At 43.9% G+C, this 57671-nt stretch carries 53 protein-coding genes, 2 tRNA genes and 1 pseudogene (2 of these 56 only partly in view); 40 read left to right on the forward strand and 16 right to left on the reverse strand.

The genetic code is table 11. From position 1 onward, the window contains the following. The 10 genes from BDD26_RS01725 to cysQ all read left to right on the forward strand — a co-directional run. Positions 1-357 carry the end of a hypothetical protein gene (locus BDD26_RS01725; protein ID WP_038261392.1) on the forward strand. The gene continues 366 nt to the left of window position 1, outside the view, so only the last 357 of its 723 coding nucleotides appear in the window; its start codon lies beyond the left edge, outside the window; the stop codon is at positions 355-357. A 303-nt stretch (positions 358-660) separates the two neighbouring features. Continuing rightward, the gene (nsrR, locus tag BDD26_RS01730) at positions 661-1080 is read left to right on the forward strand and encodes a nitric oxide-sensing transcriptional repressor NsrR (protein ID WP_115825384.1); all 420 of its coding nucleotides are present in this window, start codon (positions 661-663) and stop codon (positions 1078-1080) included. 56 nt (positions 1081-1136) lie between these two features. Next, on the forward strand, positions 1137-3602 hold the full coding sequence (rnr, locus tag BDD26_RS01735; RefSeq protein WP_115827472.1) for a ribonuclease R: 2466 nt from the start codon (positions 1137-1139) through the stop codon (positions 3600-3602). Between the two features lie 60 nt (positions 3603-3662). Then, positions 3663-4400, forward strand: coding sequence for a 23S rRNA (guanosine(2251)-2'-O)-methyltransferase RlmB (gene rlmB / locus BDD26_RS01740; protein WP_115825385.1), 738 nt, complete (start codon positions 3663-3665; stop codon positions 4398-4400). Between the two features lie 131 nt (positions 4401-4531). Continuing rightward, positions 4532-4930: a 30S ribosomal protein S6 gene (gene rpsF / locus BDD26_RS01745; RefSeq protein WP_038261402.1), complete on the forward strand. Its 399-nt coding sequence runs from the start codon at positions 4532-4534 to the stop codon at positions 4928-4930. Between the two features lie 5 nt (positions 4931-4935). Next, entirely contained in the window at positions 4936-5253 is a 318-nt protein-coding gene (gene priB, locus BDD26_RS01750) for a primosomal replication protein N (protein ID WP_038261406.1), read from the forward strand. A 4-nt stretch (positions 5254-5257) separates the two neighbouring features. After that, positions 5258-5485 (forward strand): 30S ribosomal protein S18, encoded by a 228-nt coding sequence (rpsR, locus tag BDD26_RS01755; RefSeq protein ID WP_000135199.1) that lies wholly within the window; start codon positions 5258-5260, stop codon positions 5483-5485. A gap of 38 nt (positions 5486-5523) precedes the next feature. After that, positions 5524-5976 (forward strand): 50S ribosomal protein L9, encoded by a 453-nt coding sequence (rplI, locus tag BDD26_RS01760; protein ID WP_038261409.1) that lies wholly within the window; start codon positions 5524-5526, stop codon positions 5974-5976. 271 nt (positions 5977-6247) lie between these two features. Continuing rightward, on the forward strand, positions 6248-6868 hold the full coding sequence (gene bamJ, locus BDD26_RS01765) for a BamJ family beta-barrel-assembly machinery protein (protein ID WP_038261410.1): 621 nt from the start codon (positions 6248-6250) through the stop codon (positions 6866-6868). Between the two features lie 62 nt (positions 6869-6930). Next, a complete protein-coding gene (gene cysQ / locus BDD26_RS01770; RefSeq protein ID WP_170140357.1) occupies positions 6931-7671 on the forward strand; it encodes a 3'(2'),5'-bisphosphate nucleotidase CysQ in 741 nt (246 codons plus the stop codon). Positions 7672-7810: 139 nt separating this feature from the next. On the opposite strand, the gene BDD26_RS01775 is transcribed toward cysQ, so the two are convergent. After that, positions 7811-8368, reverse strand: coding sequence for a YtfJ family protein (locus tag BDD26_RS01775; RefSeq protein WP_038261416.1), 558 nt, complete (start codon positions 8366-8368; stop codon positions 7811-7813). Between the two features lie 328 nt (positions 8369-8696). Here BDD26_RS01775 and BDD26_RS01780 point away from each other — a divergent pair, with 328 nt between their 5' ends. Then, positions 8697-8903, forward strand: a complete 207-nt coding sequence (locus BDD26_RS01780; RefSeq protein WP_038261417.1) for a DUF1107 domain-containing protein — start codon at positions 8697-8699, stop codon at positions 8901-8903. Positions 8904-9038: 135 nt separating this feature from the next. Here the strand turns inward: BDD26_RS01780 and paeA are convergent, their stop codons facing one another. Both paeA and msrA read right to left on the reverse strand, forming a co-directional pair. Then, the gene (paeA, locus tag BDD26_RS01785) at positions 9039-10370 is read right to left on the reverse strand and encodes a polyamine export protein PaeA (protein WP_115825387.1); all 1332 of its coding nucleotides are present in this window, start codon (positions 10368-10370) and stop codon (positions 9039-9041) included. A gap of 157 nt (positions 10371-10527) precedes the next feature. Continuing rightward, positions 10528-11175 carry a peptide-methionine (S)-S-oxide reductase MsrA gene (msrA, locus tag BDD26_RS01790; protein ID WP_115825388.1) on the reverse strand — a complete coding sequence of 216 codons (648 nt, stop codon included), beginning with the start codon at positions 11173-11175 and terminating at the stop codon, positions 10528-10530. 134 nt (positions 11176-11309) lie between these two features. Here msrA and tamA point away from each other — a divergent pair. From tamA to BDD26_RS01805, 3 genes and pseudogenes are all read left to right on the forward strand, one after another. Continuing rightward, positions 11310-13053, forward strand: a pseudogene (gene tamA / locus BDD26_RS01795) (autotransporter assembly complex protein TamA). Further along, entirely contained in the window at positions 13050-16811 is a 3762-nt protein-coding gene (gene tamB, locus BDD26_RS01800) for an autotransporter assembly complex protein TamB (RefSeq protein ID WP_115825389.1), read from the forward strand. Before tamA ends, tamB begins: the two are co-directional and overlap by 4 nt. A 2-nt stretch (positions 16812-16813) precedes the next feature. Then, positions 16814-17161, forward strand: a complete 348-nt coding sequence (locus BDD26_RS01805) for a gamma-glutamylcyclotransferase family protein (RefSeq protein WP_038261434.1) — start codon at positions 16814-16816, stop codon at positions 17159-17161. Positions 17162-17292: 131 nt separating this feature from the next. On the opposite strand, the gene ppa is transcribed toward BDD26_RS01805, so the two are convergent. The 4 genes from ppa to fbp form a co-directional block, all read right to left on the reverse strand. Continuing rightward, positions 17293-17823: an inorganic diphosphatase gene (gene ppa, locus BDD26_RS01810; protein ID WP_038261437.1), complete on the reverse strand. Its 531-nt coding sequence runs from the start codon at positions 17821-17823 to the stop codon at positions 17293-17295. Positions 17824-17928: 105 nt separating this feature from the next. Further along, positions 17929-18741: a hypothetical protein gene (locus BDD26_RS01815; RefSeq protein ID WP_115825390.1), complete on the reverse strand. Its 813-nt coding sequence runs from the start codon at positions 18739-18741 to the stop codon at positions 17929-17931. Beyond that, positions 18695-19708, reverse strand: a complete 1014-nt coding sequence (locus tag BDD26_RS01820) for a type IV toxin-antitoxin system AbiEi family antitoxin (protein ID WP_115825391.1) — start codon at positions 19706-19708, stop codon at positions 18695-18697. Before BDD26_RS01820 ends, BDD26_RS01815 begins: the two co-directional genes overlap by 47 nt. A 204-nt stretch (positions 19709-19912) precedes the next feature. Beyond that, positions 19913-20917, reverse strand: coding sequence for a class 1 fructose-bisphosphatase (fbp, locus tag BDD26_RS01825; protein ID WP_115825392.1), 1005 nt, complete (start codon positions 20915-20917; stop codon positions 19913-19915). A gap of 170 nt (positions 20918-21087) precedes the next feature. Between fbp and mpl the strand changes: the two genes are divergently transcribed. After that, positions 21088-22458 (forward strand): UDP-N-acetylmuramate:L-alanyl-gamma-D-glutamyl-meso-diaminopimelate ligase, encoded by a 1371-nt coding sequence (mpl, locus tag BDD26_RS01830; protein ID WP_115825393.1) that lies wholly within the window; start codon positions 21088-21090, stop codon positions 22456-22458. 133 nt (positions 22459-22591) lie between these two features. Here the strand turns inward: mpl and argR are convergent, their stop codons facing one another. Beyond that, positions 22592-23062, reverse strand: coding sequence for a transcriptional regulator ArgR (argR, locus tag BDD26_RS01835; protein ID WP_115825394.1), 471 nt, complete (start codon positions 23060-23062; stop codon positions 22592-22594). Between the two features lie 57 nt (positions 23063-23119). On the opposite strand from argR, the gene BDD26_RS01840 reads away from it, so the two are divergent. Further along, positions 23120-23314: a hypothetical protein gene (locus BDD26_RS01840; protein WP_115825395.1), complete on the forward strand. Its 195-nt coding sequence runs from the start codon at positions 23120-23122 to the stop codon at positions 23312-23314. 188 nt (positions 23315-23502) lie between these two features. Continuing rightward, positions 23503-24441 carry a malate dehydrogenase gene (mdh, locus tag BDD26_RS01845; RefSeq protein WP_115825396.1) on the forward strand — a complete coding sequence of 313 codons (939 nt, stop codon included), beginning with the start codon at positions 23503-23505 and terminating at the stop codon, positions 24439-24441. Positions 24442-24556: 115 nt separating this feature from the next. Here the strand turns inward: mdh and BDD26_RS01850 are convergent, their stop codons facing one another. Continuing rightward, the gene (locus BDD26_RS01850) at positions 24557-24820 is read right to left on the reverse strand and encodes a helix-turn-helix domain-containing protein (protein ID WP_038261455.1); all 264 of its coding nucleotides are present in this window, start codon (positions 24818-24820) and stop codon (positions 24557-24559) included. A 187-nt stretch (positions 24821-25007) separates the two neighbouring features. Here BDD26_RS01850 and BDD26_RS01855 point away from each other — a divergent pair, with 187 nt between their 5' ends. Both BDD26_RS01855 and BDD26_RS01860 read left to right on the forward strand, forming a co-directional pair. Then, positions 25008-25355 carry a DNA-binding protein gene (locus tag BDD26_RS01855; protein WP_038261457.1) on the forward strand — a complete coding sequence of 116 codons (348 nt, stop codon included), beginning with the start codon at positions 25008-25010 and terminating at the stop codon, positions 25353-25355. Positions 25356-25430: 75 nt separating this feature from the next. Continuing rightward, positions 25431-25811, forward strand: a complete 381-nt coding sequence (locus BDD26_RS01860) for a DNA-binding protein (protein ID WP_038261460.1) — start codon at positions 25431-25433, stop codon at positions 25809-25811. A gap of 46 nt (positions 25812-25857) precedes the next feature. Here the strand turns inward: BDD26_RS01860 and ispB are convergent, their stop codons facing one another. Then, positions 25858-26829, reverse strand: coding sequence for an octaprenyl diphosphate synthase (ispB, locus tag BDD26_RS01865; RefSeq protein WP_038261463.1), 972 nt, complete (start codon positions 26827-26829; stop codon positions 25858-25860). 250 nt (positions 26830-27079) lie between these two features. Here ispB and rplU point away from each other — a divergent pair, with 250 nt between their 5' ends. The 3 genes from rplU (at position 27080) to cgtA (ending at position 28966) form a co-directional block, all read left to right on the forward strand. Further along, complete coding sequence (rplU, locus tag BDD26_RS01870) at positions 27080-27388, forward strand: 50S ribosomal protein L21 (RefSeq protein WP_038261466.1); 309 nt, start codon at positions 27080-27082, stop codon at positions 27386-27388. Between the two features lie 20 nt (positions 27389-27408). Further along, positions 27409-27666 (forward strand): 50S ribosomal protein L27, encoded by a 258-nt coding sequence (gene rpmA, locus BDD26_RS01875; RefSeq protein WP_038261469.1) that lies wholly within the window; start codon positions 27409-27411, stop codon positions 27664-27666. A 130-nt stretch (positions 27667-27796) separates the two neighbouring features. Continuing rightward, positions 27797-28966 carry an Obg family GTPase CgtA gene (gene cgtA / locus BDD26_RS01880; protein ID WP_115825397.1) on the forward strand — a complete coding sequence of 390 codons (1170 nt, stop codon included), beginning with the start codon at positions 27797-27799 and terminating at the stop codon, positions 28964-28966. An 82-nt stretch (positions 28967-29048) separates the two neighbouring features. Here the strand turns inward: cgtA and dacB are convergent, their stop codons facing one another. Next, on the reverse strand, positions 29049-30497 hold the full coding sequence (dacB, locus tag BDD26_RS01885; protein WP_170140358.1) for a serine-type D-Ala-D-Ala carboxypeptidase: 1449 nt from the start codon (positions 30495-30497) through the stop codon (positions 29049-29051). A 315-nt stretch (positions 30498-30812) separates the two neighbouring features. Here dacB and greA point away from each other — a divergent pair, with 315 nt between their 5' ends. Beyond that, positions 30813-31289 (forward strand): transcription elongation factor GreA, encoded by a 477-nt coding sequence (gene greA, locus BDD26_RS01890; protein ID WP_038261474.1) that lies wholly within the window; start codon positions 30813-30815, stop codon positions 31287-31289. Between the two features lie 151 nt (positions 31290-31440). Here the strand turns inward: greA and yhbY are convergent, their stop codons facing one another. Then, the gene (gene yhbY / locus BDD26_RS01895; RefSeq protein WP_038261477.1) at positions 31441-31734 is read right to left on the reverse strand and encodes a ribosome assembly RNA-binding protein YhbY; all 294 of its coding nucleotides are present in this window, start codon (positions 31732-31734) and stop codon (positions 31441-31443) included. Between the two features lie 133 nt (positions 31735-31867). Between yhbY and rlmE the strand changes: the two genes are divergently transcribed. The 16 genes from rlmE (at position 31868) to BDD26_RS01975 (ending at position 50246) form a co-directional block, all read left to right on the forward strand. Continuing rightward, entirely contained in the window at positions 31868-32497 is a 630-nt protein-coding gene (gene rlmE / locus BDD26_RS01900) for a 23S rRNA (uridine(2552)-2'-O)-methyltransferase RlmE (protein ID WP_038261480.1), read from the forward strand. Positions 32498-32544: 47 nt separating this feature from the next. Next, positions 32545-34470: an ATP-dependent zinc metalloprotease FtsH gene (gene ftsH, locus BDD26_RS01905; protein ID WP_038261483.1), complete on the forward strand. Its 1926-nt coding sequence runs from the start codon at positions 32545-32547 to the stop codon at positions 34468-34470. Positions 34471-34582: 112 nt separating this feature from the next. Beyond that, on the forward strand, positions 34583-35428 hold the full coding sequence (gene folP, locus BDD26_RS01910; RefSeq protein WP_115825399.1) for a dihydropteroate synthase: 846 nt from the start codon (positions 34583-34585) through the stop codon (positions 35426-35428). A gap of 78 nt (positions 35429-35506) precedes the next feature. Further along, entirely contained in the window at positions 35507-36838 is a 1332-nt protein-coding gene (glmM, locus tag BDD26_RS01915) for a phosphoglucosamine mutase (RefSeq protein WP_115825400.1), read from the forward strand. 197 nt (positions 36839-37035) lie between these two features. After that, positions 37036-37383 (forward strand): preprotein translocase subunit SecG, encoded by a 348-nt coding sequence (gene secG / locus BDD26_RS01920; protein WP_038261492.1) that lies wholly within the window; start codon positions 37036-37038, stop codon positions 37381-37383. Between the two features lie 113 nt (positions 37384-37496). Then, positions 37497-37586, forward strand: a tRNA-Leu gene (locus BDD26_RS01925). A 58-nt stretch (positions 37587-37644) separates the two neighbouring features. After that, positions 37645-37721: transfer RNA gene (locus BDD26_RS01930), tRNA-Met, on the forward strand. Between the two features lie 237 nt (positions 37722-37958). Beyond that, complete coding sequence (gene rimP, locus BDD26_RS01935) at positions 37959-38411, forward strand: ribosome maturation factor RimP (protein ID WP_038261495.1); 453 nt, start codon at positions 37959-37961, stop codon at positions 38409-38411. Between the two features lie 21 nt (positions 38412-38432). Next, the gene (nusA, locus tag BDD26_RS01940) at positions 38433-39941 is read left to right on the forward strand and encodes a transcription termination factor NusA (protein ID WP_038261498.1); all 1509 of its coding nucleotides are present in this window, start codon (positions 38433-38435) and stop codon (positions 39939-39941) included. A gap of 25 nt (positions 39942-39966) precedes the next feature. Beyond that, complete coding sequence (infB, locus tag BDD26_RS01945) at positions 39967-42738, forward strand: translation initiation factor IF-2 (RefSeq protein WP_115825401.1); 2772 nt, start codon at positions 39967-39969, stop codon at positions 42736-42738. 107 nt (positions 42739-42845) lie between these two features. Further along, entirely contained in the window at positions 42846-43256 is a 411-nt protein-coding gene (gene rbfA / locus BDD26_RS01950; RefSeq protein WP_038261504.1) for a 30S ribosome-binding factor RbfA, read from the forward strand. After that, entirely contained in the window at positions 43256-44200 is a 945-nt protein-coding gene (truB, locus tag BDD26_RS01955) for a tRNA pseudouridine(55) synthase TruB (RefSeq protein ID WP_115825402.1), read from the forward strand. Before rbfA ends, truB begins: the two co-directional genes overlap by 1 nt. A 148-nt stretch (positions 44201-44348) precedes the next feature. Next, positions 44349-44618 (forward strand): 30S ribosomal protein S15, encoded by a 270-nt coding sequence (gene rpsO, locus BDD26_RS01960; RefSeq protein WP_038261508.1) that lies wholly within the window; start codon positions 44349-44351, stop codon positions 44616-44618. Positions 44619-44922: 304 nt separating this feature from the next. Then, positions 44923-47076, forward strand: coding sequence for a polyribonucleotide nucleotidyltransferase (gene pnp, locus BDD26_RS01965; protein ID WP_038261511.1), 2154 nt, complete (start codon positions 44923-44925; stop codon positions 47074-47076). A gap of 201 nt (positions 47077-47277) precedes the next feature. Next, positions 47278-48162 carry a lipoprotein NlpI gene (gene nlpI, locus BDD26_RS01970; protein ID WP_038261514.1) on the forward strand — a complete coding sequence of 295 codons (885 nt, stop codon included), beginning with the start codon at positions 47278-47280 and terminating at the stop codon, positions 48160-48162. A 170-nt stretch (positions 48163-48332) separates the two neighbouring features. Further along, complete coding sequence (locus BDD26_RS01975) at positions 48333-50246, forward strand: DEAD/DEAH family ATP-dependent RNA helicase (protein ID WP_115825403.1); 1914 nt, start codon at positions 48333-48335, stop codon at positions 50244-50246. 251 nt (positions 50247-50497) lie between these two features. On the opposite strand, the gene BDD26_RS01980 is transcribed toward BDD26_RS01975, so the two are convergent. The 4 genes from BDD26_RS01980 to BDD26_RS01995 form a co-directional block, all read right to left on the reverse strand. Continuing rightward, positions 50498-50893: a hypothetical protein gene (locus BDD26_RS01980; RefSeq protein WP_115825404.1), complete on the reverse strand. Its 396-nt coding sequence runs from the start codon at positions 50891-50893 to the stop codon at positions 50498-50500. Positions 50894-50955: 62 nt separating this feature from the next. After that, positions 50956-51675: a two-component system response regulator BtsR gene (gene btsR, locus BDD26_RS01985; RefSeq protein ID WP_038261521.1), complete on the reverse strand. Its 720-nt coding sequence runs from the start codon at positions 51673-51675 to the stop codon at positions 50956-50958. 2 nt (positions 51676-51677) lie between these two features. Next, entirely contained in the window at positions 51678-53375 is a 1698-nt protein-coding gene (locus BDD26_RS01990) for a sensor histidine kinase (protein ID WP_115825405.1), read from the reverse strand. Between the two features lie 164 nt (positions 53376-53539). Beyond that, positions 53540-56533: an inverse autotransporter beta domain-containing protein gene (locus tag BDD26_RS01995; RefSeq protein WP_115825406.1), complete on the reverse strand. Its 2994-nt coding sequence runs from the start codon at positions 56531-56533 to the stop codon at positions 53540-53542. A gap of 778 nt (positions 56534-57311) precedes the next feature. On the opposite strand from BDD26_RS01995, the gene BDD26_RS02000 reads away from it, so the two are divergent. After that, positions 57312-57671 carry the start of an HlyD family secretion protein gene (locus BDD26_RS02000; RefSeq protein ID WP_038261530.1) on the forward strand. Its footprint extends 612 nt past the window's final position, so only the first 360 of its 972 coding nucleotides appear in the window; its start codon is at positions 57312-57314; its stop codon lies off the right edge, out of view.

The following is a 57671-nucleotide window of genomic DNA, read 5'->3' on the forward strand; positions in this document are numbered from 1 at the left end:
GGCCGGCTGCATGTAAACTCTGCGGACAGCGGTGCGGGCATTGATGAGGTCATGACCGTAGTTTCGGGTGGCCCGCTAACTTGGTTCTTCGTATTGCCTGATGGTGTGGTTGTGCGTCTGACTGTTGATTATGTTGGCCTGGATGATTTGGCTGTGCGTCTCAGTTATCCCGGATTAAGTATCCATGGTGGTTTCATGAATGCGGAGCAAGGTTTGCTTGTGGCGTATGCACATGGCCCGGAACTCTTTGTAATGCGCTATGCTGATCCCAGCGTATCTCATTCAGAATTGCTTGGGACTAATCCCTGGATTGATTTTTCGGAAGACAGGCCGAAGTTGTTTGATAAAGTGAAATAAATTGATATTTAGATAAACTGCTGGTGAGCTAAAATGCTCATCAGCTTCTTGTAACGATTGTCCTTGATTTTTTCTCTTACAAAGTCGTATAGCTTCGAATTTATCACTCGCCACTTTATCACTCGCCACAAAAAGTTATGTTTACTGTCTGATTTTGTGTTTTAAGGAGATAGAAAGAGAGCAGCTCGTTTTGCTTAATTTTTAAAATACCCACATAATGTGACCAGCTAATGATAAACCAATAATATCTGTTTGTTTGGTTATCAATAATCCCCCGTTATATTCAGCCACCCAGAGGTAAGTGTGCAGTTAACCAGTTTTACCGATTATGGCTTGCGTGCCCTGATTTATATGGCTTCTTTACCAGAAGGCCAGATAACAAACATTACTGAAGTAACAGAAGCTTACGGTGTCTCACGTAATCATATGGTAAAAATAATTAATCAACTGAGTAACTTGGGGCTAGTTAATGCCGTTAGGGGGAAAAATGGCGGTATTAGTCTGGGTAAGGCCGCCAGCGAGATTAAAATCGGTGATGTGGTTCGTGCATTAGAACCACTTGGATTAGTTAACTGTAGTAGTTGCCATATTACACCTGCTTGTCGTTTAAAATTAATATTGAATCAGGCAGTAGAAAAATTTTTGGCAGAATTGAATCAATATACTTTGGCCGATATGGTCGAAGACAATCGTCCCCTTTATAAATTGTTGCTGACAAAATGAAGCAAGAAATGAAATATGGGGATAAACAGCTTACTGATGACAACAGAGGAATTGCGATGTCAAAAGATCCTTTTCAGGAACGAGAGGCTGAAAAATACGAATCTCCTATCCCAAGTCGGGAATATATCTTGGATATCCTTTCTAAACACACCACTCCGGTAAGTCGTCAAGAATTAGCACAAGAGCTTCAGTTAACCAGCTCAGATGCGCAGGAAGCATTGCGCCGCCGTTTGCGGGCAATGGAGCGTGATGGACAATTAGTTTTCACTCGCCGCCAGTGTTATGCGTTGCCAGAAAGATTGGACTTATTGAAGGGTACAGTGATTGGTCATCGTGATGGCTACGGTTTTCTGCGAGTGGAAGGTCACAAAGAAGATTTTTATCTGTCGGCAGAGCAGATGAAGATGGCGATCCATGGCGATGTTGTACTGGCGCAACCTTTGCGCCCGGATCGTAAAGGTCGGGTTGAAGTTCGTATCGTAAGAGTGTTGGAGCCAAAGAACAGCCAAATCGTTGGACGGTATTTTATTGATGCCGGCATGGGGTTTGTTGTTCCTGATGATAGCCGTCTGTGTTTCGATATATTGATCCCTAAAGAGGAAATCTGTGGGGCAAGAATGGGTAATGTCGTCGTTGTGGAATTGACGAATCGCCCGACTCGCCGTACTAAAGCGATTGGCAAAATTGTTGAGGTACTCGGTGAAACGATGGGAACGAGCATGGCGGTTGATATTGCTCTCCGGACCCATGAAATCCCCTATAACTGGCCGCCAATGGTGGAAAAACAGGTCGCTGATCTGGATGAAGATGTACCGGAATCGGCTAAACAAGGGCGAGTTGATTTACGAGAATTACCATTAGTTACTATTGATGGTGAAGATGCCCGTGATTTCGATGATGCGGTTTATTGCGAAAGAAAACGGGGCGGTGGCTGGCGGTTATGGGTAGCGATTGCAGATGTCAGTTATTATGTGCGCCCACAAACCTCTTTGGATACCGAAGCGCGCAGCCGTGGTAACTCAGTTTATTTTCCATCGCAAGTTGTGCCAATGCTGCCGGAAGTTCTGTCGAATGGATTGTGTTCACTTAACCCGGAAGTTGATCGCCTGTGTATGGTATGCGAAATGACGGTTTCCGCCCAAGGAAGGCTCTCTTCATACAAGTTTTATGAAGCTGTAATGAATTCTCATGCTCGTTTAACTTACACCAAAGTATGGAAAATCTTGCAGGGCGATCAAGAGCTGCGTGAGCATTACAAACCATTGGTAAAGCATATTGAGCACTTACATGAACTTTATCAGGCATTGGATAAGTCGCGTGACGAGCGTGGCGCTATTTCGTTTGAATCTGAAGAAGCAAAGTTTATCTTCAATGCAGAACGTCGTATTGAGCGTATTGAACCGGTAGTACGTAACGATGCTCACAAACTCATTGAAGAGTGCATGATCCTGGCGAATATTGCGGCAGCTCGTTTTGTTGAAAAGCATCGTGAACCCGTTTTGTATCGTATTCATGACCGACCGAAAGAAGAAAGTATTCTGAATTTACGCTCAGTCTTTAATGAGTTGGGACTGAGTCTATTGGGAGGCATGACACCAGAGCCAAAAGATTATGCTCAATTGATGAAAATAGTTGCTGAACGACCTGATCATGAACTATTGCAGACGATGTTGTTGCGCTCTATGAAACAGGCCATCTACGATCCGGAAAATCGTGGGCATTTTGGTCTTGCTCTGCGTTCTTACGCGCATTTTACATCGCCAATCCGCCGTTATCCTGATTTGGCATTGCATCGTGCGATTAAGTACCTGCTGGCACAGGAGAATGGCACTGTTGAGCAGCATTGGACACCAACGGGTGGCTGGCACAACGATATGGAGCAGATGCTGCAATTGGGTGACCACTGTTCAATGACTGAACGTCGTGCTGATGAAGCGACAAGAGATGTGGCAGATTGGCTGAAATGTGATTTCATGCAAGATCAGGTAGGTCATGTTTTCACCGGTCTGATTACCAGTGTGACTGGCTTTGGTTTCTTTGTCAGACTGCATGATCTTTTCATTGATGGTTTGGTACATGTTTCAACATTGGATAATGACTATTACCGATATGATAATGTCGGCCAGCGTCTGATAGGTGAATCTTCCGGGCAGACTTACCGGCTCGGTGATGAAGTGGAAATTCGTGTAGAAGCGGTTCACATGGATGAGCGCAAGATTGACTTTACCCTGCTTTCTACCACCCGCAAAGCCCGTAATAAAGGTAAAACTGCAAGAGATAAGACGAAAAAAGGGGCTTCTGAACGTAAAAATGCTAAAAAAGGGCGGGATTATAAAAAATTAGCCAATTTCGAATCAGATCGCGTTGTCCGTCAAGACAGTGAGTTCCGTAAGAAGAAAAAAACAGAACAAGACAAATCAAACAATAAATCAGGCAAGAAGAAAAAAGTTTCAGACAAAACTAAAAAGATAACGGCAAAATTGAAAGCAAAACGCGCGAAAAAAACGCGAGAAAATAGCTAACAACTACAGATAATCAGGGGCGGTTTCTGCCGCCTTCTATTTTTTAGGTATCATCCCGTCATGAGTGAAATTATCTACGGTATTCATGCCGTTAAAGCCTTATTGGAACGTGATCCACAGCGTTTTATGGAAGTTTATGTATTGAAAGGGCGCGAAGATCGCCGCTTAACTCCGCTGTTACAGGAATTGGAAAATATCGGTATTTCAGTTCAACTGGCTAACCGTCAATGGTTGGATGCACAGACAGAAAACGCGGTACACCAGGGTATTATTGCTAAGGTTAAGCCTGGACGACAATATCAGGAAAATGACTTACCTGATCTGTTAGCTCAATGGGAGCGTCCTTTCTTGTTGGTGCTGGATGGTGTCACCGATCCGCATAATTTGGGAGCTTGCCTGCGGACTGCCGATGCGGCAGGAGTCGATGCAGTCATTGTCCCTCGTGATCGTTCCGCGCAGTTGAATGCAACCGCGAAAAAAGTTGCCTGTGGTGCGGCAGAAAGCATTCCGCTGATCTGTGTCACGAACCTTGCCCGTACTCTGCGTTTACTACAAGAAAATAATGTTTGGATTGTAGGAACTGCGGGGGAAGCTACGCATTCTTTGTATCAAAGCAAACTGACAGGCCCGATGGCTCTGGTTATGGGGGCTGAGGGTGAAGGTATGCGTCGATTGACCCGTGAACATTGCGATGAACTGATTAGCATTCCGATGGCGGGTTCTGTCTCTTCCCTGAATGTATCGGTGGCAACAGGAATCTGCCTGTTTGAAATTGTGCGCCAAAGAAGCGCCCAATAGTTGCTTGAGTTTTTTTTATTGTGTGGGTATAGTGACGCGTCGATTTTTCAGCCGTACTCAACACGTTCCTTGCCTCCATGGGCCACGGCTGACCCTGACAGGAGGCTAATAATCCGTAAGGAGCAATTATAATGCGTCATTACGAAATCGTTTTTATGGTCCATCCTGACCAAAGCGAACAGGTTCCGGGCATGATCGAGCGTTACAGTGCGACTATCACTAACGCGCAAGGTCAGATTCACCGTCTGGAAGACTGGGGCCGTCGTCAACTGGCTTATCCAATCAACAAACTGCACAAGGCTCACTACGTTCTGATGAACGTTGAAGCGCCACAAGAAGCGATTGATGAGCTGGAAACTAACTTCCGCTTCAACGATGCCGTTATCCGCAGCATGGTTATGCGTGTTAAGCACGCAATAACTGAACCATCACCAATGGTTAAGGCTAAAGACGAACGTCGCAGCCGTGACCTGGTCTTGGAAGAAGACCTGGTTGATGATGTTGATGAAGCTGGGGATTCTGAAGAGTAATCACCGTGACAACCAATCGTTTGGTGCTTTCCGGCACAGTGTGCAAAGCACCGATACGAAAAGTCAGTCCATCCGGTATTCCGCATTGCCAGTTTGTGCTTGAACACCGTTCACAGCAACAGGAAGCCGGATTAAACAGGCAATCATGGTGCAGAATGCCCGTTATTGCCAGTGGACAGTTGTTACAGGAATATACTCACAGTATAACGGTCGGTAGCCGAATAACCGTTTCAGGATTCATTAACTCCCACCATGGGCGCAATGGTCTTAACAAACTGGTTCTTCATGCCGAGCAGATTGAATTGATAGATTCTGGAGACTAGCCAAATGGCACGTTATTTCCGTCGTCGCAAGTTCTGCCGTTTCACAGCGGAAGGCGTACAAGAGATTGATTATAAAGACATCGCTACGCTGAAAAACTACATTACCGAAAGTGGTAAAATTGTACCTAGCCGCATCACCGGCACTCGTGCAAAATATCAGCGCCAGCTCGCTCGTGCTATCAAGCGTGCGCGCTACCTGTCTTTGTTGCCTTACACTGATCGTCATCAGTAATAGGCATAGTCCATTCACGACTTTGAGAGGATAAGGTAATGCAAGTTATTCTGCTTGATAAAGTAGCAAACCTGGGTAGCCTGGGTGACCAAGTTAGCGTTAAAGCGGGTTATGCCCGTAACTTTTTAGTTCCACAGGGCAAAGCTGTTCCTGCAACTAAGAAAAACATCGAGTTCTTCGAAGCTCGCCGTGCTGAACTGGAAGCTAAACTGGCTGACATTTTGGCAGCAGCACAAGCTCGTGCAGAGCAAATCAACGCACTGGGTTCTGTCACTATCGCTTCTAAAGCGGGTGACGAAGGTAAATTGTTCGGTTCTATCGGTACTCGTGACATCGCTGACGCAGTTACTGCGGCTGGTGTTGCTGTATCTAAGAGCGAAGTTCGCCTGCCTAACGGCGTTCTGCGTACTGTTGGTGAGCACGAAGTTCACTTCCAGGTACACAGCGATGTATTCGCACAGTTGAACGTTAACATCGTTCCAGAAGCTTAATCTCTGATTAGCGACAGAACATGTGAACACAAAAAACGCTGGCAATGCCGGCGTTTTTTGTTGGTTAAACCAAAATATATCTATGAAATGATGACTTTGATCAGTTCAGTCACTCCGCCAGATTGGCGAATGACAAAAGTAGTCATCTCTGGCTCCCCTCTTATTTATGTTTTACAAAAGTAAAACTTCTTTTTAAATCCCTTCACGCGTTTACCCATCCAGACAGGGCTGTTATGCTTGAACCTTTACTCATTTAATAACAGGTAATTTCATGACAAAACCTTCTTTTGAATCTATTGAGGCGCGGGCAAGCTACGGTATTGGTTTGCAGGTTGGACAACAATTGCAGGAATCTGGTTTGCAGGGATTAGAGCCAGAAGCTCTGCTGGCAGGTTTGTGTGATGCATTGGAAGACCGTACTCCGGTTCTTCCTGTGGAAGAACTGCATCGTGCTCTGCGTGAAGTACATGAACGTGCTGATAGCGTTCGTCGTGAACGCCAGCAGTCGATGGCAGAAGAAGGCAAAAAGTTCCTGGCAGAAAATGCACAGCGTGAAGGTATAAATAGCACAGAATCTGGTTTGCAATTCTCTGTTCTGACTCAGGGTGATGGCACAATCCCTGCCCGCAGTGATCGTGTCCGTGTTCACTATACCGGTCGCCTGATTGATGGCACTGTGTTTGATAGCTCTGTACAGCGTGGAACACCAGCAGAATTCCCTGTCAGCGGTGTGATCCCAGGTTGGATTGAAGCGCTGACTCTGATGCCTGTTGGTTCCAAGTGGGAGCTCTATATTCCGCATAATCTGGCTTATGGTGAACGTGGTGCCGGTGCTTCCATTCCTCCTTACAGTACATTGATATTTGAAGTCGAACTACTTGAGATTCTGTAATTCTAATTAATAAAATAGCTGGTTAGCCGGCTATTTTATTTTAGAAAATGCAGAGGTGTATGATGTTACAACAGATCTGCCAATTGGCACGGGAAGCAGGAAAAGCAATCATGGCGGTTTATCATGATGAGCAACCGTTACAAGTAAAACATAAAACGGATGATTCACCTGTTACCGCGGCGGATTTTGCCGCCCACAAGATCATTAAAGCGGGTTTGATGCGTATTTCGCCTGATATTCCGTTGCTGTCAGAAGAAGAGCCACCAACATGGGATGAACGGAAAAACTGGCAGCGTTATTGGCTGGTGGATCCGCTGGATGGAACGAAAGAGTTTATTAACCGAAATGGTGAATTTACCGTTAATATTGCATTGATTGAAGATGGTGTACCTGTAATGGGGGTGGTTTATGTTCCCGCACGTGATGTTCTTTATTCAGGGCAGGAACGTCAGGCGTGGAAAGAAACGAATGGGCAGAAATTTCCCATTAAAGTTGCTGCTGCAATGCCACCCACCGTTGTAGTTAGTCGTTCGCATATGGATGATGAACTGAACGATTATCTTACTCAATTAGGTACGCATCGGACATTGTCAGTCGGATCTTCACTTAAATTTTGTATGGTTGCTGAAGGAAAAGCACAGCTTTATCCTCGCTTCGGGCCAACGAATATTTGGGATACTGCTGCTGGTCATGCTGTTGCAATCGCCGCGGGTGCACATGTAACAGATTGGGCAGGTAAAACACTAAGTTATGTACCGCGTGAATCTTTTTTGAATCCGGGGTTCAGAGTGACGATTTTTTAATGAGTGATACGGATCGTAGCTCAATTTTAACACCACCGTTTTAACACCAATCGTTTTTATTATAATAGCTAAAGTGATAATGGTTCCTGTCACGAAACCATTATCACCGGCTCAATATGATAGAGAAATATGAAGATAATTAATTTTTCAGTTCTTCTTTGATTAAAGAAAGAACGTATACGATCTCTTCATGACTTAATTTGCCATCTTTGACAAATTTCACATTACCATTCTTATCCAGCACAATGATTGCTGAACTTTTGGGTTCCAGCCCCCATGCTTTTTTGACAACACCATTACTATCAACAATAAATTGTGACCATGGAAACTCTTTTTTACTATCTTCAAGGCTGCTGCGGACGAAAGCACTGGTGCCAAAAATAGCATCATCGGTATTGACAATACTGGTGGTTTGATATTGATCCTTCGGGAGGTCAGCCGCTTTCAAGGCCTGAATGAGGGGATCATTCATCTTTTTGGCTGAGCTGCGCCCGGCAATATGCTGGATAGTTCTTACTTTCCCTGGAAGTTCTGCACTGCTCCATTTCTGATAGCTAAACTTATTGTCATTGAGAAGTAGTTCACCTTTATCTGTTACGATGACAGTAGGGACGGGTTTTTCGACAGTAATATTGTGGGCAAACGCAGATATTGAAGCTAAGCCCAATATTAAAGGTAACATTATGTTTTTTAGCATATTTATTCCTTATTTGGCATGATATGGCTGTTTTCAGGGTGCATCATATTCAGCATAGCGCTTGTTGACGGGTCTGTCCTTACAAAACACAACAATTTGTTAACATTCAAAATAAAATATAGGGTAATCTTCAGCTAATATAACATAATGTTCCATTTTTTCATCATGTTACGTAAAAATAGTGATTGAATCTTCAATGTTGGGGAACAAATTGCCGGATATAGAGTCCTATACATCGTACACAGCAGTGATGTCTCTGAATCACACAATGCAGTAAACAATAATGCAGTAAAATAGTATCGTAAGAAGCACGGAGGAATAAAAAGAGATGAAAATCTTTCGCCACTATAATCCACTAAAAATTGCTCTCTACGTAAAAACCCTATTCCGTGGGCGGTTGTATATTAAGGATATGGGTGCTTTTGAATTTAATTATGGGAAAATTTTACCTCCAAGGATAAAAGATAAACGTCATTTCCATGTAATGAGTGAAGTTAACCAGCACGTGTTGCTTCTACAGGCTGAAATGGGATAGCTTTCTGTACAGCTAACTTATTGATTATATATGCTTATATATCATGATTGACGCAACATAATTAGTATAATAAACGGCCTTTCGGCCGTTTTTTGTAGGGATAGTTTTTCTAATGACAGTTTTTCTTTGAGTTTATTACTCAGATACTGCCTGCTCAGCAGGGCCTGAACTGGAAGGCGATGGCGTATCCACAATTTTGGTTACCAGTAATTGATCAATTTTGTAGTTATCAATATCTACTACTTCAAATTTGTAACCTGCAAATTTCACATAATCTGTGCGTTTTGGGATCTTCCGCAAACGGAACATCATAAACCCGGCAATCGTTTCATAATTGCTGGAATCCGGGAAATCATCGATATCCAGAACCCGCAGTACATCCTCAATAGGCGTGCCACCTTCTACTAACCATGAATTTTCATCGCGGACAACAATCTGTTCTTCCTGCCCCTGACTAATCAGATCTCCCATTAAAGTCGTCATGACGTCATTCAAAGTTATCACACCCATCACCAGTGCGTACTCATTGAGAATGATGGCAAAATCCTCGCCGGCAGCTTTGAAACTTTCCAGAGTGTCAGACAGCGAGAGAGTGTCAGGGATCATCAGAGCATTACGGATTTGAACACCATTTTTTAAGCTGAGGCTCTGCCCACTCAGAACGCGGTTGAGTAAATCTTTGGAGTCTACATAACCAAGAACATGATCAATATCACCGTCGCAGACGAGGAACTTTGAGTGTGGATGGGTAGAGATCTTTTCTTTGATACTGTTTTCGTCTTCATTTTTGTCAAAATAAACCACGCTTTCACGGGACGTCATGGCAGAAGGAACAGTACGGGACTCCAGTTCGAAAACATTTTCGATCAACTCATGTTCTTGTTTACGTAATACTCCAGCGACGGCCCCCGCTTCAACCACAGCATAAATATCATCAGAGGTGATATCTTCATTGCGTGCCATCGGGATTTTGAAGATTTTGAATATGCAGTCAGCGAGCCCGTTGAACAACCAGACTAATGGACGACATACTGCTAAACAAAAACGCATTGGATTAACAATCCTGATTGCAACAGCTTCGGGTTTAATCATTCCAAGACGTTTAGGGGTCAAATCAGCAAGTAAAATAAAGAAACTGGTTACGATAGTGAAAGAACAAATAAAACCAAGTTGTTCTGCCCATTCATAAGGCATAAATTTGAGCAGTAATGATTTAATGGCAGGAGAAAAGGCGGATTCACCGACAACACCTGCGAGGATGGCTACTGCATTCAGGCCAATCTGTACGACAGTAAAAAACATGCCCGGCGTCTCTTGTAATTTGAGAACATGAGCTGCATTGATATTTCCCTCGTTAGCCATCAGTTTTAATTTGATTCTTCTTGAAGCGGCGAGAGAAATTTCAGATAACGAAAAAAATGCGCTAATCGCACAAAGCAAAAGTATGACTAATAAACTGTTTAACATAAAGTATCCGTGTCTTATCTCCAATGGCAGGGTAGGTTTTTTATTTGAATAACACTGGAGGAAGATATGAAAAATTACACAAATAATGTCTTACGGCACATTGCCGTAAGACAAATGAATTTAGCCCGATAATTATAACTTGAGTTTATTAAATCGGCTAGTTTCTGGGCGTAGGTGGAAAACAGATGCCTGTGCCACCTAATCCACAATATCCTTCGGGATTTTTCATCAGATATTGCTGGTGATAATCTTCTGCAAAATAGAATGGCCCGGCTTCACGGATCTCTGTGGTAATTGTACGCTGATCGTTATTATCATCCATTGCTTGCTGGTATTGCTCGCGACTGGAGAGTGCCTGCGCATGTTGTTCAGGAGAAACCGTGTAAAGGGCTGAGCGATATTGTGTACCGATATCACCTTGTTGACGCATGCCTTGTGCAGGATCGTGGTTTTCCCAGAACAACGTTAATAATTGCTCATAGGTGATTTTGGTCGGGTCAAATACAATTCTGACGATTTCGGTATGTCCGGTTAACCCTGAACAGACTTCCTCATAGGTCGGATTTGGAGTGGTGCCTCCACTGTAACCAACAGATGTGGTATACACGCCTTCCTGCTGCCAGAAAAGACGTTCGACACCCCAGAAGCATCCCATGCCTACATAAGCAATTTCCAGATTATCAGGTATGTTATTTATCGCATGCTGTGTAACGTAATGATAGGGTGATACAGTTAATGGTATTTCTCGGCCTGGTAATGCATTCTGTTCAGAAACATGTTGGCTTTCGTTGGCTGAATTTGGCAAGATTCTCTCCCGTTTGTCATCTATTTTATGGTTATGAGTTGCTTGTATATCTTTCAAACTTTACCAGAATTGATCCATGGCAGTATTCTTTTATGCTGCTGAATCTTACCCCTAAATAAATATTAGGAGTTCGCGTGTCACGATACCCTTTCATGTTTGTTTTTTGTGTGTCTATCGCAGCTCCATCGGCTTATAGTGCAAATTTACGATTGAAAGTGGAAGGACTTTCTGGCGAGCTGGATAAAAATGCCAGAGTGCAGCTCTCAAGCATTAGTACTGATGAAGTTTCTCCCGATGGACGTTTTCGTGCCCGTGTCGAAAAAGCCATACGAAAAGGGTTAAGGCCATTGGGGTATTATGATCCCACCATTGAATTCACTTATCAGGAAAATACTCCGCCTTTCCGTCCTGTTTTGACAGCAAAAGTCACACCAGGTGAACCCGTGCGGGTCGCTGAGGTTAAGGTTGATTTAGAAGGGGGAGCTAAAACCGATCAGGATTATACCGCACTTATCAAAAAAAAATACGCCGAAGAAAGGGACGATTCTAAGTCATAGTGAATATGAGAATTTTAAGAATGGGTTAAATAATCTGGCGCTCAGGAAGGGATATTTTGATGCCGAGATAAAAAAAAGTGAACTGGGAGTATCCCAGGAACGGCATGAATCCTTCTGGGATTTTGATTTTGATAGTGGAGAACGCTATCGCTTTGGCCCTGTTAAGTTTCAAGGCTCACAAATCCGAGAAGGTTACCTGAATAATCTTGTGCCGTTTAAAGAAGGGGATTATTACTCTTCGGAAGAACTGGCAGAATTTAACCGTCGTCTGGCAGATACCGGATGGTTCAACTCAGCGGTTGTCGTGCCTGATTTTACGGTGGGGCGCGATAGTAAAGATAAGATATTGCCGCTGGATGCTTCTTTGGTTCCCCGTTCTGCCAATTATGTTGAGTTGGGAGGAGGATATGCAACAGATGTTGGTCCTCGTATTCAGGCAAAATGGAAAAAGCCGTGGATCAACTCTCGTGGGCACAGTTTGAGTACCAGCATCAATATTTCCGGACGTGATCAATTGATTGATGCGTCTTATAAAATGCCACTTAAGGTTAATCCACTTGAACAATATTATGAGTTACAAACGGGTTATAAGCGTAAAAATATCAACGATACCATCTCGGATACCGCAACTTTAAACCTTTCCCGCAACTGGGATCTCTCCACAGGGTGGCGATATAGTATCAATCTGCGCTGGAGCCTCAGCCACTTTACTCAGGCTAATGTCACGAATACAACGGCGTTGCTTTATCCGGGCGCGAATATCAGCCGAATTCGTCAGCGTGGCGGTACTATGCCTTATTGGGGGGACAGTCAGCGTTATTCAATTGATGTTTCCGATACGACCTGGCAATCAAATGTGGATTTTCTGGTCTTACAGGCTCACCACGTTTGGATCAGAACGTTCCGTGATAAACACCGTTTTGTTTTACGCGGAGATCTTGGTTGGATAGAAACCAATCAATTCGAGAAAGTGCCGCCTGATTTGCGTTTCTTCGCTGGGGGGGATAGAAGTATTCGTGGTTATAAGTACCAGAAAATTTCCCCTAAGGACAGTAATGGTAAATTAACAGGGGCGTCAAAGTTGGTTATTGGTTCGCTGGAGTATCAATACAATATCTATGGTAATTGGTGGAGTGCATTGTTTGTGGATACTGGCGAAGCAGTGAATGATATCAAGAAGAGTAATTTTAAAACAGGCGCAGGCTTAGGCATACGTTGGGCTTCCCCCGTTGGGCCGATTAAATTCGACCTGGCAACCCCTGTGAGAGATAAAGATAATCATGGCATTCAATTTTATATCGGTTTAGGGGCTGAACTATGAGGTGGGCAAAAAGGCTTAGCATTGCTTTCCTGTTGATTGTTGGCCTGTTGTTGATAACGATTACGGGCTTAGTTGGTACACGAACCGGCCTGCATTTTATGATTAACAGTGCAACACGCTTAGTTCCAGGGCTGGAGATAGCAGATATCAGTGGCGGTTGGCGCAATTTAACATTACAAGGTATCAAATATAAGATGCCGGGTGTGGATGTTAATGCTGACAAAATACATCTTTCGTTGCGACTCTCTTGTTTGAAACACAGTCATGTTTGTGTCAGTGCTCTGACGACGGAGGGGATCTCTGTTTTGGTCAATACGACAGAACTTCCGCCATCAGAAAGCCCGTCAGAATCAAAGCCATTAACTGAACTGCAAACACCGTATCCTATTTCGTTGGATCTGCTTTCTTTAAAGAATACCTATATCAAAGTAGATGATACAGTCATAGATTTAGACGAGTTCAAAGCGGGTGCTCAGTGGCAGGAAAAACATCTGACGCTAAAACCCATACAAGTCAATAAGCTATTGGTTGCATTGCCGAAAACACCTCCTGAACATATTACACAGAAAACTCAGCAGAAAGCTGACCCAGAAAAATCATTGGGAGAGGTTTTAAAAGCACTGTTTTCTAAACCACTATTGGCTGAATTGCCTAATGTTCCTGTTCCCCTTGATATTACGGTAGAAAATATTCACGGCCGCCAGCTTCGTTTGACGGGAGATACCGCTATCACTCTCAATGATTTGAAACTGCAAGCCAGTAATCAGGGGCAGCAGGTAGATATCAAAACCTTTAGCGTCAGTACACCGGAAGGCTCTCTTGCGATACAGGGAACGGCAAAACTGTCCGAACAGTGGCCAGTCAATTTGTCAGTTAAGGGTAATACCAAGCTGGATGAACTGAACGGGCAACAGGTTGAGGCAAAACTGAACGGATCTTTATTACAGCAGCTTAATCTGGCATTGAATCTTTCAGGGCCAGTGAATGCGAATTTGGATGCTCAGGTCGAACTAGCTAAAGCGGGCCTGCCTGTACGACTGACATTGGCAGGTAAACGGTTACAATGGCCATTGACGGGTAAATCTGAATATCAGCTAAATAATGTCAAATTACGTCTGAATGGTAAGGCCAGTGGTTATGATCTTTCCCTGCGTTCTGATATTAAGGGTGAAGAACTTCCACCGGCATTATTGGTACTGGATGCAAAGGGAAATGAAGAACTACTCAGATTAACTCGATTACGTCTATCTGCATTGCAGGGGCATGCGGCTCTCACTGGTGTAGTTGACTGGAGCAAAGCTATCAGCTGGAATGCGCTGTTGACGCTTAATGATATTGATACTGCTAAACAGTGGCCGGAATGGCCTGCCAAAATAGATGGCAAGGTGGCAGTACGTGGCAGTTTATATGGTGGCAGTTGGCAGCTCCAACTTCCTGAAATATCCCTTGATGGTTATATAAAACAGAATACCATCAAAGCACATGGCAAAGTTTCCGGTAATGCGGCCGGACAATGGGATATTCCCCAATTTAATTTCATTTTTGGACGTAACACGCTCGATATTAAAGGGTATCTTACCGATGAAAAATGGAATTTGGATGGTGATATCAATGCTCCACGATTAAATGGTTTGCTGCCGGGATTGTCCGGAGTGGTTGTCGGTGATGTGAAGCTGCGTGGCAACATGAAAGCACCGCAAGTTGTGGCAGATTTAAATGCACATGGTGTGGGCTGGCAGAATATGCTGAAGGTGGATAGTGCGGTTATTAAAGGAAATGTGCGTTCTGCCGACCAGATTGGAGGGCAATTATCGGTTGTTATTCGTCAATTGAAGCAGTCGGATCTGATCATCAGTAACTTGATGCTCAATGCCAAAGGAACAGAAAAACAGCATGACTTACAATTGCAGGTGGATGGGAATCCCGTATCAGGTAAGCTGGCGCTCAATGGTAGTTTTGACCGTAAACAAGAACGCTGGAAAGGCAATATCAACAATACCTACTTTGAGACTCCGGTTGGTGAGTGGCACTTAAGTAAGGCGATCGCTATTGATTATCAGAACTTACAGCAAAAAGTGATCGTTGGTACTCATTGTTGGTTGAATCCGAATGCTCAACTTTGTATTCCGAGACCGATTGAAGCTGGCACCAGTGGGCAGGCTGATATAGTGTTTGAGCGTTTTGATCTTGCCATGATCCAGCCATTCCTGGATAAAACAACCCAACTTAAAGGCGTATTTAGTGGGAGTGCCAATGTCAAATGGACAGCAGGGCATCAACTACCACAAGCGAACGTAATTCTGCAAGGAAACGGCGTCCAAATTCGGCAGGTTGTGGAGGGCACCACGTTACCTGTTGATTTTGAGACATTGACGTTGAATGCTGGTTTGACAAATGGTAAGGCGGATTTATCGTGGTTATTTAAGCTGGCAGATAATGGACAACTAAATGGTCATGTTCAAGTTGATGATTTAGAAGGCCGTCGTAAATTAGCAGGTAGTGTAGATATCCAGTCTCTTTCTCTGAAGTTGATGAAACCGATTCTGAATAAAGGTGAAAAAGCTGAAGGGAATTTAAATGCGAACTTGCGCCTTGGTGGTAATGCTAAGAATCCGTTGTTATTTGGCATGTTGAAAGCAGATGTTTTTCAGGTCAGTAGCCACTGGTTGCCATTTGATATCAACCAAAGTCAGGTAGCGGTTCATTTTGATGGTGTCCGTTCCGATCTGGAAGGTGTGATCAAAACTCCGCAAGGGCAACTTAATCTTCATGGTAATGCAGACTGGCGCAATCTGGACGCATGGTATGCCAGAGTGACAGCGTATGGTGAAAAACTGCGTGTGACAGTACCACCAATGGTAAAAATTGATGTGCGTCCTGATCTGGTTTTTGAAGCGACGCCTCAATTATTAAAACTCAATGGCAATGTGGATATTCCGTGGGCACGCATTACGGTACAGGAATTACCGGAATCTGCGGTGGATGTTTCTCCTGACGAAGTGATGCTGGATAAAAATCTACAGCCGGTAGAAAAGAAAAAATCTTCCATCTTGATCCAAAGTAATTTAAATATTCACGTAGGTGATGATGTCCGCTTAAGTGCATTTGGTTTGAACGCCCAGTTGAAAGGAGACCTGAAAGTCATTCAAGATCAGCAGGGATTCGGGCTGAACGGTCAAATTGATATTCCGGATGGTCGTTTTCGCGCTTATGGGCAGGATTTACAGGTACGTAAGGGAATTATTCTGTTTTCTGGTCCACCGGATCAACCTATGTTGAATATTGAAGCAATCCGTAATCCTGAATCGACAGCGAATGATGTTATTGCTGGTGTGAAAGTGATGGGGCTGGCAGATAAACCTAAGATTGAAATTTTCTCTGAGCCAGTTAAATCGCAAGAGGAAGCGTTGTCTTACCTGTTGCGCGGTGAAGGCTTAGAGAAGGGAGGGGCTGATAGCTCCCAGATGACTTCTATGTTGATTGGTTTGGGCATTGCGCAGAGCGGTCGATTGGTGGGGAAAATTGGTGAAACCTTTGGTGTCTCTGATCTGGCTCTGGATACACAGGGAATTGGTAACAAATCGCAGGTTGTTGTGAGTGGCAAGATTACCAACAACTTACAGGTAAAATATGGTGTTGGCATTTTTGACTCTCTGGCAACCCTGACGTTACGTTATCGTGTGATGCCGAGATTGTATCTGGAAGCGGTATCTGGTATTGATCAGGCTTTAGATCTGCTCTATGAGTTTGAGTTTTAAAGATGCGAGTTATTGTTTATGGCAGCCTGAGGCGCAAACAAGGTAATCACCACTGGATGACCTATGCTCAACTTTTGGGGGAGCATAGGTTGGAAGGTTATGAAATTTATGATCTGGGGCATTATCCAGCGGTGATCCGTGGCGAAGGAACAATTGAATGTGAGGTTTATCGCATTACGTCATCCATTTTGACTGAACTGGATGATTTGAAAAAGAATACTCAGGAATATCAAAGGGAATTGGTCAAAACCCCTTATGGCAGTGCATGGATCTATTTATACATGTTATCTGTTGAGGGAGTGCCTCGAATAGAAAGCGGTGACTGGCTGAAGCGTCACGAAGAGAGATAAAAATCAACGGTGTTACTGTTTTTATATCATTTTTGACAGATTAACCAATATAACCAAATAAAAAACCTCTGTGCCAATAAATAAAAGTACAGAGGTTTTTTATAATCAAAACTTGCTGTTATCTCTCAGGATTATTTTTTCGCAGCGCGTTCGAAAGAAGATTGGATTTCCGCTTTAGCGGCTTCGGCATTCTCCCAACCATCAACTTTTACCCACTTACCTTTTTCCAGATCTTTGTAGTGTTCAAAGAAATGTGTAATTTGGGCACGCAGCAGCTCTGGCAGATCGTTTACATCTTTAATGTGGTCGTATTCTTTAGTCAGCTTAGAATGAGGAACAGCAACCAGTTTAGCGTCTTCACCGGATTCGTCGGTCATTTTCAGAACACCAACTGGACGGCAGCGAATAACGGAGCCTGGCTGCAATGGGTATGGAGTTGGAACCAGTACGTCAACAGGGTCGCCATCAAGAGACAGGGTATTGTTGATATAACCGTAGTTGCATGGATAGAACATGGAGGTCGCCATGAAACGGTCTACAAACAGAGCGCCGGACTCTTTGTCCACTTCATATTTGATTGGGTCGGCGTTTGCAGGGATCTCAATAATAACGTAGATGTCTTCTGGCAGTTTTTGACCCGCCGGTACATTGTTCAGGCTCATAAAAGGTTTCCTTCAATTTCAAACCAAAATGGAGTGCGGGATATTATAGCCAAAACAGACTTAAAGTAATTCCATTTTTCTGTATTATGCCTGTACTCCTATGGGTTAATGGTGGTAGAGGATCCCTGTCCAAAAATCATTCATGATTTGTGCTATGGTTTCTGATTGCTCTGCTGGCCATTGCCTTACTACATCGTCGATCAGTCTTTCTTTATCCAATGTATTTATTATGGTTTTTAAATCTGTTTGGCTGATAAAGGCAATGTCATGTCCTAACAAAATAGCCCCCATTCTGGTTGGATCCCAGTCTAGTTTGCTGCCATCAAGTGGTGGTTCATATATCCGGTTATCTTCAATGGCACCATATTCCCTAATGATTTTAAATAAGTCCGTTGCATCCTTGGCGTTTGCATGCCCACGATCACGCCAGGCAAATAATTTGAGTAGTGCCAGCCCTGGTAATGAACAAAATGGAATGGTTTCTCCGTTATCCAATTGGACTTTCACTGTGTGTGCAAAAGCATTAGAAAAACCGTCAACGGCCATGATGACATTTCTGTCAGGTGGCCAAACAATTTGATTGTGTTCCGCAACTCCACCGAAGGGAATAATATCCAGCTCAATCTCGTCCCATATCATGCGATGAATATTATTGGCTACTTCCGTAGCTCCCTTTGTCAGAAATGCTAGTTTGAGTGCATCAAACGTTTTCCATTCATCAACAAATATTGCGATGTCAATATCACGGGTTCTGCGCCCTATGCTTTTGTCATGGACGTGGTGTATCAATATTTCACGAGCTGTTGCACCAGCAATGAAAAAAGGGATGTTTTGTTCGATACAGACAGAGTTAATTCGCGTTAAAAAGATTTCAATAACTGAAGAGAGTGGATTCGTTAAGGTGAAGATATTTTCCATTAATGAACCTCGCCATTTCCAGATTGCGTTCGTCTAAACTTGCTAATAGTTCCGCAACACACAGCATGGTCTGTGCTGTATGGTTGAGCTGAAAAGCATTGCCCCAGAAAGCTGACGTCAATCGTAGTTTTCCATCTCGATTTGGATGTAGGTTTAGTTCCATACGACGTTGCTGTAATGGATATGGTGTAAAAAGTTGCCAGTTTTCCGGGATAAAATAGCCATTACTCAATATGGCAGCCGCGACTTCCCCACCCCAATACTCCATTGATTTTAATGAAATATCTTCCCATGAGTGGATGCTCTTTAATGGGATATAGCTCAATTTAGGGCGAAGAATCGTTGCATACTCTCGTAACCAGAGCATTTGCAACTCTTCAATTCTCATTAAACGGCGACCATTTTTTGTTCTGCGATAGTAGCGTCGATTTTCAAGAAATTCAAAAGATTTACTGACCATTCCCAGGGATATTCCCGCTAATTCAGAGAGTGAACGGTACGTTTCATTCAATGTTTCAGGGGCAGACAGTAATATGAAAAGCAATTTGAGAGTGCCTATAGAAACCTTGCTTTTGATTTGGATATTATTTTTGCTCTTTTTACCCTCAATGCTTAGATATAGTCCTGGCACTGAAATCCTGGCGTTTCCTGCTGTATCAATGAAATTCAAGTTGTGGGAAGCGCAATATTTAGTGAGTGCAGGAGTAAGGTAATTACACAGTAACAGACTTGGAGTATCAGAAAAATAACGTGTGGCTTGCTCATTGGCTGTTATTAGTGTTTCTTTACGATGAATTTTTTTCACTGCCAAAACAAAAGAAAAAGTATTTCCATCGGGAGATAACAGTTTGGCATAACCATCTGGTTGCCATGATCCAATATTGTACTGGGGTTCCAATTCATATTGCAGTTGGAAGCCAGCGGGAAGATTTGCTGTAATTTCTGATAAGAACTTTTCTTCAGGCATTTTGTTCACTCCTTTTCTTTGTTCATGAATCATGAACAAAATAATTTTATGAACAAAACTAGGGTGGGGCAAGTCAAAAAATACTGATAAATATTACAGAGACAACTGGGTAGTTGTTTGTATTGGAGTCATCGTGTTGGAGTAATAATAGAAAGAGGCGAAACTTCGCCTCTTCTTAACCATTAATCAACCAGTTGATTTATATTACTCATCCGGAAACTCAGCCATAAAACTTTCGGCTTTTTCTACCATAGATTTAGTTCCGACGAAAAAAGGCACTCGTTGATGCAGCTTGCTTGGTATGATATCTAAAATCCGGTTAACGCCATCACTGGCTTTGCCGCCGGCTTGTTCAGCCAGGAAAGCCATCGGGTTGCACTCATACAGTAGACGGAGTTTGCCAGTCGGGTGACTTGCTGTGCTTGGGTAGATGTAGATACCACCTTTCAACAGGTTGCGGTGGAAATCGGCAACCAGTGAGCCAATATAACGGGTAGTGTAAGGGCGTTGAGTTGCTTCGTCTTGTTCCTGGCAATACTTAATGTACTTTTTCACGCCCAGAGGGAATTTGATGTAGTTCCCTTCGTTAATCGAGTACATATTACCTTTTTCCGGGAATTGGACTTTCTCATGGGTCAGACAGAATACACCCAGGGAAGGGTCGTAAGTGAAAGTATGAACACCACAGCCAGTGGTGTAAACCAACATGGTGGACGAACCGTAAACCACATAACCCGCTGCAACCTGACGATGACCCGGTTGCAGGAAATCTTCTTCGGTAACGGGTTGCCCAACTGGTGTAATTCGATGGTAAATGGAGAAAATAGTCCCAACGGAAACGTTTACATCAATATTTGAAGAACCATCCAGTGGATCCATCAAAACAACATACTTCGCATTTTCTGCCCGGTCACCATCAAAGATGACGATCTCGTCTTCTTCTTCGGAAGCAATACCAGCTACTTCACCGCGTGCTTTCAATGCTGCCTTGAGTTTTTCATTAGCATACAAGTCCAGTTTCATCTGGACTTCACCTTGAACATTCGAAACACCGCTGGTGCCTAAAATATCTACCAGACCAGCTTTATTAATGTCCCGATGAATGATTTTGGCACCCAGTTTAATGGCAGAAAGTAGTGCGGTCAGTTCACCCGTAGCATGAGGAAAGTCGTGTTGTTTCTCGACGATGAATTCGCCTAATGTTTTCATGACGAAGGCCCTGATTTGGTTATGGTTTTAAAATCGTGCCACACGTTGGGGTAGCACTTAAGTGCGGGCAGTTTAGCTAAAGAATAAAATGATTGATAGGCCATTGCATTTCTAATCTGTGATTTGATGGTTAGAATAGTGATACACTTCATGATATCGGATAGAAATAAATGCGTATTCATATTCTTGGCATCTGCGGTACTTTCATGGGAGGGCTGGCGATACTCGCTCGTTCATTAGGTCACGAAGTTACCGGCTCCGACGCCAATGTGTATCCTCCTATGAGTACTCTGCTGAAAAATCAGGGTATTGAACTGATCCAAGGATACGATCCTTCACAACTCGATCCTGTGCCAGATATGGTGATCATCGGTAACGCTATGACACGTGGTAATCCCTGTGTTGAGGCGGTGCTGGATCGCGGTATTCCTTATACATCCGGTCCTCAGTGGTTACATGATTATGTTTTACCAGAGCGTTGGGTTTTGGCTGTTGCAGGAACACATGGTAAAACAACAACTGCGGGTATGCTGGCGTGGATACTTGAAGCCTGTGGCTATAAACCGGGATTTCTTATCGGTGGTGTGCCGGGCAATTTTGATGTTTCAGCACAGATTGGTGAAAGCCCGTTTTTCGTGATTGAAGCGGATGAGTACGATAGTGCTTTCTTTGATAAACGTTCGAAATTTGTTCATTATAGCCCTCGTACGCTTATCATGAATAATCTTGAATTCGATCATGCTGATATTTTCGAAAATCTGGCTGCCATCCAAAAGCAATTTCACCATCTTGTCAGAATCGTACCGGGTATAGGGAAGATCCTTGTGCCCGATAATGACATAAATCTGAAACAAGTGCTTGGAATGGGATGCTGGAGTGAATTGGAACACCTTGGGGAAACAGGGGCTTGGCAGGTCCAAAAAACCACTCAGGACAGCAGTGCCTATCAAGTATACTATCATGGTGAATTAGTTGGTGAAGTTAACTGGTCATTGGTGGGGGAACATAATATGCATAATGGCTTAATGGCTATTGCAGCAGCTCACCATGTGGGAATTCAGCCAGAGAATGCCTGTCAGGTATTAGGTGACTTTATCAATGCTCGTCGCCGATTGGAATTACTCGGCAAAGTGAATGGTATCTCGGTTTATGATGATTTTGCCCATCATCCAACGGCAATTTTGGCGACACTGGAAGCTCTGAGAAGCAAAGCGGGCAGTATGGCACGCATTCTTGCAGTACTGGAACCCCGTTCAAATACCATGAAACTGGGTATGAGCAAGAATGATATTGCTCCTTCTCTGGGCCGAGCGGATGAAGTTTTTCTGTTTCAACCTGGTAATATCCAGTGGCAGGTTGCTGAAATTGCGGAACAATGTGTTCAACCTGCTCGCTGGAGTATGGATATTGACACGTTGGTACGTATGATTGTGGAGGCAGCACAGCCGGGTGACCACATACTGATCATGAGTAATGGTGGTTTTGGTGGTATTCATGAGAAATTATTGTCGGCGTTGAATAATAAAGCACATGCTGCTTAATTGATCACAAGCGTTAAATTGGAGGATCGCAGTGATTAAACGATCCTCTTGCACAGAATCTCTGGCAAAATTTTCTCTGGTAGAATGGTTTGCAGTGAGCCGTGTTTTTACATGGTTTTGATGGACGATTGATTTACAGTTCTTGCTCAAATAGGTTGAGGATAGCTTCATAGAGCTGTTTGGTTGTAAGGGCTTGTGTCGGTGTAGAAAAAACAGTGTCATCTCCTGCAATACTGCCAAGGATCCCTTCTGCTTTTCCTAATGAATCCAACAAACGCGCGATCAACTGTGCTGCGCCAGGACTGGTACGAATGATCACTACGGAATGGTTATAATCAATATCTAATACCAGATTTTTCAATGGGCTGGTGGCAGTGGGAACACCTAATTCTGCTGGCAGACAGTAGACCATTTCCATTTTTGCATTACGGGTTCTGACAGCGCCAAATTTTGTCAGCATTCTGGAAACTTTAGATTGATTAATGTTTTCAAAACCTTCTTCTTGGAGTGCTGAAACTATCTCGCCTTGAGAACTGAATTTTTCTTCCTTTAATAATGCTTTGAAAGCCTTGACCAAATCTTCCTGTTTCGAAGGAATTCGCATATTTCACCATCGTTGAATCCACTATGAAGCCGATATTGTGCAAAAAAGTGAATTTTTATGCAAGGAAGAGAAGAAAAACCTAATGGAGAGCATAATTATATTATTGAGTCCGGTAAATGTATTGTTAATAAAATTGCATTATTCAGGGGAAAGGAGGAGGATAAGTTAATCAACAGAGCAATTAATAAGATATCAGGAATAATTCCTAAAAAAGTGCCCATTATCTCATTAACAGATAAGCATTTTGTCTAAAATAAAAAACTTTAGTGTTCCATCATTGGGCTATTAGGTAGATAATCTGTCTGTTAACAGATTGTTTTTAATACGTAGTGATGAGTAAGGCTGAGAGCTTATCCTATACTTATACGTATGGGAAATATTGAGTCTCTTAACCAGACAGGTTTAAGTTTTTTACAGCACTTATTTAAAGGAGTATCAGGATGAAAGTTGCAGTTCTCGGTGCAGCCGGTGGTATTGGTCAGGCACTTGCCCTTCTACTCAAGACCCAGCTTCCTTCAGGTTCAGAACTTTCCTTGTATGACATTGCTCCGGTGACCCCAGGTGTGGCTGCCGATCTGAGTCATATCCCAACAGCGGTGAAGGTCACTGGTTTTGCTGGTGAAGATGCAACTCCTGCATTAGTAGGAGCGGATGTTGTATTGATTTCTGCAGGTGTAGCACGTAAACCTGGTATGGATCGTTCAGATCTGTTTAATATTAATGCAGGAATTATCCGTAATCTGGTTCAACAGGTTGCTAAAACATGTCCAAAAGCATTAATCGGAATTATTACTAACCCTGTGAACACTACTGTGGCAATCGCTGCCGAAGTTCTGAAAAAAGAAGGGGTTTACGACAAAAATCGTCTGTTTGGTGTAACTACTCTGGATATTATCCGCTCTAATACGTTTGTGGCAGAACTGAAAGGTAAGAAACCAGAAGAGCTGGAAGTTCCTGTTATCGGCGGTCATTCTGGTGTCACTATTCTGCCATTATTGTCTCAGATACCCGGTGTCAGCTTCACTGATGAAGAAGTAGAAGCGTTGACGAAACGTATTCAGAATGCTGGTACTGAAGTTGTTGAAGCAAAAGCAGGTGGTGGATCCGCAACTTTGTCTATGGGTCAAGCAGCAGCACGTCTGGGTCTTTCTTTGATCCGTGGTTTGCAGGGTGAAAGTCATGTTATCGAGTGCAGCTACGTAGAAGGTGACGGCAAATATGCTCGTTTCTTTGCACAACCTGTTCGTTTGGGCAAAAATGGTATTGAAGAACGTTTAGATATTGGTCAATTGAGTGAGTTTGAACAGAAAGCATTAGATAATATGTTGGATGTTCTGAAAAAAGATATTGAATTGGGCGAAAGATTTATTAATGGTTAATTCAATTAATTCTTAATTTATTAATATACGAATTAACTTAAATATATTAGATAACAAAAACCGCTAGTTTAAAAAAGCTAGCGGTTTTTCTTTCAATAATTATATTGGTAGCTAATTATTCTTTTTTCTCTCTTATTTTCCTTTCTAATAACTCTCCAGTATGAGGATTGAAATAACGGCTTGGCCATATTTCAGACGGATGAATACCTAAGTAGTTTGCTATTATCCATTCTCCCTTAGGCCACGAGCGAGAAAGAGTATTCGCCAAAGTTGATGAGCTTAGTCCTGATTCACGAGAAACAGCGGCCAGAGTTGTTCCACGTTTACGTAAAGCAGCAATAATATCAGCAGGATGCCAATCCGATTTCATAGAAATCATTTTTTTAATCCTTTCCTATTAAATTTAGAGCCACATTAGTGGTATAACTAAAGCGTTAGAGTGAAATTAATAACGAACATGGATCTGTTATTAAGAAAATAAAATAACATTATTTTTTCTAAAAATGTTTTTAATTTTTTCTTAATAACTTCTTTTTTGAACTTGGTTACAAAAATAGAGAAACATTATGAAAAAAGAGTGGTATACGGCAATGGAGTTGACCGGTGTAGGTGAGTTACCTAGATCACCACAAGGAGTGAATGCCAGAGCCAAACGTGAAGAGTGGTTGAGACAGAAACGAACAGGTGTTCAGGGAAGGGCAATTGAATATCACTATTCATGTCTTCCTGAATCAACATTGGCAGCTCTGGAACTTAATGAAATATCACCTGAATATCAGGTTCAGAAACAAGACCCTCTATCTATCTGGGTAAGTGCGTTTAATCTACTCACGGATGAAGAAAAGGAGGTAATTACAGAAGTGATACTACGAGATGGAATAAGAAGTTTTTTGGAAAAAATCGTAGCTACCTGAGGCAGCTTTTGAAAGGCTAAATGTTTAAAATTTGGCTTCCTCTTTACTGCTCCGGTACAAAGCGAGGAGAGAGAGATGAAAAAAGAATGGTATTCTGCAAAGGAACTCATTGGCCTCGCTGGTCTGCCATCGTCTCCCCAGGGAGTAAACCTGATGGCAAGACGTGAAGGCTGGGAACAACGCCGTAAGCGTGGAGTGCAGGGAAAAGCACTCGAATATCATATCAATAGCCTGCCCGAAGATGTTTTGAATGTACTGACTGTCAGTGAGAACTCGGTTGAGTATTACCGGAACAAACGGCAGGATCCGTTTATGATTTGGGTGGAAGCTTATTATCAATTGACCAAGCCAGAAAGGGAGCGAATGGTTAAGTTCATTTTACGTAAAGGACTTGCCAGCATTGTGCAGTATGTAGGAATTCAAGAGGTTGAAAACAAAGGGAGTATCCCAGACTGAATAGTCTGGGATACTTACACCCAGGATATACTATACTGGGCCTGGCTCAGGAAAGTCGCTGTACAGCGATGTGGGCTAATCCCACAAGGGCCGCTTTGTATGGAGATTCATCAAGTACTTGTAACGCTGAGATTGCTTTATCTGCTTCTTCCTCCGCCCGTTGGCGGGTGTAATCAAGTGAACCACACTGTTTCATCGTTGTAAGCACAGTGTCCAGCAAATGGCGGCCATTACCTTTTTCAATAGCTTCGCGGATCAGTGCTGACTGTTCAGGCGTTCCGTGATTCATAGCATGTAATAGTGGGAGAGTAGGTTTACCTTCGTTTAAATCATCTCCGGTGTTTTTTCCAAGTGTATTATCATCGGAATCGTAGTCTAACAGGTCATCAATCAATTGAAATGCAGTACCAAGATAGCGACCATAATCACGTAGTGCTTCTTCTTGCTCCGGAGTTGCACCAGACAAAATAGCGGCAGAATGCGCTGCTACTTCAAACAGACGTGCCGTTTTACTGTAAATTACGCACATATAGTCATCTTCTGAAATGTTCGGATCATTACAGTTCATCAACTGCATCACTTCACCTTCAGCGATAACATTCGTGGCGTCAGACATCAATTTCAGCACTCGCATAGAATTGAGGTCTGTCATCATCTGAAACGAGCGAGTATAGATAAAATCGCCAACCAGAACGCTGGCTGCATTGCCATACATAGCATTGGCAGTTGCTTTACCACGGCGCATATCGGACTCATCTACGACGTCATCATGGAGTAGGGTCGCTGTGTGAATAAATTCGATCAGGGCAGCAATTTTGATATGTTTCTTTCCCTCATAATGCAGTGCTTTACCAGCCAACACTGCGATCATTGGGCGAATACGTTTACCACCGCCGCTGATAATGTAATAGCCAAGCTGGTTGATTAGCACTACATCAGAATTTAATTGGTTAAGAATTGTTTCATTAACCGCTGCCATATCATCAGCTGTAAGTTTAATTATCGATTCTAAGTTCATGTTTTGGCTTCGGACTCTGATTGAGAGCTATGCTCATTAATTAGTGTATCAATAGATATCGCGATATGTTGATTGTACTTGAAAAACCGTTCAAATAAATGACAATCGAAAAACTCGGCTTTTTTCTCCTCTGTTCTAATTCTGCTCTTGTCTTCCAAGAGGTTTTTGCGTAGAATTCGCGCCCTATTGTGAATATTTTATAGCGCGCTCTGGAAAGAATTTTAGGGAGTGCGCGGAAAGCGGAGTTTATATGTACGCGGTTTTCCAAAGTGGTGGTAAACAACACCGAGTAAGCGAAGGTCAAACTATTCGCTTGGAAAAGCTGGACATCGCAACAGGTGAAACTGTTGAGTTTGACCAGGTTCTGATGGTCGCTAATGGTGAAGACATCAAAATCGGCGCTCCAATCGTTGAAGGCGTTAAAGTTAAAGCTGAAGTTGTTGCGCACGGTCGTGGCGAGAAAGTTAAAATCGTTAAGTTTCGTCGTCGTAAACACAGCCGTAAGCAGCAGGGCCACCGTCAGTGGTTCACTGATGTTAAAATCACTGGCATCGCTTAAGATATTAGGAGAGCAGATTAATGGCACACAAAAAGGCTGGCGGCTCGACTCGTAACGGTCGCGATTCTGAAAGCAAACGTCTGGGTGTAAAACGTTTTGGTGGTGAATCTGTTTTGGCAGGTAGCATCATCGTTCGTCAACGTGGTACTAAATTCCACGCAGGCAACAATGTAGGTTGTGGCCGTGACCACACCTTGTTCGCATTAGCTGACGGAAAAGTTAAATTCGAAGTCAAAGGTCCAAAAAACCGTAAATTTATCAGCATTGTAGCTGAATAAGTTTTTTGAACTTCGATCGAATCGGAAGCCCTGCAATATGTGTTGCGGGGCTTTTTATATTTTGGATTATGCCATCTCTGGGTACGATCTGCCATCCAGCTTTATAGTGGCTATCCTACGGAGAAAAGTGATGAAATTTGTAGATGAAGCCAGGATACTGGTTGTAGCGGGAGATGGTGGCAATGGCTGTGTCAGCTTCCGTCGTGAAAAATATATTCCAAAAGGTGGGCCGGACGGTGGTGACGGCGGTGATGGTGGAGACGTTTATCTACTGGCAGATGAAAACCTTAATACGCTAATCGACTACCGTTTTGAGAAGTCCTTCCGCGCTGAACGTGGGCAAAATGGGCAAAGTCGCGATTGTACCGGCAAGCGTGGTCAGGATATTACCATTAAAGTACCGGTAGGGACTCGTATCCGTGATATCGCTACAGGGGAAATTCTGGGAGATATGGTACGTCACGAGCAGCGCTTGATGGTTGCGAAAGGTGGTTTTCATGGGTTGGGTAACACCCGCTTTAAATCCTCTGTTAACCGCGCTCCTCGCCAGAGAACTATGGGAACACCGGGAGAAAGTCGTGAGCTACTGTTGGAGCTGATGTTGCTGGCTGACGTAGGGATGTTGGGAATGCCGAATGCGGGTAAATCTACCTTCATTCGCGCTGTTTCAGCAGCAAAACCTAAAGTCGCTGATTATCCATTTACGACGTTAGTACCAAGCCTTGGTGTCGTACGTATGGATAATGAGCAAAGCTTTGTAGTAGCAGATATCCCAGGTTTGATTGAAGGTGCATCAGAAGGTGCTGGTTTGGGTATTCGTTTCCTGAAACATTTGGAGCGTTGCCGTGTACTGTTGCACTTAATTGATCTCTGCCCGATTGATGAATCTGATCCAGTAGAGAATGCCCGTATTATCATCAATGAACTGCATAAATACAGTGAAAAACTGGCTGAAAAACCACGCTGGTTGGTATTCAATAAGGTTGATCTGACCGATCCGGAAGACGCTAAATTGAAGGCGAAAGCGATCGCTGATGTACTGGGTTGGGAAGATGACTATTACATGATTTCAGCTGTGAATCGTCAGGGAGTGAAAGAGCTCTGCTGGGATATCATGGAATTCATCAAGACTCAGCCTCGTCAAGTAGATGCTGAGGAAGGATCTCAGCCGGAGAAAGTTGAGTTCATGTGGGATGACTACCATAAGGAACAGTTGCAGCAAGCATCTGATACTGATGATTGGGATGATGACTGGGACGAAGAAGATGAAGAAGGCGTTGAATTTATTTACAAACGCTAAATTCTCACACCAGATATACAAATGATGGAAAAGGGCGTATTTGAAGCGCCCTTTTTTCTTATTCTCTTTGAAAGCATTTTCGTCAATTGTTTTTGTATAGCGACTTATATAAATGGCTTTCAAAACGGGTCAGAGGAACACGGCGCTGACGCTGATCTTCAGAAGAGACGGAGTAAGACGAAATAAATTGAACAAAAGCGATCTGTTGTCCGCTGGCAGTTTTCAGAAAGCCAGCAAGATTATATACACCTTGCAATGATCCTGTTTTCGCAAAAACTTTACCATTAACTCCAGCTTCATGCAGACCGGGACGATAGGCTAATGTGCCATCATAACCTGCTTGTGGCAGCATGGAGATAAAATCCAATTCGTTATTGTGCTGGGCAATGAATTGTAAAATCTCCATCATAGTGGAAGGAGTGATAAGATCATGGCGTGAGAGGCCGGAACCATCAACTAAGACAGTATTACCAAGATCAATACCTGCTTTTTGTTTTAAGATCTGACGAACAGCATCAGAGCCGGAACGCCAGGTGCCGGGAACGTTAAAATAATAATGTCCCAGGGTGCGAAAAATGGTATCAGCTATCATATTATCTGACTTTTTCAGCATGATTCTGAGCAGGTCATGTAAAGGTGTTGATTGATTCAATGCGAGGATCTTTTCTGGCTGTTCAGGAAGCGATTGGCGTCGTAGATGGCCTTTTAACTCAATTCCAGCAAGATGTAGTTCATTTTTCAGAATAGCACCCACATAGCTTGCTCCATTCTGGATAGCAAATGCCAGTGGCAAGGGTTCACTACGTTGTGTCAGGCAGCCAGTCAGCGTATATCGGTTCAATTCTCCCGCAGTCACATCAAGTTCACAATACTTTGCTTCTGGAGCACCTTTCGCAAGTGTTTTTACTTCACTGAATACGTTGACAGGATAATACGAAGGAACATGGACGGTGGCTAATGCATCAGATTGTTCAGCACTGTAGAGTAAGACTGAAAAACAATTTTTATCCACAATAGCAGCAGCAGGAGGGGCACTAAAACATTGCGTCATATCATTCCATACCCAGCCGGGTGCTTTATCGTGGCTGGAAAAAATGGAAATATCCATGATGAGATCACCATCAATCTGCTGTACACCAGACTGTTTTAACTTTTCTACCATATTGCGCAGTTGTGTGCGTGTTAACGATGGATCACCAACGAAACGGGCGATAAGATTGCCCTTTAATCTGCCCTCTTCAACATTAGCGTCGCTTTCTAATGTAGTGACAAAACGGAAATCTTTGCCAAGCTGTAATAAGGCAGCTAATGCTGTCACAATTTTCTGAGTACTGGCAGGTAATGCCAATTGCTGTCCGTGATAATCAACGATAGGTGTTTTTTCGCCGACTTTCTGGGCGATAAATGAAAAATTAGTTCCTGCTGGCAAATATTGGATATTTTCTTCAATTGAAGAGGCATTTGCACTGAAAATACTCAGGCTCAAACTGAGCATACAAGCTATTCTGCTGGTAATTTTTAAAAGAGCCATAGATCTCGCATATAAATGTGAATGTATTCCGATAATATTTGTATCAATAATACTAAGATGCAATTCAGGAAAAAGTAAACGATGATCCATCATCAACTCTACGTTAAAATGATAGATTAGCAGTTTAAATATGTATGTGAACTATCAGAGTATTCTGTAGTTTATACTCTTTTTATTGTCTGAAAGCCCGCCTGATAGGGTGTGCTCATTGTGTTGTGGTCTATTGCAAGATACTGTTATTGCAAGAGAATTGATGCTATTGCAAAAATCAGGAAGATGTTGTCTGGGCTTAGGATTGATTTAGAGGTTTGATAAATGAAACAAATTCCGATGACGGTACGTGGCGCAGATAAATTGCGCGAAGAATTAGAATATCTGAAAAATGTACGTCGCCCTCAAATTATTACTGCAATCGCTGAGGCGCGTGAGCACGGTGACTTGAAAGAAAATGCTGAATATCACGCTGCTCGTGAGCAACAGGGATTCTGTGAAGGCCGTATTCAAGAAATTGAAGCTAAACTTTCTAATGCACAAGTGATCGATATCACTAAGATGACCAACAATGGCCGTGTGATTTTTGGTGCAACGGTAACGGTGTTAAACGTTGATTCTGATGAAGAACAAACTTACCGCATTGTGGGGGATGATGAAGCGAATATCAAAGAAAACCTGCTGTCGGTTAACTCGCCTATTGCCCGTGGTTTAATTGGCAAAGAAGTGGATGACGTTGCTGTGATTGATACTCCGGGCGGAAAAGTGGAATATGAAGTTCTGAACGTTGAGTATATTTGATATTCAATTTAAAGGTCGAGTCAACCTTCCCGCTCATAGGGCGGGAAGGGGCATAGAAAACAGCTATTATATGTTGATGATGGAAATAAAAAGGCCTGATTTGGCCTTTTTTATCATGGTAGAATGGCACTTTTGTATAAGTATGTTGAGATTATTTCGGTAAACTAATCTTGCGCTCTTCCGATGGGCGGTAGAGAACTAGCATTTTTCCAATAATTTGCACATTATATGCGCCAGTTTCACGAACAATAGCTTCTGCGATCAAAGTTTTGATTTCACGGTCTTCGCCTGCAACCTTGACTTTGATAAGCTCGTGATGCGAAAGGGTTTGTTCGATTTCGGCCAATACGCCTTCAGTCAGTCCGTTGTTACCGATCATAACGACAGGCTTTAATGAATGAGCGAGACTTTTCAGGTATTGCACTTGTTTCTTGTTAAGAGTCATCGTTTTTTTGCTTAGTTGGGATTGAAAACGACATATTCTACCGCCATCTCCTAACTATCACCATAAGTGTGTGGTGTGGTTTGATAAGAGAATGCAAAAATAGGGCTCTCTATTAGTATAGTTGGAAAGAACAATGGCCAATAAAAAACGCTCAGCAAGCTCAAGTCGCTGGTTACAGGAACATTTTAGTGATAAATATGTTCTTCAGGCGCAGAAAAAAGGGCTTCGCTCCCGCGCTTGGTTTAAACTTGATGAGATACAGCAAAGCGACAAAATCTTTAAACTGGGCATGACCGTTGTTGATTTAGGCGCTGCCCCAGGTGGGTGGTCTCAGTACGTAGTCAGTCAGATTGGTGATCGTGGTCGGGTAATTGCCTGTGATCTTTTGCCGATGGATCCCATTGTCGGAGTTGATTTCCTACAGGGGGACTTCCGTGATGAATTTGTATTGAAAACATTGTTTGAGAGAGTTGGTGATAATAAAGTCCAGGTCGTCATGTCGGATATGGCTCCCAATATGAGTGGAACCCCCGCGGTCGATATTCCTCGATCCATGTATCTGGTTGAGTTAGCGTTGGATATGTGTCGTGATGTGCTGGCCCCTGGGGGTAGTTTTATCGTCAAAGTGTTTCAGGGAGAGGGCTTTGATGAGTACCTGAGGGAAATACGCTCCCTTTTTACGAAAGTCAAAATTCGTAAACCAGACGCTTCGCGGGCACGATCACGTGAAGTATACATTGTAGCGACAGGGCGGAAAGTGTAGTACCCTGCTGCTATTTGTTAACACAGTTGTAATATGAGGTTAATCCCTTGAGTGACATGGCGAAAAACCTGATTCTCTGGTTAGTCATCGCAGTTGTCTTGATGTTATTGTTCCAGAGTTTTGGTCCCGGCGATTCCAGTGGTCGTAGGGTGGATTACTCGAACTTCATCAGTGAGTTATCACATAATCAAATCAGTGAAGTACGTATTTCGGGTCGTGACATTGATTTCACTAAGAAAGACAACGGTGGAAAATATAGCACGTATATGCCAGTTCAGGATGAGAAGCTGCTGGATACGCTGCTCAACAAACAGGTAAAAGTTGTTGGTGAACCACCAGAGCAACAAGGCCTGTTAGCGACTCTCTTTATTTCATGGTTCCCAATGCTACTGCTGATTGGCGTTTGGATCTTCTTTATGCGCCAAATGCAAGGTGGTGGCGGTAAAGGAGCGATGTCTTTCGGTAAAAGCAAAGCCCGTATGTTAACGGAAGATCAGATCAAAACCACGTTTGCTGATGTTGCTGGTTGTGATGAAGCAAAAGAAGAAGTGGGTGAATTGGTGGAATACCTACGTGAACCCGGCCGTTTCCAGAAACTAGGTGGTAAGATCCCGAAAGGTATCCTGATGGTAGGGCCTCCGGGTACAGGTAAGACCTTGCTGGCGAAAGCAATCGCAGGTGAGGCTAAAGTACCATTCTTCACCATTTCTGGTTCTGATTTTGTTGAAATGTTTGTTGGTGTTGGTGCTTCTCGTGTTCGTGACATGTTTGAACAAGCGAAGAAAGCCGCTCCTTGTATTATCTTTATCGACGAAATTGATGCCGTAGGGCGCCAACGTGGTGCTGGTTTGGGTGGTGGACACGATGAACGTGAACAAACGTTGAACCAGATGCTGGTTGAAATGGATGGCTTTGAAGGTAACGAAGGCATTATCGTTATCGCTGCAACTAACCGTCCTGATGTTCTGGATCCTGCTCTGTTGCGTCCGGGCCGTTTCGACCGTCAGGTTGTCGTTGGTCTGCCAGATGTCCGCGGTCGTGAACAGATTCTAAAAGTTCATATGCGCCGTATTCCATTGGATATTGACATTGATGCTTCCATTATTGCCCGTGGTACACCCGGTTTCTCTGGTGCGGATTTAGCAAACTTGGTTAACGAAGCAGCTTTGTTTGCCGCTCGTGGCAACAGACGTGTCGTATCTATGGTGGAATTTGAGAAGGCAAAAGATAAGATCATGATGGGTGCAGAGCGCCGTTCAATGGTCATGACAGAAGAGCAGAAAGAATCTACCGCTTACCACGAAGCAGGACATGCCATCATTGGCCGTCTGGTTCCTGAGCATGATCCTGTCCATAAAGTGACAATCATTCCCCGTGGCCGCGCGTTGGGTGTAACTTTCTTCTTGCCAGAAGGTGATCAAATCAGTGCCAGCCGTCAGAAATTAGAAAGTCAGATTTCTACTTTATATGGTGGTCGTCTCGCAGAAGAGATCATCTACGGCCCAGATAATGTTTCTACGGGTGCTTCCAATGATATTAAAGTGGCGACATCCATTGCCCGTAACATGGTGACACAATGGGGCTTCTCGGAAAAACTGGGTCCACTGTTGTATGCGGAAGAAGAAGGCGAAGTTTTCCTTGGTCGTTCTGTGGCTAAGGCAAAACACATGTCGGAAGATACCGCACGTTTAATTGATCAAGAAGTGAAAGTTATCATTGATCGCAACTACCAGCGTGCACGTCAGATTCTGATGGATAATCTGGATATCTTGCATTCAATGAAAGATGCTTTGATGAAGTACGAAACCATTGATGCGCCTCAGATTGATGACCTGATGAACCGCACTACAGTCCGTCCACCGGCAGGTTGGGAAGGTGATAACGATAATGGCGGTAATAGCAGTAATAATCGTCAGAATACACCTTCTCAGCAGCAGGCTACGAAACCTGTGGATGGTAATCCAACTGCATAATCTATTCAAACCAAGGGCAATCATTGATAGAAGGTTGCCTCTGGTTTTGACAGACCGTACTTACTAAACCCCAGGTTTGTCCTGGGGTTTTTAACATTAAGGCCCCCCAGCGATGAAACTGACAGCCAGAGGCAGTATTCTTGACCTTTCCCATCCGCAAGTCATGGGAATTCTGAATGTTACCCCTGATTCCTTTTCAGATGGTGGTACTCACAGTACCCTTGATGCGGCACTACAACATGCCGCCAGAATGATTGAAGAAGGAGCCACTATTATTGATGTTGGTGGCGAATCAACGCGTCCCGGTGCTGATGATGTCAGTGAGCAGGAAGAACTAGATCGTGTTGTACCTGTAATAGAATCTTTGGCGCAGCGTTTTAAGGTGTGGATCTCTGTTGATACGTCAAAAGCTATCGTCATGCAGGAAGCTGCCAAAGCAGGGGCGCATATCATTAATGACATCCGTTCATTGCAGGAGCCGGGTGCACTAGAGACAGCGGTAAAAACAGAGTTGCCAGTTTGTTTAATGCACATGCAGGGGCAACCCCGAACAATGCAGGTAGAACCTCACTACGAGAATGTTGTGGTAGAAGTCAAAACATATCTAGAAGCGCAGATTGAACGCTGTGTTGCGGCAGGCATTAAAAGAAACAAGCTGATGATAGATCCGGGATTCGGTTTTGGTAAGAATTTATCACATAATTATCAATTATTGGCTCATTTGAAAGAGCTCCATCATCTTGGTCTGCCGATTCTGGCTGGTATGTCACGCAAGTCCATGATTGGTCAGTTACTCCATGTCCCTCCACAGGAGAGAGTAACGGGAAGTGTTGCTTGCTCTGTCATTGCGGCTATGCAGGGAGCTCAGATTATTCGTGTGCATGATGTAAAAGAAACGGTGCAGGCAATGCAGATTGTTCAGGCAACCTTGTCAGAGAAGACGATTTTTCGTCAGTAGTGAATCCCGCCGGAAAAATAATCAGCAATACGCAGATTGTGAACAAAGAATACGTTCAGCAAAGGAAGAAAGAAATTTATGAGTAACCGTAAATATTTTGGTACTGATGGTATCCGTGGCAAAGTCGGTAACAGTCCGATTACCCCTGATTTTGTTTTAAAACTTGGTTGGGCCGCGGGTAAAGTACTGGCGCGTCATGGTTCTCGCAAAATTATTATTGGTAAAGATACCCGTATTTCTGGCTACATGCTGGAATCTGCTTTGGAGGCAGGGCTGGCAGCCGCTGGGCTATCAGCATCGTTTACTGGCCCGATGCCGACACCAGCCGTAGCATACCTGACGCGCACTTTCCGCGCTGAAGCGGGAATTGTTATTTCAGCTTCTCATAATCCTTATTATGATAATGGTATTAAATTCTTCTCCATTGATGGCACCAAACTTCCTGATGATGTGGAAGAAGCAATTGAAGCCGAAATGGAAAAACCGCTGACCTGTGTAGAATCTGCCGAATTAGGGCGTGCTAATCGTATCGTTGATGCGGCAGGCCGTTATATCGAATTCTGTAAAGGCACATTCCCTAGTGAACAAAGTCTAAATGGATTAAAAATTGTATTGGATTGTGCTAATGGTGCTACCTACCATATCGCACCGAATGTTCTCAGAGAGTTGGGTGCTGATGTGATAACCATTGGTTGTGAGCCAAATGGTATCAATATCAATGAAGAATGCGGTGCGACAGATGTCCGGCTATTGCAGAAATGGGTTTTGGAAGAGCAGGCAAATGTCGGTTTGGCATTTGATGGTGATGGTGATCGGATAATCATGGTTGATCATTTGGGTCAGAAAGTGGATGGAGACCAGATACTTTACATCATCGCACGTGAAGCATTGCGGCAAGGACAACTGCGCGGTGGTGCAGTGGGAACTTTGATGAGCAATATGGGATTGGAGTTGGCGTTGAAACAGCTTGGTATTCCATTTGAACGTGCCAAAGTTGGTGACCGTTATGTACTGGAGAAATTGCAGGAAAAAGGCTGGCGTTTAGGCGCAGAAAATTCAGGCCATATCATATTACTGGATAAAACCACAACAGGTGATGGTATTGTTGCTGGTTTGCAGGTATTAAGTGCTATGGTACGCAACAATATGAGTCTGCATGATCTGTGCAGTGGCATGAAATTGTTACCACAAGTGTTGGTCAATGTTCGTTTTAGTGGTGATAACGATCCTTTGCAATCAGAACGAGTACTCGAAGTTGTTAAAGAAGTTGAAGCTGCGTTAGATGGTCGTGGTCGAGTACTGTTACGCAAATCGGGCACTGAGCCACTGATCCGTGTGATGGTAGAAGGTGAAGATGAGGAACAGGTTACGGCACTGGCGCATCGTATCGCAGATGCTGTGAAAAAATAGTCTGATTTGCTGATTTTTTCTTCGATCGGCATCAGTATTTGAAATTAACCTTGCTTGTCTGAAACGCTTTGGTTAGTATTCACACCCGCTCAATCAGTTAATTTTTTTAATTTTGGGCGGGTGATGCAGTATAACGTTACCATAGTTATGACGTTACCAAAGTTATGGCAAATCCCACGAGGAAACGGGTACAACATATGTATGAAGCTCTTTTAGGTATATTCTTGCTGGTCGGTATCGGGCTAATTGCTCTGGTTCTGCTACAGCAGGGGAAAGGTGCTGATATGGGTGCTTCGTTTGGTGCGGGTGCGTCTGCAACAATATTTGGTTCATCGGGTTCTGCGAATTTTATGACCCGTATGACAGCGGTTTTTGCAACACTGTTTTTTGTTATCAGTTTGGTGCTGGGTAATATGACCAGTAACAGAACTGGTTCAAGCGGTAAGTGGGAAAATATTGCTGAACCTGCACAAGTTGAGAAACAAATAGAAGTTCCCGTAGTGCCAGCGAAGCCAACTAAACCGAATAGTGATATCCCGCAGTAACTTTCGCTAGAAAGCTTTCGGTAAAAAGAATAGTCAGTAAAAGAATTAAAGTAGGGTTGTTGATTTAAGCGGTTAGTATCTTAACAGGTTAAGATAACAGTTCTACAATCAGTGCCGAGGTGGTGAAATTGGTATACACGCTACCTTGAGGTGGTAGTGCCTAAACAACGGGCGTACGGGTTCAAGTCCCGTCCTCGGCACCATTAGTCTAGAAACTTGCGTTTTTAGTGTTATCAGCGTAAGATTTGCCACGTTTTCGAACGCGGGATGGAGCAGCATGGTAGCTCGTCGGGCTCATAACCCGAAGGTCGTCGGTTCAAATCCGGCTCCCGCAACCACTTCTTAACAACATATACTCTTTCAAATAGTTATGATTTAGCAGCCTAGGATATCAATCCTGATTTGACAGGTTGCTTCCAGAGGTATAGCTTTGAGAGATATAAAAGAAGTTGGTTGAGACCACTGGCAGTAAATAGGGTCCAGTTGCATAAAGCCCCGGGTTTCGGGGTTTTTTGTTATTTGACAGCAGAACTACTGGGCTAATATAGCCCTTTTTTTATGTCTTGGGGGTGGGCTTGTCCACATTAGAGCAAAAATTAACAGCGATGATTTCAGCACCAGTTGAAGCTTTAGGTTTTGAATTAGTGGGCCTGGAGTTTATTCGCGCACGTGTATCGACACTGCGGGTCTATATCGATAGTGAGGAGGGTATCACTGTTGATGATTGTGCTGATGTTAGCCATCAGGTCAGTGCAGTACTCGATGTAGAAGATCCGATCTCAGGGCTTTATAACCTGGAAATATCTTCACCGGGGCTTGATCGTCCACTGTTTAAGACTGAACACTACCAGCGTTTCATGGGTGAAGAAGTCATCTTGATGTTACGCATGGCAATGCAAAACCGTCGTAAATGGCGAGGAATTATCAAAGCTGTTGATGGTGAAATGATTACGGTTACGGTGGATGGAAAAGACGAAGTGTTCGCACTGAGCAACATCCAGAAAGCGAACCTGGTACCCCACTTTTAAAGTTCGGATGAGGCAACTAGGATGAATAAAGAAATTCTGGCTGTTGTGGAAGCGGTTTCTAATGAGAAATCTCTCCCTCGTGAAAAAATCTTCGAAGCATTAGAGATTGCACTGGCGACAGCCACCAAGAAAAAATATGAGCAGGAAATCGATGTCCGTGTTTGCATCGATCGTAAATCCGGTGATTTTGATACTTTCCGCCGTTGGTTAGTTGTTGAAGAGGTCACTCTGCCGACTCGTGAAATCACATTGGAAGCTGCAAAATTTGAAGACCCAGAAATTGAACTGGGTGGTTATATTGAAGATCAAATTGAATCAGTAACTTTTGACCGTATTACAACCCAGACTGCAAAACAGGTTATCGTGCAGAAAGTACGTGAAGCTGAACGTGCAATGGTCGTCGATCAGTTCCGCGAACAGCAGGGTGAGATCGTGACTGGTCAGGTCAAAAAAGTAAATCGTGACAATATTACCCTTGATTTGGGTAATAATGCTGAAGCGGTTATTTTGCGTGAAGACATGCTGCCACGTGAAAACTTCCGCCCTGGTGACCGCGTGCGTGGTGTCTTGTATGATGTGCGTCCAGAGGCACGTGGCGCACAGCTTTTCATTAGCCGTTCTCGTCCAGAGATGCTGGTTGAATTGTTCCGCATTGAAGTACCGGAAATTGGCGAAGAGATCATTGAGATCAAAGCTGCTGCCCGTGATCCGGGCTCCCGCGCCAAAATCGCGGTGAAAACTAATGACAAGCGTATCGATCCGGTCGGTGCTTGCGTAGGTATGCGTGGTGCAAGGGTACAGGCCGTTTCCAGTGAGTTGGGCGGTGAACGAATTGATATCGTATTGTGGGATGACAATCCTGCGCAATTTGTTATTAATGCAATGGCTCCGGCGGATGTTGCATCTATTGTTGTTGATGAAGATAACTGTACGATGGATGTTGCCGTGGAAAACAGCAATCTTGCCCAGGCGATTGGTCGTAATGGCCAAAACGTCCGTCTGGCGGCACAATTGCTGAAAAAACATCGTGGTGATGACAATTGGGAACTGAATGTCATGACTGCGGAAGAGCTGCAAGCGAAACATCAGGCAGAAGCTCATGCTTCTATTGATACATTTACTAAGCATCTCGACATTGATGAAGATTTCGCCACTGTATTGGTCGAAGAAGGTTTCTCCACACTGGAAGAGTTGGTTTATGTGCCAATCAATGAACTTCTGGCAGTGGAAGGCCTTGATGAGGAAACCGTTGAAGTTCTCCGTGAACGAGCAAAAGCGGCCTTGACGACGCTGGAACTGGCTCAGAAAGAGAGCCTTGGTGATCAGCAACCTGCCAAAGATTTACTGGATCTGCCTGGCATGGAACGTACTTTGGCGTTTAACCTGGCTGCCCGTGGCATCTGTACTCTGGAAGATCTTGCCGAGCAGGGTATCGACGACTTATCTGATATCGAAGGACTGAATGATGAGAAAGCAGGAGAACTCATTATGGCAGCCCGTAATATCTGTTGGTTTGGCGATGATGCATAAATAAACTGTAGCAGGAAGGAACAGAATGACAGAGGTAACCGTAAAATTACTGGCAGAAGAGATCCAGACATCGGTTGAACGCCTGATCCAGCAATTCGCTGATGCTGGCATCCAGAAAACCGCAACTGACTCTGTTTCCCAGAAAGAAAAAGAAGCTTTGCTGGCCTATCTGAACCGCGAACAAGGCGGTACTGGCGGCCAGCCAGATAAATTAACACTACAGCGTAAAACGCGCAGTACACTGAACGTTCCTGGCACCGGTGGCAAAAGTAAATCGGTAGCGATTGAAGTCCGTAAAAAACGCACATATGTGAACCGTGACGCGATTGAACAAGCTAAAGCGGAAGAACAGGCGAAGCGTGAAGCGGAAGAGCAGGCTCGGCGCGAGGCAGAAGAAAAGGCGCGGCTTGAAGCTGAAGCGAAGAAACTCGCGGAAGAGCAAGCGAAACGTAACGCGGAAGAACAGGCAAAACGCGAAGCAGAAAAGCAAGCTCAACGTGAAGCAGAAGAAAAAGCCAAATGTGAAGAGCCTGAAAAGGCTCAGCGTGAGGCAGCGGAAAAAGAAAAAGTGACTAAGCAACATACCGAAAAGAAATCAAAACCAGTGCAAACTGAGCCAGCAGCGCAAACTGAAAAAGCGCGTCGTGAAGCTGAAGCAGCAAATTTAAAACGCAAAGCTGAAGAAGAGATGCGTCGTAAAGTTGAAGCAGAAGCAAGACGTGTAGCAGAAGAAGCCCGCCGCATGGCAGAGGAAAATCAGGATAAATGGTCTGACGACTCTGATTTTAATGACAGCAATGACTATCATGTAACCACTTCCCGTCATGCCCGTGATGCGGAAGATGAGAATGACGCTAAAGTTGAAGGCGATCGCCGCACCCGCACCCGTGGCGGCAAGTCCTCCCGCCAGAAGAAAAATAACAAACATTCTGAATCGAAAGCTGATCGTGAAGAAGCACGTGCAGTCGGTCGTACTAAAGGCAAACAGCGCAAAACTTCCGCTTTGCAGCAGAGCTTTACCAAACCTGTAGTAGCTGTTAACCGTGATGTAGTGATTGGTGAAACCATTACCGTTGCCGAACTGGCTAACAAGATGGCTGTTAAAGGTTCTCAGGTCATCAAAACCATGATGAAAATGGGGGCAATGGCGACCATTAATCAGGTTATCGATCAGGAAACAGCTCAATTGGTTGCTGAAGAAATGGGGCACAAAGTTATCCTGCGTCGTGAAAACGAACTGGAAGAAGCGCTGATGAGCGATCGTGACACCGGTGAAACTCAGGCAGAGCCTCGTGCGCCTGTGGTTACCATCATGGGTCACGTTGACCATGGTAAAACCTCTTTGTTGGATTACATCCGTTCAACCAAAGTAGCCTCCGGTGAAGCGGGTGGTATTACCCAGCATATTGGTGCATATCATGTGAAAACTGAAAAAGGCATGATCACCTTCCTGGATACTCCAGGCCACGCTGCGTTTACCTCCATGCGTGCTCGTGGTGCTAAGGCAACCGACATTGTTGTTCTGGTTGTCGCTGCGGATGATGGCGTGATGCCCCAGACTATCGAAGCTATCCAGCATGCCAAAGCAGCTAGTGTGCCGGTTGTTGTTGCGGTTAACAAAATTGATAAACCAGAAGCTGATCCGGATCGCGTGAAGAATGAACTGTCACAGTACGGCATTATTCCGGAAGACTGGGGTGGTGAAAACCAGTTCATCAATGTATCTGCTAAAGCTGGTATTGGTATTGATGAATTGCTGGAAGCTATCCTGCTGCAAGCTGAAGTTCTGGAGCTGAATGCAGTTCGTACTGGTATGGCAAATGGTGTGGTCATTGAATCCTTCCTGGATAAAGGCCGCGGTCCTGTTGCTACCATTCTGGTACAGTCTGGTACTCTGAACAAAGGTGATATCGTTCTGTGCGGTTTCGAATATGGACGTATCCGTGCGATGCGTAACGAACTTGGTCAGGAAGTCATGTCTGCCGGCCCATCTATGCCAGTGGAAATCCTTGGTCTGTCCAACGTGCCATCTGCGGGTGATGAAGCAACTGTTGTACGTGACGAGAAGAAAGCCCGTGAAGTGGCACTGTACCGTCAGGGCAAATTCCGTGAAGTGAAACTGGCTCGCCAGCAGAAATCTAAACTGGAAAACATGTTTGCTAACATGGAAGAAGGTAAAGTATCTGAACTGAATATCGTTCTGAAAACCGACGTTCAGGGTACGTGCGAAGCGATTTGTGATTCACTGATGAAGTTGTCTACCGACGAAGTGAAAGTGAAAATTATCGGCTCCGGCGTGGGTGGTATCACTGAAACTGACGCAACGCTTGCGGCAGCATCCAACGCAATCATTCTGGGCTTCAATGTCCGTGCTGATGCTTCTGCACGTCGGATCATTGAAAACGAAAGTGTTGATCTGCGTTATTACTCCGTTATCTATAGCTTGATTGATGAAATCAAACAGGCAATGAGCGGTATGTTGGCTCCAGAATACAAACAGCAAATCATGGGGCTGGCAGAAGTCCGTGATGTCTTTAAATCACCGAAATTTGGTGCAATTGCTGGCTGTATGGTGACAGAAGGCACCATTAAACGTAATAATCCAATCCGTGTCCTGCGTGATAACGTGGTTATCTACGAAGGTGAACTGGAATCCCTGCGTCGCTTTAAGGATGACGTTAACGAAGTTCGTAATGGCATGGAATGTGGTATTGGTGTGAAGAACTACAATGATGTTCGTGTTGGCGATATGATAGAAGTCTTCGAAGTTGTTGAAATTAAACGCTCCATCGATTAAAAAACCACAATTGCCCAATAGATTTCAGGTAGCAGCTTGAAAGACGGGTATAGATTCATCCATTCTTGGGGGGCTTAATGCCCCCCAAAATGTCAGGAGATAAAACAATGGCAAGAGAATTCAGTCGTACTCAGCGCGTTGCACAAGAAATGCAAAAAGAGATTGCCATCATTTTACAGCGTGAAGTTAAAGATCCCCGTATCGGCATGGCAACAGTTTCCGGTGTTGAGGTTTCCCGCGATCTGGCTTATGCCAAAGTATTTGTGACTTTTCTGAATGTGTTAGTGGAAGAACATGATTCAGATAAGGTTCAAGAGGGTATTAAGGCATTGAATGAAGCCTCTGGGTTTATTCGTTCTTTGCTGGGTAAAGCGATGCGTCTGCGTATTATTCCTGAACTGACGTTTTCTTACGACAGTACTTTGATAGAAGGGATGCGCATGTCAAATCTGGTGACTAATGTCGTAAAAAATGACGAGCAGCGTCGTGCTTCTGCGGATCATAATGAGGACAAGTAATGGGGCGTCGTCGGGGTCGTGCGATACACGGCGTACTGTTGCTGGACAAGCCGCAGGATATTTCCTCCAATGACGCCTTACAGAAAGTAAGGCGGGTCTTTAATGCCAGCAAAGCAGGTCATACAGGTGCGTTAGATCCGCTGGCAACCGGAATGTTGCCGATTTGTCTGGGTGAAGCGACCAAGTTTTCTCAGTTTTTGCTGGATTCTGACAAGCGCTATAGAGTCATTGCCCGTTTAGGACAGCGCACTGATACTTCCGATTCACATGGAAAAATCATTTGTGAACGTGAAGTTCAGGTGACTCCGGCTCAGCTTGATGCGGCATTGGAGACATTCCGTGGTGATACCATGCAGGTTCCTTCCATGTACTCTGCATTAAAACATCAGGGAAAACCGCTGTATGAATATGCTCGTCAAGGTATTGAAGTTGAGCGGGAAGCACGTCCGATTACTGTTTATGAATTACAGTTCATTCGCTGGGAAGGTGATGAACTGGAGCTGGAAATCCACTGTTCTAAAGGGACTTATGTCCGCACGATCATTGACGATTTAGGAGAGTTGTTGGGTTGTGGTGCCCATGTGATTTATCTGCGTCGTTTGCAGGTTGCCAATTATCCTAATCATAGAATGGTGACATTGGAACAGCTGTATGAGTTAAAAGAACAGGCGGAAAGACAACAGATTGAAGCAGGAGAATTGCTCGATCCATTGCTGTTACCGATGGATACGGCAGTTGTGCATTTCCCTGTAATTCATCTGACATCTGTTGTTGCTGTTTATTTTAAACAGGGACAGCCTGTTCGTAGCCAGCACCGTTTACCATCTGGTGAGTGGGTACGCGTTACCGAAGGAGATGAAAACAAATTCATCGGTATTGCTGTGATTGATGATGATGATCTAGTGGCTCCGCGCCGCTTGGTAGTTGAAACTTATGAGAGTTAAAACTGAATATCATATCAAAAGTAAGCATTTTTGGGGCTATCTTGCGCTTCACCTATTTGCAGCGTAGAATAATGCGCCTGTATATGAGTGGCTGAATTAGAGATCGGCACTCTTCATTCGTAATCTATTATTTATTTGGAGTTATACTATGTCTCTAAGTACTGAAGCAAAAGCGCAGATTATTGCTGAGTTTGGCCGTGGCGCTAACGACAGTGGTTCTAGCGAAGTTCAGATTGCCCTGCTGACTGCACAAATCAACCATCTGCAAGGCCACTTTGCAGAGCACAAAAAAGATCACCACAGCCGTCGTGGTCTGCTGCGTATGGTTGCACAGCGTCGTAACCAGCTGAACTACCTGAAGCGTAAAGATCTGGCACGTTACACCGCACTGATTGAGCGTCTGGGACTGCGTCGCTAATTGATGAGTTTCAGTGGAAAGGGGCCTATCGGGGCCCCTTTTCTTCTAGAAAGTAGAATTTAAGAAACTTAAATTCCGTTTCTGAAATATTTGAACCTCTTCAGCTACAGTGACTCGCGCGGCTAATGAGAGTACTTAAAAGGATATACCCGGTAGATGCCAAGTTATAGCGCGGCTGACAAAGCTGCACTTGAAAGACAAAGGGGATTAAGCGCTGTCATTAGTCGTGAGGGTGTAGCAATGAAGAGAATATCCATTGTTGCTGATATTTAAAAGGCAGCAACACTAACGAAGGAATATTATTTTGCTGAATCCGATTGTTCGTAAATTCCAGTATGGTCAGCACACTGTGACCATCGAAACAGGCATGATGGCTCGTCAGGCGACAGCGGCTGTTATGGTAAATATGGATGACACTGCGGTATTTGTTACCGTTGTTGGTCAGAAAAAAGTGAAACCAGGTCAGGATTTCTTCCCACTGACTGTTAATTATCAAGAACGTACATATGCTGCTGGCCGTATTCCTGGCAGTTTTTTCCGTCGTGAAGGCCGTCCGGGTGAAGGTGAAACCCTTGTTGCCCGTCTTATCGACCGTCCACTGCGCCCGCTGTTTCCGGAAGGTTTCCTGAACGAAGTTCAAATCATTGCAACCGTTGTTTCCGTAAACCCACAGGTTCATCCGGACATCGTTGCTATGATTGGTTCTTCTGCGGCGTTGGCATTGTCTGGCATTCCATTCAATGGCCCAATTGGTGCAGCACGTGTTGGTTATATCAATGATCAGTATGTATTGAACCCAACCAGCGATGAGCTGAAAAACAGCCGTTTGGATTTGGTTGTTGCAGGTACTGAAAGCGCTGTACTGATGGTTGAATCCGAAGCGGATCTGCTGACAGAAGAACAGATGCTGGGTGCGGTGGTGTTCGGCCATGAACAACAGCAGATTGTGATTGATAACATCAATGCACTGGCTGCTGAAGCGGGTAAAGAGAAGTGGGATTGGGCACCAGAGCCTGTCAACCAATCTCTGCATAATCGTGTTGCGGAGTTGGCAGAAAGCCGTCTGGGTGATGCTTATCGCATTACTGAAAAACAAGAGCGTTACGCTCAGGTTGATACTATCAAAGAAGAAGTTTCTGCAATTATTCTGGCAGAAGCAGCAGAAAATAGCGTTGAACTGGAAGAGACAGAAGTGCTTGAAGTATTGTCTGTTCTGGAGAAAAACGTCGTTCGTGGGCGTGTTCTGCGTGGTGAGCCTCGTATTGATGGTCGTGAAAAAGATATGGTTCGTGCACTGGACGTTCGTACTGGCGTATTGCCACGTACTCACGGTTCATCTCTGTTTACCCGTGGTGAAACTCAGGCACTGGTTACAGCAACACTGGGTACTGAACGTGATGCACAGGTGATCGACGAACTGATGGGAGAGTACACAGATCGCTTCCTGTTCCATTACAACTTCCCTCCATACTCTGTTGGTGAAACGGGTATGGTTGGTTCGCCAAAACGTCGTGAAATTGGTCACGGTCGTTTGGCGAAGCGTGGTGTTCTGGCGGTAATGCCTGGCATCAACGAGTTTCCGTATACCGTTCGTGTGGTTTCTGAAATTACTGAATCCAATGGTTCCTCTTCTATGGCTTCCGTCTGTGGTGCTTCACTGGCACTGATGGATGCAGGTGTGCCGATTAAGGCAGCAGTTGCAGGTATCGCCATGGGGCTGGTGAAAGAAGGCGATAACTTTGTGGTTCTTTCTGACATTCTGGGTGATGAAGATCATCTGGGTGATATGGACTTTAAAGTTGCGGGTAGCCGTGATGGTGTCAGCGCATTGCAGATGGACATCAAAATTGAAGGTATCACCCGTGAAATCATGCAGATTGCTTTGAATCAGGCCAAAGGTGCTCGTTTACACATACTGAACGTAATGGAGCAGGCAATCCAGAGTCCACGTAATGATATTTCTGAATTTGCGCCACGTATTCACACCATCAAGATAAATCCAGATAAGATCAAAGATGTGATCGGTAAAGGTGGTTCCGTGATCCGTGCTCTGACTGAAGAAACAGGCACAACTATCGAAATCGAAGATGACGGTACTGTGAAGATCGCAGCGACTGATGGTGAAAAAGCGAGTCATGCTATCAGGCGTATTGAAGAGATTACTGCTGAAGTCGAAGTTGGCCGTATTTATACTGGTAAAGTCACCCGTATTGTTGACTTTGGTGCATTTGTTGCAATTGGCGGTGGTAAAGAGGGATTGGTGCATATTTCTCAGATCGCAGACAAGCGTGTAGAGAAAGTAACTGATTATTTACAGATTGGTCAGGAAGTTCCTGTCAAGGTGCTGGAAATTGACCGTCAGGGTCGTATTCGCCTGAGCATGAAAGAAGCAGTAGTTAATACTATGCTGAATATTACCGATGAAGTATCACAATCACCGGAATCATCAGTAGAATAAATTTGACGTAAAGAACGGTGTCCTGTAAAAAGGGCGCCGTTTATCCCCAATAAATTTCGAATTGTCGCCAACAAAGGGCAATTTGAAAGATAAAGGGGGCAGCCATTTCGGGCAGGATGCCTGAAATACACAATGTGGGTGGAACAACCGTGGGTGGAGTAACAGGGCATTCTGATTAATGTCTGACTTCGGGAGTGGGAAATGAATTCTTTTCTGCGCTGGTATTACGTTGCAGCTATTTTTCTCCTTATAGGATGTGGCAGCACTGAGTGGCGTAAAAATGAAGTTTTTGCTATTCCACTTCAACCAACATTGCAACAAGAGGTTATTCTGGCGCGCATGGAACAAATACTTGCGAGCCGCTCTCTTAAGGAAGATGAGTATGCACAGCTTTTATATGAAAGAGGTGTGCTGTATGATAGCCTCGGGCTGAGGGCATTGGCACAAAATGATTTTTCAGTGGCTTTGTCTATCCGCCCTGATATCCCCGAGATTTTTAATTATTTGGGGATTTATTTTACGCAGGCAGGCAATTTTGATGCTGCCTATGAAGCGTTTGATTCTGTTTTAGAGCTTGATCCAACTTACAACTACGCGCGAATGAATCGCGGAATTGCACTGTATTACGGTGGCCGTTATCGTTTAGCGCAGGATGATCTGCAGGCGTTTTATCAAGACGATCCAAATGATCCCTTCCGTTCGTTGTGGTTGTACCTTGTGGAAGAGAAAATCGATCCTAAGGTTGCAATGACTAATTTGTCGCACCGCTTTGACAAAACGAACCGGGGGCTATGGGGCTGGAATATTGTTGAATTCTATTTGGGTAAGATCAGTGAGAAGACACTGATGGAACGCCTGAAACAGGGTTCGACAGATAACACTTCGCTCGCTGAGCATCTCAGTGAAACTGACTTCTATTTAGGTAAGCATTACCTAAGTCTGGGGGATGAGGATAGCGCAGTTGCGTTATTCAAGCTAACGGTAGCTAACAATGTCCATAACTTTGTTGAGCATCGCTATGCATTGTTGGAATTGGCGCTGCTAGGCCAAAGACAAGATGACCTATCAGAATCGAACCAACAATAGCTGACGAACATTTTCACGACAGATTTTTAAGTCCACATCTTAAGAGGTGGGGACTTGTTTGTTCGTTTTATAACATAATTTGAGCCAGTTCACATTTTAAATGAAAATGATAGAAATTCTTTTCACTGTGTTATGTAGACTGGCCGCCACGATCAATGAGGCACCATTACATGACCACTGAGACTGAAATCTCTTTTGCTGATTTAGGGTTATCAGCACCTATTCTTTCCGCACTGCAAGACATGGGCTACGAGAAGCCCTCACCAATTCAACAGCAATGTATTCCTCACCTGTTAAATGGTCGTGACGTGCTAGGTATGGCGCAGACTGGTAGCGGTAAAACCGCAGCTTTCAGCTTGCCTTTACTGCATAATATTGATGCTGAGCTTAGAGCTCCACAGATCCTTGTGTTAGCACCGACCCGTGAACTGGCGGTACAGGTTGCTGAAGCATGTTCAGATTTTTCCAAACATATGCGTAGTGTGAATGTTGTCGCGCTCTATGGTGGACAGCGTTATGACGTTCAATTGCGTGCTTTGCGCCAGGGGCCACAAGTTGTAGTGGGAACACCGGGTCGTCTGTTGGATCACCTGAAGCGTGGTACGTTGGATCTGTCTAACCTGAAAGGTCTGGTACTGGACGAAGCTGACGAAATGCTGCGTATGGGCTTTATTGAAGATGTTGAAAACATCATGAGCCAGATCCCGGCAGAACATCAGACGGCATTGTTCTCAGCGACTATGCCTGAAGCGATTCGTCGTATCACTCGTCGTTTCATGAACGAGCCACAAGAAGTTCGCATTCAGACCAGCGTAACCAACCGTCCGGATATCAGCCAGAGTTACTGGTCTGTTTACGGTATGCGTAAAAATGAAGCACTGGTACGTTTCCTTGAAGCAGAAGATTTTGATGCGGCGATTATTTTTGTCCGTACCAAGAATGCGACTCTGGAAGTGGCAGAAACGCTTGAGCGTAATGGTTATAACTCTGCGGCACTGAATGGTGATATGAATCAGGCTCTGCGTGAACAGACTCTGGAGCGTTTAAAAAATGGCCGTTTGGACATTCTGATCGCAACAGATGTTGCCGCCCGTGGTTTGGATGTTGACCGTATCAGTCTGGTTGTTAACTATGACATTCCGATGGATGCTGAGTCATATGTACACCGTATCGGCCGTACAGGTCGTGCCGGTCGTGCCGGTCGTGCGCTGCTGTTTGTTGAAAACCGTGAACGCCGCCTGCTGCGTAATATTGAACGCACTATGAAGCTGACCATCCCGGAAGTAGAGCTGCCGAATGCTGAACTTCTGAGCCAGCGTCGTTTGGAGAAATTTGCTGCTAACGTTCAACAGCAGTTGGAAAGCAGCGACTTGGATCAATATCGTGCTCTGTTGTCTAAATTGGGCACCAGTGACGAGTTGGATATGGAAACATTGGCTGCGGCATTGCTGAAAATGGCACAGGGTGAACGCTCACTGATCCTGCCACCAGATCCGGTTCGTCGTCCTCGTCGTGAATTCAATGATCGTGACGACCGTCGCCGTAATGGTAATGGCTTTGGTGAGCGTGACAGAGGAGATAGAGGCGATCGTCCTCGTCGTGAGCGCCGTGATGTTGGCGATATGGAACTGTACCGCATTGAAGTGGGTCGTGACGATGGTGTTGAAGTACGCCACATTGTTGGTGCTATTGCTAACGAAGGTGATATCAGCAGCCGCTACATCGGCAACATCAAACTGTTCGCAACGCACTCCACAATTGAGCTGCCAAAAGGGATGCCGGGAGAGGTATTGTCTCACTTTACCCGTACCCGTATTCTGAACAAACCAATGAACATGCAGTTGGTGGGAGATGCACAGCCATTTGAACGCCGTGAGCGCCGTGGTGGTGGCCGCAACGGAAACGGTAATGGTGGCAATGGCTCACGTCGTGATCGTGACGGTTTTGGTAACGGTGGTGGTCGTCGTTTTAATAATGAGCGCCGTGGTGGCGGTGAACGTGGTTCTTTCCGTGGTCGCAATAATGACGATTTCAACGGTGGTGGACAACGTCGTCGTCAGCAACAAAGCAACGGTAACGTGTAATACGCCGTTGATTGTTGCTTCGTGTTAGCAATAACACGCTGAAATATCGAATTGAAATAAGCCCTTTCTCCTATAAAGAGAAAGGGTTTTTTATGTTTCCAGTGTTTTCATTTTCGTAGCCATTTTCTGGCCGTACCTGCCAAGCTGGGTAGAATTAGGATGTGCGATAATAGCTGTATTATTTAGTTCCTAAACGGCGACGTAGATCTTCGTGTTTCCTGGCAAAATATGCCTCAACTTTTTTGCCGGTATCAGATTGCTGGCTTTGGATTAGATCGTAGTTTATCTTTAACTTCTGTATCTGAAAGTAAGCGTTCACCTTGATGAATAACAATTTTTCTCATTCTGGGCTGAGAGCTACCATAGGCCACTTCTAATAGTACACGCTCTTCTACGGAACAAAGCCCGCCTTCGGATTGCTCTAATGGATGGATAAGTATCCGATGACTGCGTCCGAAGAATCTGTCAACGAATCGCATAATTCCATGTTGCTTAAGCAGCAGATGCAACTGTTGTTTTGCATTATAAAAATCACCAACCAGTAAGCGAGAAGTACTGAAATTTCCTGTAATACTCAGTTCTTTTTGATTGTTGAGATTTTTCAGGAGCATCTGGTTGGTTTTGATTTTTAGATAGAGATCGGCCATACATTTCCTTATTTTATTTTGGATAATGGTAGAGGGTACAGACATTATCCCTGCAAAAATGATTAAGTTAATCCCAGTTCTTCTTTAAGAGGCTTTAAGTAACGTCGGCTGACAGGAATTCGTTCATCATTGCGCAATACCAATTCCGCCTGACCGTTTTCCCCAAAAATAATCTCCCGTAAATGGGTCATATTGACCAGATACTGACGATGGCAGCGAGTCAGGGGAGTACGGATTTCCAGAGTGCGTAAGGTCAATTCAGTAAAACCTTCCTGTCCGTTGGCACTCATCACATATACACCACTCAAACGTGAGGTGATATACAGCACATCATCCAGTTGCATCAGCCATATCCGGCTGTGCCCTGTGCAGGGAATATATTTCAGTTGCTCATTTTCGGGTTGTAAGTCTGTCAGACTCTGTTTTTGATAACCTGAACGCAGTCGTTGTAATGTCTTGCTCAGTCGCTCCTTTTCCAGCGGTTTTAGCAGATAATCAAACGCATGCTCTTCAAACGCCTGTATTGCATATTCATCAAAAGCGGTAAGAAAAACGATATAAGGGCGATGTTCAGGATCGAGCATACCTGCCATTTCAAGTCCGGTGATGCGGGGCATTTGAATATCAAGGAAAACCACATCCGGTTTCAGACGATGAATGGTGCCAATTGCTTCTACTGCATTGGCACATTCACCGATGATTTGAATATCTGTTTCCTCTTCCAACAGGCAACGTAAATTCTCACGAGCCAGTGGCTCATCATCAACAATTAATACATTCATACTTACGCTGCCTTATCAGCCTCTTTTTCCAATGGTAAACATAAAATGACACGGGTAAATTCTTCTGGTTGGCAATCAACATGCACACCATAATGTTCACCATAGCGAAGCCGCAGGCGCTTATCTACCAGGCTCATTCCAAGTCCATCCCCCATTTTTTTCGGGCAATAAAGCCCCGCATTATCTTCAATTTCTACCAATAGCAGATTGGTTTGCTGGTAGGCTCTAATCGTAATTCTTCCGGTATCCAGTAACTGTGACGTGCCATGTTTAATTGCATTCTCGACCATAGGTTGCAGGGAAAATGCCGGCAATTTGGCATAACGCAGAGACTCCGGTATATCTATGGTTATCTGGAGACGTTCACAGAATCGCGCTTTTTCAATTTGTAAGTAAGCATTTACATGCTCTATTTCATTTTGTAGTGTGGCGATTTCTTCTGGTCGCTTCAGATTTTTACGAAAGAATGTCGAAAGGTACTGCACAAGCTGACCCGCTTGCTGGCTATCGCGTCGGATCACCGCCTGTAATGTATTCAGGGCATTAAATAAAAAGTGAGGATTCACTTGTGCGTGAAGTAGTTTCACTTCTGATTGTAACAGAGACTGCTTATTCCGTTCATATTGTCCCGCAAGGATTTGGGCAGAAAGCAAGCTGGCAATTCCTTCGCCTAATGTCCGGTTGATCGAACTGAATAAACGGTTTTTGGCTTCATACAATTTTATCGTACCGATCACTTGCTGATTTTCTCCCCGCAGAGGAATAACCAGTGCTGAACCCAATTTGCAAATGGGACTAAGAGAACAGCAATAGGGGGTTTCGTTACCATCAGCGTAGACGACTTCGTTATTTGCTATCGCACGATGTGATTGCTCGGAAGCAATGGGCGTACCCGGCAAGTGATGGTCAGAACCAATACCGATAAATGCCAGTAGTTTTTCCCGATCAGTAATTGCGACAGCTCCGATTTCCAGTTCCTGATAGATAACTTTTGCTACACGCATGCTGTTAGCTTCATTAAATCCCTTAAGTAATATCCCTTCGGTACATACCGCAATTTTCAGGGCCTGGGCAGAAAAAGCACTGGTATATTTTTCGAATATGGCGCGTCTGTCCAGCAAGATGCGGATAAACATAGCTGCCCCGATACTGTTAGCGATGATCATAGGAGCGGCGATATTTTTCACTAAATTAAATGCTTCATTGAAAGGGTTAGTAAACAGCAGAATAATTCCCATCTGAGCACATTCGGCAAAGAATGTCACAATCGCCGCAGTCCATAGATTAAGTAACTTATTGATCTTGCCCTGCTTGATTAAATAACTGTGTACAAGACCGCCAATAATGCCTTCTATAATGGTGGATACCATACAACTGAATGCGGTCATCCCACCAAGGGAATAGCGATGCAATCCTCCTGTGAATCCTACCATCGCTCCGACTGCTGGCCCGCCGAGGAAACCACCTAATACAGCACCAATAGCACGGGTATTAGCAATAGAATCATTAACATGCAGACCGAAATATGTTCCCATGATGCAGAAGATGGAGAAAATGGCATAACACATGAGCTTATGAGGTAAGCGAATACTCACTTGCAGTAAAGGAATGAACAGAGGTGTTTTACTCAGTAGCCAGGCAATCACCAGATAAATACACATCTGCTGGAGCAGTAGTAAAACGAGGTTAAATTCATACATATTTTTTCACGGCATGTTTGATAACGATGAATAAATTTATACGGTCATTATCGAAGCTTGAATTTAACGCCGTCAATGGGTATTCGTATTCATGGGGTATATCCGCCCTCTTAGGCAAGGGCGGATTTATTGAGGATTTTTTGACGAAATAAATAGGAATAGGGTTATTCAGTGCAGATAACGTAATCGGTGACTATATCGTTAATAACATGAACTGTACCATCATCTATATTCACGGCGAAATGAGCATTTTTCCCGTGTTCATCTATTCCGGGTGCTGAAGAACGATAAGAACGGAATTGTGGCCAGCCGTACAGTTCATGCATCGCATTTTGTTGATGTGCCTGGTACAGGCTGGCTAAGTCTTCTGCTGTCGGTAATTTTTTATGCATTTTTTTACAATACCATACAGCGCCTTTATAAACTCGGCGCGGCCAAATTTCACCGTTTTCAGTATAAGTAGTTATTCCTTTCATGCCCATAACTGCTAACTCGGCTTGTAACAGAGGTCGGTCAAAAATGGTTCCGTTTGTATTTGTCACCGTTTCAGCCATATGTCCCCAAAAATTTGCGTATTTAGAATCAGGGCTGGTCACGACAGTAAAAATAACATCTTCAGTTTTCGGATTTGAGACACCATAAGCTTTTATTTGCAAGGTCGTTTTTACGCCGAGTCCATTTGGATCGATGATGGGGAGCGATAAACTACCCTGATCTCCCGTTATTCCTTGGTAGTGCCCTGACTCACTGTTTATCAGCGCAGTAACTGTTTGAGGAACTTCCTGACGGTTTAGTGCTCTGGTTGCTTTCATTTCTATAGGGACATTTTTTACAGGTTGCCCGTGATTGAATGCCTTAATATTCAGAATGACTGTTTCGCCTTTTTTAACTTTTCCTGTATTGATAGTGACTTCCAGATTATCAGCAATCCCTTTAACTTTTCCGCCTTCAGTGCCACCATAGGTATGGTTACCTTTCTCTTGATCCACGGTGGTATCAATCGTTTTGGTATTCCCGGTAATGCGGAGGCCATTCTGTGCCTGAACAATAAGTGCTTTTACTTTACCTGCATCTGACAGGGTCAATGTATAACCGGGGATCTTACCCGATTCGACGATAGTACTGCCTTTGGTAATATCAATGTTCCCTTTATCTCCCCACACATAGCGTGATTTGTCTACGTTTTTTCCGTTATTAGCATGGAAGGTATAGGTTGCACTGAGGATATTCCCCATTTCTAATCTGCCTGACATGCTGAGATCTTTAATAATGGGTTGGTCAGGGCGAAAAAAGGTGATCTCTATTGGTTTAATATCAAAGCTTTTCACTTCAGGTGTAATGGTCAACACCCCAATTTTTTCACCAGCGGTGAGTAATGCTTCATAGATCCCTGGTTGAGTTTCTTTTATTTGCCCAATCTGAGGATCTTTACCGGTCCCACTTAATTTACTACTCATGAGTTTGATATCCTTAGCAGCATCAGGCATTGGATTACCGTTCTCATCTTTCAGTGTCAATTTCAGGATAGTGGTGGAGTGACCATCTGCTGACAGATCACTGTCTTTTGCGGTGAACCTAGATTTGTCAGCACTTGCCTGTGCTTGTAATACCTGAACCTGAGTTTCTGCTCGTCTGGAAGCATTGCCATGCTCATCGTAGGCAATAGCACCTATGATGTAAGTGTTGTTGCCTTGACGATGATATTTCGGCAGGGTCAGCAGGTAGGTATTACTGTTTTGTCGTTTGATCTTGCCTCCGTTGGCAAGCAAGCTTTCAACCTCCCATTGGATCGTTTTCAGGCCATATTTACTGTTTACTCTAAGATGAATAGGTTTGATTTCACCGGCATGACCGGAAATCAATCTATCTAATGTCAGACTAATGACTTCACGTTTACGAAATTCCAAAACAATTTGATTATTACGCTCAACGAGATCATAACGACCGCCTTGTAGCGTATGTTTGAATATCACGGCATCGGGATCAATCTGTGTTGACCATGGTGTACCGATGTCATAGTTCAGCTCTATATTGAATTGAGTATTTCCATTGCCGGACATCTCTTGTTTGCGGTCAATATCGAAAGTCAGCAATGGGACAGGCGTATAATTAATTCCGGCAGTAAAGGCTGAGGGATTCTTTTGGCGGTGATCTTTATTGATTAACCCAACTTCATCGCCAAAATATTGTTCATATACCAACTTACCGCCAAGTTGTGGCAAAGCGGGGAGATACCCTTGTACTTTCAGATCGAACCCATTGGCAGGGCGTTCATCGTAATCTTTCAGTAAATGCGATTCTTTCCAGTTACTTAAGCGAAAATAGCCGTTCATGCCTAGTCTCAGATAATCGCGGGAGTACTCTGCACCGAGGCCAAGCCGGGTATTATCTCCGGTAAGATCGTGATCCAGAAAAGCATTGTATCCTAGCATCCAGCTATCAAAAAACTGACGTTGCCCGATACCGATATTAATGGTATTGCGTTTATCAATGCGGCGCAGGCCAAATTGAGTGAAGTCCATTTTACTTTTGCTGTCATACAGAGGTAGCAACATATCAAGTTGACTGCCATCCAGACGACCTCTTTTGTCAATATTAGCTTGTACACGCGCTGTACCGTAAGATCTCAGCCAGCTCTGGAGTTGTTGACTGGCTTCTCCCACCGCTAAATTGCTTATCTGGTTTATTGCGCTGTCGCTTGCTTTATTGCTGTTCAGTATCTCACCGACGCGGGTAGCCGCATTAGCCAGCTTGCGTTCTGTATCATCGGTTCCGGCAAATGACTCTGATGAAAAGTAATTGAATGGTAAATATTTATTAGGGCGAGATTTGGGGACATCAATTTCATCACCAACCCCAAGTACTGGAAACGGTTTGCTGAAAGTCCGGAATTTATTTATTTCTTTAAGTTGATTAATGGTGAAACTGTAACGTTGAGCTATTGTATGGATCGTTTCTCCCGGCTTCAAAATATAAGGCTCAGTTGGTATTGCCTGAGGGGAATGTTGAGAAATCGTATGCGTTCTGGCGACGGCGATAATAGGAGTAAATGTGCCAGCAAGTGGGAACGCAAATTGGGCGATAATATTCACCCAGGCTATTCGTTTCAGCAAATATTGCTGATTTTGTGCCCAGGATTTATCAAGTTTTTTGTGCATAAAAATAAACCTGTAATAGTAACAGCGTCAGGTGATGGCGAAATAAAAGAGGGACAAAACGGTATTGCTTTATTTGAGACATCACAAATTGGTTAACAAAAAAATTGTTAACTTGTTAACGCAAGGATTATTGATCTGACATATCTTATATATGTGTTTTTTATTCCAGCATAAAATTATTTAGTGGTCAATGTTACTTTCTATATCAGGCATTGAAAATAAAAAATAACAGGCGATTTATACGTATTTTTATGAGATTAAAACATGATTTTTATATTTATTTGAATTAAAGCATAATGTTGAAATTTATATATATTATATGAACAAGGATTATATGGGGAAGGGATAAAATAGCCTTAAATATAAGGGGTTTTTTGACATTTAAATATTCGTTGATAATTATCATTAGTTTTTATTTTTATTATTCTTTGATTTTTCATTGGAGAATATTCTGCAATGTGGATTCAGTAAGAACTTTATTTCTAATTCATAATTAAATATTAACTTATGAATTTATTTTAAGAAATAAAAATAATCAGATAGCAAGTCGAATTGAGGGAATGTGTTAATTTCCCGTCTTACTGCCACTTGAAATTGGTTGGGTATATAATGTGATAAATGGCTACATAAAGCATTTCATTTTTGTCAATGATCAGGCGCACGAATTTCTAAAAAGAGTTTATGAAGATAGTGTCACACTAGGCCGGTACAGCTAAACTAATTTGGTAATCGCTGACGAATTTTGATCGAGTAGTATGCCTGGAGCTTACAAAACATAATGAAGAAAAGAACACTTTTCACAATATTGCTGATTATCTTTCTGACCGCAATGGCTGTGCTTTTTCGCTCACATGATCAGGACTTATTGTTGCAGGGAGAGGTTGAAGCGCCTGAGGTCATCATTGCATCTAAAGCCTCTGGAAGAGTGATTGCGCTTCACGTCAGGAGGGGAGACGACGTAAAAGCCGGGCAACTATTGGTAAGCCTCGATGGCCCTGAACTGATTGCAAAAGTTGCCGCAGCCCAAGCCGCCCGTGATCAGGCCAAAGCAAAACTCAATTTATCTCTGCATGGAACACGAGAAGAAAATATTCGCAGTCTGGAAGCAGCCTACTTACAGGCTGAATTTGGATATAAA

Origin of the sequence: Xenorhabdus cabanillasii, from assembly GCF_003386665.1 — a bacterium.
Classification (GTDB): domain Bacteria; phylum Pseudomonadota; class Gammaproteobacteria; order Enterobacterales; family Enterobacteriaceae; genus Xenorhabdus; species Xenorhabdus cabanillasii.

Bases quoted from the DNA above. Each gene is read 5' to 3' on its own strand.
- rnr (WP_115827472.1), top strand. From the start codon at position 1,137: ATGTCAAAAGATCCTTTTCAGGAACGAGAGGCTGAAAAATACGAATCT.
- rlmB (WP_115825385.1), top strand. From the start codon at position 3,663: ATGAGTGAAATTATCTACGGTATTCATGCCGTTAAAGCCTTATTGGAA.
- rpsF (WP_038261402.1), top strand. From the start codon at position 4,532: ATGCGTCATTACGAAATCGTTTTTATGGTCCATCCTGACCAAAGCGAA.
- rpsR (WP_000135199.1), top strand. From the start codon at position 5,258: ATGGCACGTTATTTCCGTCGTCGCAAGTTCTGCCGTTTCACAGCGGAA.
- rplI (WP_038261409.1), top strand. From the start codon at position 5,524: ATGCAAGTTATTCTGCTTGATAAAGTAGCAAACCTGGGTAGCCTGGGT.
- bamJ (WP_038261410.1), top strand. From the start codon at position 6,248: ATGACAAAACCTTCTTTTGAATCTATTGAGGCGCGGGCAAGCTACGGT.
- cysQ (WP_170140357.1), top strand. From the start codon at position 6,931: ATGTTACAACAGATCTGCCAATTGGCACGGGAAGCAGGAAAAGCAATC.
- BDD26_RS01775 (WP_038261416.1), bottom strand. From the start codon at position 8,368: ATGCTAAAAAACATAATGTTACCTTTAATATTGGGCTTAGCTTCAATA.
- BDD26_RS01780 (WP_038261417.1), top strand. From the start codon at position 8,697: ATGAAAATCTTTCGCCACTATAATCCACTAAAAATTGCTCTCTACGTA.
- paeA (WP_115825387.1), bottom strand. From the start codon at position 10,370: ATGTTAAACAGTTTATTAGTCATACTTTTGCTTTGTGCGATTAGCGCA.
- tamB (WP_115825389.1), top strand. From the start codon at position 13,050: ATGAGGTGGGCAAAAAGGCTTAGCATTGCTTTCCTGTTGATTGTTGGC.
- BDD26_RS01805 (WP_038261434.1), top strand. From the start codon at position 16,814: ATGCGAGTTATTGTTTATGGCAGCCTGAGGCGCAAACAAGGTAATCAC.
- ppa (WP_038261437.1), bottom strand. From the start codon at position 17,823: ATGAGCCTGAACAATGTACCGGCGGGTCAAAAACTGCCAGAAGACATC.
- BDD26_RS01815 (WP_115825390.1), bottom strand. From the start codon at position 18,741: ATGGAAAATATCTTCACCTTAACGAATCCACTCTCTTCAGTTATTGAA.
- BDD26_RS01820 (WP_115825391.1), bottom strand. From the start codon at position 19,708: ATGCCTGAAGAAAAGTTCTTATCAGAAATTACAGCAAATCTTCCCGCT.
- fbp (WP_115825392.1), bottom strand. From the start codon at position 20,917: ATGAAAACATTAGGCGAATTCATCGTCGAGAAACAACACGACTTTCCT.
- mpl (WP_115825393.1), top strand. From the start codon at position 21,088: ATGCGTATTCATATTCTTGGCATCTGCGGTACTTTCATGGGAGGGCTG.
- argR (WP_115825394.1), bottom strand. From the start codon at position 23,062: ATGCGAATTCCTTCGAAACAGGAAGATTTGGTCAAGGCTTTCAAAGCA.
- BDD26_RS01840 (WP_115825395.1), top strand. From the start codon at position 23,120: ATGCAAGGAAGAGAAGAAAAACCTAATGGAGAGCATAATTATATTATT.
- mdh (WP_115825396.1), top strand. From the start codon at position 23,503: ATGAAAGTTGCAGTTCTCGGTGCAGCCGGTGGTATTGGTCAGGCACTT.
- BDD26_RS01850 (WP_038261455.1), bottom strand. From the start codon at position 24,820: ATGATTTCTATGAAATCGGATTGGCATCCTGCTGATATTATTGCTGCT.
- BDD26_RS01855 (WP_038261457.1), top strand. From the start codon at position 25,008: ATGAAAAAAGAGTGGTATACGGCAATGGAGTTGACCGGTGTAGGTGAG.
- BDD26_RS01860 (WP_038261460.1), top strand. From the start codon at position 25,431: ATGAAAAAAGAATGGTATTCTGCAAAGGAACTCATTGGCCTCGCTGGT.
- ispB (WP_038261463.1), bottom strand. From the start codon at position 26,829: ATGAACTTAGAATCGATAATTAAACTTACAGCTGATGATATGGCAGCG.
- rplU (WP_038261466.1), top strand. From the start codon at position 27,080: ATGTACGCGGTTTTCCAAAGTGGTGGTAAACAACACCGAGTAAGCGAA.
- rpmA (WP_038261469.1), top strand. From the start codon at position 27,409: ATGGCACACAAAAAGGCTGGCGGCTCGACTCGTAACGGTCGCGATTCT.
- cgtA (WP_115825397.1), top strand. From the start codon at position 27,797: ATGAAATTTGTAGATGAAGCCAGGATACTGGTTGTAGCGGGAGATGGT.
- dacB (WP_170140358.1), bottom strand. From the start codon at position 30,497: ATGGCTCTTTTAAAAATTACCAGCAGAATAGCTTGTATGCTCAGTTTG.
- greA (WP_038261474.1), top strand. From the start codon at position 30,813: ATGAAACAAATTCCGATGACGGTACGTGGCGCAGATAAATTGCGCGAA.
- yhbY (WP_038261477.1), bottom strand. From the start codon at position 31,734: ATGACTCTTAACAAGAAACAAGTGCAATACCTGAAAAGTCTCGCTCAT.
- rlmE (WP_038261480.1), top strand. From the start codon at position 31,868: ATGGCCAATAAAAAACGCTCAGCAAGCTCAAGTCGCTGGTTACAGGAA.
- folP (WP_115825399.1), top strand. From the start codon at position 34,583: ATGAAACTGACAGCCAGAGGCAGTATTCTTGACCTTTCCCATCCGCAA.
- glmM (WP_115825400.1), top strand. From the start codon at position 35,507: ATGAGTAACCGTAAATATTTTGGTACTGATGGTATCCGTGGCAAAGTC.
- secG (WP_038261492.1), top strand. From the start codon at position 37,036: ATGTATGAAGCTCTTTTAGGTATATTCTTGCTGGTCGGTATCGGGCTA.
- nusA (WP_038261498.1), top strand. From the start codon at position 38,433: ATGAATAAAGAAATTCTGGCTGTTGTGGAAGCGGTTTCTAATGAGAAA.
- infB (WP_115825401.1), top strand. From the start codon at position 39,967: ATGACAGAGGTAACCGTAAAATTACTGGCAGAAGAGATCCAGACATCG.
- rbfA (WP_038261504.1), top strand. From the start codon at position 42,846: ATGGCAAGAGAATTCAGTCGTACTCAGCGCGTTGCACAAGAAATGCAA.
- truB (WP_115825402.1), top strand. From the start codon at position 43,256: ATGGGGCGTCGTCGGGGTCGTGCGATACACGGCGTACTGTTGCTGGAC.
- rpsO (WP_038261508.1), top strand. From the start codon at position 44,349: ATGTCTCTAAGTACTGAAGCAAAAGCGCAGATTATTGCTGAGTTTGGC.
- nlpI (WP_038261514.1), top strand. From the start codon at position 47,278: ATGAATTCTTTTCTGCGCTGGTATTACGTTGCAGCTATTTTTCTCCTT.
- BDD26_RS01975 (WP_115825403.1), top strand. From the start codon at position 48,333: ATGACCACTGAGACTGAAATCTCTTTTGCTGATTTAGGGTTATCAGCA.
- BDD26_RS01980 (WP_115825404.1), bottom strand. From the start codon at position 50,893: ATGGCCGATCTCTATCTAAAAATCAAAACCAACCAGATGCTCCTGAAA.
- btsR (WP_038261521.1), bottom strand. From the start codon at position 51,675: ATGAATGTATTAATTGTTGATGATGAGCCACTGGCTCGTGAGAATTTA.
- BDD26_RS01990 (WP_115825405.1), bottom strand. From the start codon at position 53,375: ATGTATGAATTTAACCTCGTTTTACTACTGCTCCAGCAGATGTGTATT.
- BDD26_RS01995 (WP_115825406.1), bottom strand. From the start codon at position 56,533: ATGCACAAAAAACTTGATAAATCCTGGGCACAAAATCAGCAATATTTG.